Below are 57,671 nucleotides of genomic sequence, written 5' to 3'. Positions count from 1 at the left end.
AACGTCTCCGTGGCTGAACGGCTGATCCCGGCAGCCGATCTTTCTGAACAAATATCTACCGCCGGTAAAGAAGCCTCTGGCACGGGCAACATGAAGCTGGCGCTGAATGGTGCACTGACCATCGGCACACTGGACGGCGCAAACGTTGAGATTGCCGGGCAGGTGGGCAGCGAAAATATCTTTATTTTTGGTCATACCGTGGAGCAAGTCTGTGCGCTGAAAGCCGACGGCTATGCGCCGCTGGCGTGGCGCAAAAAGACAAGCAGCTGCATCAGGTGCTTCAGGCGCTGGAGGATGGCACATTCAGTGACGGCGACACCACCGCGTTCGACGCATTGCTGCACAGCCTTGGCCCCAAAGGGGTGATCCCTATCTGGTGCTGGCTGATTTCCGGCCCTATTTAGAGGCGCAAGCGCAGGCCGAAGCCCTGTGGAGCGATGAAGAAGCCTGGACACGCGCCGCGATCCTGAATACCGCACGTTGCGGCATGTTTAGTTCCGATCGCGCTATTCGCGACTATCAGCAACGTATCTGGCAGGCAGCGCGCTGAGGAACGCCATGAAACCTAAAAACCATCTGGATAACATTGCTGCCTCGGGTATCGCAGCCGATTATATTAATGCTCACGGCGAGCCGCAGGCTATTTCTCTTCTTACCCGTCAGCGTTTGCTGGCGGCCATGCGGCCATCGTCAGGGGTGGCGACGCCACTGCCACCGGTAGTGATTTTTCGTCACCGTCAGCCGCTGATTTTGACACCAAAGATCGCTGCACAGACGCGCTGGCAGCTGGTGAGCGAAGCGGGAAAAAACTGGACTGGTCAATGTTTAATGGATGAGTCGCTGCATTTGCCGCGCCTGCCGGAAGGGTATCATCAGCTCACTCTGCATCAGGGTGACCAGCAGTGGCATTGCCGCATTATTGTGGCACCGACGCGCTGCTACGAACCGCCTGCGCTGCTGGCCGGTAAATCGTTATGGGGCGCCTGCGTCCAGCTCTATACGCTGCGATCGACGCATAACTGGGGCATAGGTGACTTTGGCGATCTGCAACAGATGCTGCAGGAGATTGCACAGCGTGGCGGTGCTTTTATTGGTCTTAACCCGGTGCATGCGCTTTTCCCCGCTGACCCGGAAAGTGCCAGCCCGTACAGTCCCTCTTCGCGGCGCTGGCTCAACATTCTCTATATCAACGTGACGGCCGTAACAGATTTTCAGCAATCGGATGAGGCCCAGGCCTGGTGGCGATCACCCGCAACGCAGCAGGCACTGGAGGCAGCACGTGCCAGCGAGTGGGTCGATTATACCGCCGTTACCCGGCTGAAGCTGGAGGCACTGCGCCTGGCGTGGTCAGGGTTTAAGCTGCGTGCAGCGGAAGACGAAGAGGTGTGTGCCTTTACCGCGTTTATCGACGAAGGCGGCACAAGCCTGCTGCATCAGGCGTTATTTGATGCGCTACACGCCAGGCTGAGCGGCGACGATCCGCTGCTATGGGGATGGCCGACCTGGCCGGAAGCGTTGCAGCACCCTGACGCGCCAGCGGTGCGCGCTTTTCATCATCAGCACGAGGATGAGGTGCGCTTTTACCTCTGGCTTCAGTGGCTGGCTACAGAGCAGTTCGCGGCCTGCTGGCAGGTTTGCCAGCAGCAGGCAATGCCAATTGGACTCTATCGCGATCTGGCTGTCGGCGTGGCACAGGGGGGCGCAGAAACCTGGAGCGAACGCGATCTCTATTGCCTGCAGGCGAGCATTGGCGCACCGCCCGATATTCTTGGTCCGCTGGGCCAGAACTGGGGGCTGCCGCCGATGGATCCACACGTAATGCGTACGCAAGCTTACGATCCATGGATCGCACTGCTGCGTGCCAACATGCGTGACTGCGGCGCGCTGCGTATCGATCATGTGATGGCGCTGCTGCGCCTCTGGTGGATCCCGCGGGGTGAAAGCGCAGCCGAAGGCGCGTATGTCTCATATCCCATTGACGATCTGCTGGCGATCCTGGCGCTGGAAAGCCAGCGTCATCGCTGCATGGTAATTGGTGAAGATCTTGGCACTGTTCCCCTGAAATCGTCAGTAAACTGCATGATGGCGGGGTTTACTCGTATAAAGTGCTCTATTTTGAACAGTGCTCAGCGCAGCATTTTCGTCAGCCCGCAGACTGGCCGCGCCAGGCGATGGCGGTCGCCACCACGCACGATCTGCCGACATTACGCGGCTGGTGGCAAAGTGACGATCTTACGCTAGGCGAACAGCTGGGGCTTTATCCCGATAAATACGTTCTGGCCGGGCTGCATAAAGATCGACTGACCGCCAGACAGGCGCTGTTACAGAGCCTGCATCAGGCGGGCAGCCTGCCGAAACGTGCGGGAAGAGTGGCGCGCCGTAGCATGATGAATCCTGTCCTGAACCGCGGTCTGCAACGTTATCTGGCGGACAGCAACAGCGCCCTGCTCGGCTTGCAGCCTGAAGACTGGCTGGATATGGCTGCGCCGGTTAATGTGCCAGGCACCAGCGATCAATACCGCAACTGGCGGCGTAAATTAAGCGCCCCGCTGGAGAGCATCTTTAGCGATGCAGGCATCAACACCCTGCTACGCGATCTCAATCGTCGTCGTCGTCGCAAATAAACAAAACCTCACTGCTTGCGCAGTGAGGTTTATTGTGTGGCAAATAAAAGGGTGCGCCGCAGCGCACCAGGTGGGGCAACATCAGCACTGTCGGGGCCGTTTCACCCCTTGCCTTTTACACTGCTGATAAAAACCTGACGTGCCGAGGTTGATCCCAGACGTTCTGCTTCATCCAGCAGTTTCAGCGCCTTATCAATATTGCCACGCTCAACCGCCTGTTTAATGTTTTGATTAAAATAGCTTTCAGTATCGTTCAGCATCGGCTCGCGCTTCGCAGCGGGTGCGGCAGCCGGGGTGTAGCTTACCGGTGCAGAGGCAGCAGGCGTATTACCGATAGTTACCGGTCCTGGCCCTGATGAGCCGAACAGTGGCCCCACCAGAATCGATGAGCCAGAATTAGTTTTCACTTTCAGTTTTAATGTACCGTCGCTGACGTGGCGCGCCACCGGATCAGGAATATCAGGCACCGCATTGCCCGTGCCTTTTGCATAGGCTTTAGCCGGATCGAGCATGGTAGTGGTCTGGGTCAGATCCTGTTCCGTGGTAAACACCAGCAGATAGATCTTTTGCTGCCCGAGGGCAGGCGTAAGCTTGATCACGCCTTCCAGCCGATCGGCCGACATCACGCCCGGCTGCTGGTAGGTGAAGTAGCGGCTGGGAAACCAGGCGGCAGGCCGCATATTTTCATCCAGCACCAGGACATTCGGCGCAAATACCTGGTTGCGCTGCACTTCGCTGGTCAGCGTTAGTGTCAGCTCGCCGATATTGGCCGGCAGGCTATAGGCGGCAACCGGCCCGGCCAGTGTGTCAGCATTCAGGCGCTGGCCGTTGTTAGCGAGTGTAGTGATCTGCGTTTTCGACGGATCGACAGGCTGCCAGCTCAGCTGATGCAGACTGGCGGCAGACAGTGCTGGTGCTGCAGAGAGATCTTGCGGCACCAGGTTGATCTCAGCGCGTACTGGCAGGCTTTGGCCCGCCAGCAGTGCCGCACTCAGGCAGAGCGCAGCGAAGGTTTTGGTCATTTTCATTATGGTTACCTCAGAAGAGCTGTCAGGCAGCGACGTTAGCCAGGCAATAGCGCGTCGCTGCCGAAGTGACCTGTCAGGTGCGAAAAGCAACGACTTTCCGCCCCCTTCTTGCGTGAACGTTGTTTACCACCAGATTTCCATCTGAGCGCCGAATGTCCACTCATCGTTATCGCCACGGCTGTTGGTAAACAGGCCATTGCCGGTGCTGTCAGCGGAGGCAAAAGAGGTAAGATCGCCTGAGGCATCTTTGCTATAACCCCATTTTTCATCCCACTTGGCATAGGTCGCAAACACACGCAGTGCCGGACGTGACCAAATGCTGTCGCCTGCCTGCCACTGCTGGGCAAGGGTGATTTTGTACTGGCCGTTGCGTTCGTCAACCTGCTGCGACTTGACGTTGTCGTAGCCTACTTCCAGCAGGGTGCTCATGATCGGTGTCCATTTGTACATCGGGCGCACGCCTACGGTGTACCATTCTGTCCCGCGATTGTTATCAAGATCGATATTCTGATACATGGCGACATACATCAGATCCCAGCGTTCGGCCAGCGTGATCGCGCCGTGATCGAGGATGCGATACATATTGCCGTTGTTATTGATATTGGTGCCTTGCGGTACGCCTTTGCCCTGAGAGGTCAGCGCATCGGTTGCGTATTGCAGCACAAATTTGTTGTAGCCTTTCAGCATGCTCTGGGTATGTTCAGCGGTGAACATCCAGCCATCTTTAGAGGAGCCATCTTCAAGACGATAACCGTCGCGCGCGTTAGCACGGCCGTAGTCAACACCCAGTTCCAGCACGCCGTCCGGGTTGGTTTCCAGTCCGGCCAGACGGATGTCGAACACGTCATTGGCGGTGCTGGTGGCGTAGTCACGGATCTGATCGCTGGAGAAAGTATAAGATCCGCCCGCTTCAGAAGAGCGCGTGGCAGCGAACGACAGCTTACCGAAGCCGAGATCAACATCTTCCAGACCCGCACCAGGACCGGAAATATCCCAGTAGTAGAAGTCGATCATGTGAACGTCGTGACGTTGATAGAAGCGTTTACCGGCCCAGATGGTTGAACCCGGCAGTGCTTCGATCAGGTTTTTCCCTTTCACGTTGGCTTCACGAAAGGCGGGTGATGTCGCTTCCCAGTCATTTTGCTGAGAGACGGAATAGGCAACGTTAGTGTCGAAATAGAAGCTTTTATCGCCCTCTTTCCACACTTCCTGGCCCAGTTTAAGTTCGGCATAGGTTTCGCATTCGTTACCCAGACGGTATTTGCTTTGAGCACCGGTCGCCGTAAAACATTGTTGTTCACCGCCACTGCCGGTCCAGCCGATACCAGAACGGGCGTAGCCGGTAAAGTCGACCGCCATCGTCGGGGCTGAAAGCGTCCCCACCGCGACGGCAACAGCGATTGGAAGTTTGCGCAGAGTTAACATTTTCTATCTCCTGAAGTCATTGCTTTTTTTGTTTTGGCCGGGCTAAACACCGGGCTCCTGATGAAGCCTGCGACAGGCGCTCCCGTCCTCGCGGAACAGGTGACAACGCTCCGGCGGCAGGCCGATGCCCAATATGGCGCCCTCTTTTACCAGCACGACGTCCTCCTGGCGGTACACCAGGTTTTGACGAATGGCGGGAATCTCGATATGGATTTGCGTTTCGTGTCCCAGCTGTTCGACCACCTGCACTTCCCCTTCAAGGGTGACGTCAGCGATCTCGCTGGAAAGAAGATGCTCGGGACGGATGCCTAACGACATGTTGCTGCCGACCTGAACGCCCGCGCTGTCTACTGGCAGCCAGACAAGCTGCTGATTAGGCAGTCTGACCTGCACCTGATCGATAGCGGTAGCCGTGACTTTGACCGGCAAGAAATTCATTTTGGGTGAGCCGATAAAACCAGCAACGAAGCGGTTAGCGGGATAGTGGTAAAGTTCGAGTGGCTTACCGACCTGGGCCACGCGCCCGGCATCAAGCACCACGATCTTGTCTGCCAGCGTCATCGCTTCGATCTGATCGTGTGTGACGTAAATCATGGTGCGCTTCAGGCGCTTGTGCAGGCGTGAAATCTCAATGCGCATTTGCACGCGCAGCGCAGCATCAAGGTTGGAAAGCGGCTCATCCAGTAGAAAAACGCGCGGCTCTGCCACCAGCGTGCGGCCAATGGCCACGCGCTGGCGCTGTCCACCAGACAGTGCTTTGGGGCGACGATCAAGCAGATGTGCCAGTTGCAGCACCTCCGCGACCTGATTAACCCGCTGCTGAATTTCCGCTTTTTTAGCGCCGGCCAGCTTCAGGCCAAAAGACATGTTTTCCGCAACCGACAGATGGGGATAAAGCGCATAGGACTGGAACACCATGCCGATACCGCGCTCGGCAGGCGGCACCTCATTCATGCGCTGTTCGCCAATCAGCAGGTCTCCGCTGGTGATGGTTTCCAGGCCAGCAATCATGCGCAGCAGCGTCGATTTCCCACAGCCCGAAGGACCGACAAACACAACAAATTCGCCTTCGGGAATATCGAGATCGATATCCTTCGATACCACCGTGTCGCCCCAGGCTTTTGTGACATTGCGTAACGTGACGCTCGCCATGTTCCTTTTCCTCTTAGCTAACCTGTCCTTGCCTGCGCTGTGGCAGACAGACCCCGGCACTCACTATGGGCAAGGAGACCGCCTGTAACATCCTCCGCCAGCATGCAACACGATGGGGAGGAGGCGGGAGGAGGAGCCTGTGCATGTGGGATAGCTCTCGGGCGGCTGAATGTGATTTTTGTGATCGCCGATCCAGATCGGAAGTGAACTTTTTATGCGCCAGCCCACGATAACGGGCTGGTTTTGCCAGTGCGATCACAACTCATACGGCAAAGGCGTAGAGCGCAGGAGGATGAGAAGTCACAGCGGATTCGCACAATGTGGCGGACAGAGCACTCTCCGCTTCCGCGCGTTTCCGCTAAAAGGATGGATGTATGACGATGAAAACCGGCGCACGAATTCTGGCCCTTTCCGCCCTCACCGCCGTGCTGTTTTCGGCTTCTGCTGTAGCAAAGATTGAAGAAGGAAAGCTGGTCATCTGGATCAACGGCGATAAAGGCTATAACGGCCTCGCCGAGGTGGGTAAAAAGTTTGAACAGGATACCGGCATCAAGGTGACGGTGGAGCACCCCGATAAGATGGAAGAGAAATATCCGCAGGTTGCCGCCACGGGCGACGGCCCGGATATTATTTTCTGGGCGCACGATCGCTTCGGCGGTTATGCGCAGTCTGGTCTGCTGGCTGAAATCACGCCGGACAAGGCTTTCCAGGAGAAGATCTTTCCTTTCACCTGGGATGCAGTGCGCTACGAAGGCAAGCTGATTGGCTACCCCATCTCGGTTGAATCACTGGCGCTGATTTACAACAAAGCGTTGTTGCCTGCTCCGCCAAAAACCTGGGAAGAGATCCCAGGCATTGATAAACAGATGCGTGAAAAGGCAAGAGCGCCATCATGTTTAACCTGCAAGAGCCTTACTTTACCTGGCCATTGCTGGCGGCGGGTGGCGGCTATGCGTTCAAATATGCTGATGGACGCTATGACGTGAAAGACATCGGTGTCGATAACGCTGGTGCCAAAGCGGGAATGCAGTTCCTGGTCGATCAGGTAAAGGCGAAAACGCTGAATGCTGACACCGATTACTCTATCGCCGAAGCTGCGTTCAATAAGGGCGAAACCGCGATGACAATCAACGGTCCCTGGGCCTGGAGCAACATTGACAAAAGCGGTATTGATTACGGCGTTACGCTGCTGCCGTCACTGAACGGTAAGCCATCAAAAGCCTTCGTGGGGGTACTCAGCGCCGGTATTAATGCTGCCAGTCCAAATAAAGAGTTAGCAAAAGAGTTTCTTGAAAACTATCTGCTGACGGACAACGGCCTGGATGCAGTGAATAAAGACAAGCCGCTGGGTGCCGTTGCGCTGAAGTCATTCCAGCAGACGCTGGAAAAAGATGAACGCATCGCTGCCACCATGAACAACGCACGTAACGGCGACATCATGCCAAACATCCCTCAAATGGCTGCTTTCTGGTACGCCATGCGCACCGCCACGCTGAATGCGTTAGGTGGTCGCCAGAGCGTTGACGCGGCGCTGAAAGATGCCCAGGCGCGTCTGAATAAGTAATCCCCTTCCCCGGAGCCGGATCTGCCCGGCTCCGTGACTGTTAAGGAAAACCGAATCATGTCAGGAAAACCGAAAACGGGACGGCTTCATACGCTGCTGAAAGGCCTTCTCGTGGGGATCTGCTGTCTGCTGGTCGGCTATCTGCTGGTAATGATGTATGCACAGGGCGAGTATCTGTTTGCGATACTTGCCCTGATCCTCAGCACGTCAGGTATCTGGATTTATGCTAACCGCCGCGCCTATGCCTGGCGCTACGTTTATCCTGGTATTGCGGGTATGGCACTGTTTGTCCTGTTTCCTCTCGCCTGTACCGTCGCCATCGCTTTTACCAATTACAGCAGCACCAACCAGCTCACGTTTGAACGGGCACAGCAGGTGCTGTTGAGCCGTTATTATCAGTCAGGCGAGTCAGTTAGCTTTTCGCTGTTCCCGGCAGGTGATCGCTGGCAGTTAGTCTTAACGGAAGGCGACGAGACATTTGTTTCCCCCTTTTGCCTTTGGCGGAGAGCAGCAGCTCAAAATGGCCAGTGCACCGCCGCCTGCGGGTGAGCGTGCCACACTGCGCATTATTACCGGCAATCGCCAGGCGCTGGGCCAAATCAGTGCTGAATTGCCGGACGGCCGTCAACTGGTGATGAGCTCACTGCGTCAATTTTCAGGTACGCGCCCGCTTTACCTTCTCTCCAGCAATGGCGACCTGAAAAATCAGCAGAGCGGCACGGTTTATCGTCCGAACGGTGACAGCGGTTTTTATCAGGCGCTGAACGCTGACGGCAGCTGGAACAGCGAGAAGCTCAGTCCCGGTTATACCGTCAACAGCGGCTGGAAAAATTTCCTGCGCGTCTTTACCGATGAAGGCATTCAAAAACCGTTTTTGGCGATTTTCGCCTGGACACTGCTCTTTTCTCTGTTGACGGTACTGCTTACCGTCGCAGTGGGGATGGTGCTCGCCTGCCTGGTGCAATGGGAAGCGTTAAAAGGCAAAGCGATCTATCGTGTATTGCTGATTCTGCCTTATGCCGTTCCGGCATTTATTTCGATCCTGATCTTCAAGGGCCTGTTTAACCAGAGTTTTGGCGAGATCAACGTCATGTTGAATGCCCTGTTCGGCTTTAAGCCCGCCTGGTTTAGCGATCCGACACTGGCGCGCGCCATGCTGGTCATCATCAACACCTGGCTCGGCTATCCCTACATGATGATTCTGTGTATGGGGCTGTTAAAAGCGATCCCGGACGATCTCTACGAAGCTTCGGCAATGGACGGGGCCGGGCCGTTACAGAACTTCTTCCTTATAACGCTGCCGCTGCTGATCAAACCGCTTATGCCGCTGATGATCGCCAGTTTCGCCTTTAATTTTAACAACTTCGTGCTCATTCAGTTGCTGACGAACGGCGGCCCGGATCGCCTTGGCACCACCACACCGGCAGGCTATACCGATCTGCTGGTGAACTATACCTGGCGCATCGCTTTTGAAGGCGGTGGCGGGCAGGACTTTGGCCTGGCGGCAGCGATCGCTACCCTGATTTTCCTGCTGGTGGGTGCGCTGGCAGTCATCAATCTCAAAGCCACGCGCATGAAATTTTAAGGAGCTGTTATGGCTATGGTGCAACCCAAATCGCAACTGCTGCGTCTGCTGCTGACGCATCTGCTGCTGCTGGCATTTATCGCTGCCATTCTTTTTCCCCTGTTGATGGTGATAGCAATCTCACTGCGCGCAGGAAATTTTGCCACCGGCAGTTTGATCCCGGAACAAATCTCCTGGGAACACTGGCGGCTGGCGCTGGGCTTTAGCATAGAGCACGCCGATGGCAGCAAAACACCGCCGCCTTTCCCGGTGTTGCTCTGGCTGTGGAACTCGGTAAAAATTGCCGCTATCAGTGCCATTGGCATTGTGGCGCTTTCAACAACCTGCGCCTATGCTTTTGCGCGTATGCGTTTCGCCGGGCGCGCCAGCCTGTTGAAAGGCATGCTGATTTTCCAGATGTTCCCGGCGGTGCTTTCGCTGGTGGCGCTTTATGCGCTGTTTGATCGCCTGGGCCAGTATCTGCCTTTTATCGGCCTGAATACGCATGGCGGGGTTATTTTCGCCTACCTCGGCGGTATCGCACTGCATGTCTGGACCATCAAAGGCTACTTTGAAACCATTGATGGCTCGCTGGAAGAAGCAGCTTCACTGGATGGCGCAACGCCCTGGCAGGCCTTCCGTCTGGTATTATTGCCACTTTCCGTACCGATTCTGGCGGTAGTGTTTATTCTGGCATTTATCGCGGCGGTCACTGAAGTCCCGGTAGCTTCGCTTTTACTGCGTGACGTCAACAGTTACACCCTGGCGGTTGGTATGCAGCAATATTTAAATCCCCAAAACTATTTGTGGGGCGACTTTGCCGCGGCGGCGGTGCTCTCAGCTATTCCGATCACGCTGGTCTTCCTGCTGGCTCAACGCTGGCTGGTAAGCGGTCTTACCGCTGGCGGCGTGAAAGGGTAAACCTTCATCATTGTTATATTGCCTCTACTTCCTCATAGCTCTCTGTGTATGAGGTTTCGGCGGCCTGCGGGCCGCTACTTTTCTTATTTTCCCCGTTGCACCCTGCGCTAATCCCCGTGTTATCTTAGCTTTTTATGTAACAGCAATCGGACAGCGAACAATGACAAAACTGCGGGTAGGAATTGTGTTTGGTGGCAAGTCAGCTGAGCACGAAGTTTCTCTGCAATCGGCTAAAAATATTCTCGATGCGATTGATAAAACGCGGTTTGAAGTCGTGCTGTTAGGCATTGATAAACAAGGCCAATGGTACAGGAACGACGCATCCAGTTTTCTGCTGAATGCAGACAATCCGGCGCTTATTGCGCTTAACCGTGCAGCGGACAAGGTGGCGCTGATCCCCGGCCAGTCGCAAAAGCAGCTGATTATTAGTCATAACTCACACCCGCTTGCACAGGTTGACGTTATTTTTCCTATTGTTCACGGCACGTCAGGCGAAGATGGCTCTTTGCAGGGCCTGTTGCGCATGGCATCCCTGCCTTTTGTCGGATCTGATATCCTGGGATCGGCGGTGAGTATGGATAAAGATTTCACCAAACGGCTGTTGCGTGATGCTGGTTTGCAGGTTGCGCCCTGGCTGAGCGTGACGCAGGCGCAGCGCGAGCGGCTTGATGTCGATGCGATTATTGCCCGGTTTGGACTGCCGCTGTTTATCAAACCCGCTAATCAGGGCTCGTCTGTGGGCGTGAGTAAAGTCACCCGGATTGAGACGTTCAATACGGCACTGGATCACGCTTTTGAGTTTGATCGTAAAGTCATCATTGAGCGCGCCATTAACGGACGCGAAATTGAGTGTGCGGTTCTGGGAAATGATGAGCTGCAAGCCAGTCCCTGTGGCGAAGTGGTGGTCAACGATGCGTTTTATTCTTACGACACTAAATACATCAGTGCAAGCGGTGCAAGAACCGTGATTCCGGCGGCTATTCCAGACGCAATCAGTGAGGCTATTCGTGATGTTGCGTTAAAAGCGTATCGCACGCTTGAGTGCTGCGGCATGGCGCGCGTTGACGTCTTTCTAACGGAAGATAATCAAATTATTGTTAATGAAGTCAATACATTGCCTGGCTTCACCAATATCAGTATGTATCCCAAACTGTGGCAGGCAGCGGGTGTCAGTTACCAGGCATTAATCACACGATTGATTGAACTGGCGCTGGAGCGTCATCAACAGGCCAGCCAGTTAAAAAGCAGCGTGAGCTAAGTCAGGCTACGTCACTGGTGAATGCGCGTTGCGCATTCACCGGCGACGTTTGATTTCGGCCATTTCTTTTTGAAAGATAGAGGTTTTTATCCGCCGCTGAGATCAAGCGGTGGGCCACGCTATGCCAGTTGCGATCGTCCGTCGCGCTGCCAAGCGCCAGGCCAAGGCTGGCGGTCACTGTAAGCGTATTGCCCTGTAACCAGAATTTCTCTTTCGCAATGGCCTGGCGGAGTGTTTCAGCCATATCGAAAAGCTGCTGTGCGTTGTGATCAAACAGTATCACCACAAACTCTTCACCGCCGAAACGACAGATTAATCCCGTTTCGCCAACCACATCCTGTAAACGACGCGCCATTTCCTCCAGCACTCTGTCACCGGCATCGTGACCAAAATTATCGTTAATGGTTTTGAAGTAGTCGACATCAATCATAATGACGCCCATTTCACGGCGGGAAGTAAAATATTCCTCTTTCAGGCTTTCATACAGACCGGAGCGAGAGAGAAGCTGTGTCAGGAAGTCAAAATTGGCGCGAAGAGCTAACCGCTGGTTGAGCTGACGAATCGCGTCCATGCTCACGGCGACGATCAGTGGGCTGATAGCAATGGTCGCAACGCCTAATCGTGCGGAGGTCAGAGGGCTCAACGGCAAGAGATTGCCAGCGCCCTGCACGTTCATCACGCCATGTGACACCAAAATAATTTCGGTAATACCGGTAAGTAAAATGATCAGACTGGTTAAAGGAATTGGCAGCACCAGCGCGCACCAGATTAAGGCCGGTACCGGAAAGGTCAGGCTCCCTGCCCCACCCATCATTGCGCCGACAATCAGCGAAAGAATTACCGCGAATATCGGTGACAGCCTGCTGATATGCAGCAAATTGCGTAAAGGAGTGGATTGCCAGTCGCGGGTCAGCAAAAAAGGCAGCAGCATTGAGCCGGTAGAAAACTGCTCGCTTAACCAGTCCCCCCACGCGGTAAAGAGCTGTGCATCAAACGTCCCTTCCTGCGCCAGCGCGCCCCAGGTTGCGCACACGAATGCTGCCAGTAAACAGGCCGGATAGATGCGTAATGCATTGGTGATGCGTTCGCTGCCCGATACAGGCTGAAAATATTTAGCCAGCACGGAAACAGCCACCAGAATAAACAAAATATTGGCAATATTAAGCGTAAATGCAGGAAGCGCCCAGCCAGAGAACACCGTGTCGTTAAACACCATCGCGGCAAAACAGGCAGCGTAATAGCGGGTTCGATGTAAAAAAGGATTTCGTACCATCAATCCGGCAATCAGCGCATTCACCGGCCAAAACAGAGACAACTCCTCCGGGACGCGCAAATGACCACTGACAAAGCAAAACAGCAGAGTGATAACAAATAGCGAAAGGACATTCTTTTTACAATTGTGCTCTTCAAACAGCTTAACGCGCATATGCCTGGACCTTGTTACCCGAAACACCAGCGGTACACGCCAGCATAACCGATACATGGCGTCAGAATGATTAAACCCTGAACGCACCTGAAACAATCGACCGAAAAGAACAAAAAAATCATAAGCTTAATTTGCATTGGCGCAGCAAAACGCGCGTTTCGATACGCAATAAGCCAGACGGCGACAGAAAATGGCGCTAATTATGCCTTGCAAACAAAAAAATCGGACATCCGAGATATCCGATTTTTTCTTAAGTATTGTGCTAAACCGCTTAATTGAGCTGCTATTTCACTGCCACCGGCCACTGGCTCAGACGAATGCCACGTTTATTCGCATTTTCACCAAAATCTTTCAGCACGGCTTTGACATCGGGATCGATATATTCCGCATTATCGTTATCAACAATCACTACACTGTTTTCCGGGATCTCATCCAGCAACCCTTGCAGCTTCGGATTGTGCATAAAGGTCAGGTTTTGCTGGAAGCGTAAAACGTAATGATCGTCATAACGCGTCAGTTGCAGTGCATTACGGTGACTTTTGTAGATGCTGTAGAGAATTTGCGTGGCAATACCCATGCCAATGCCGACCAGCATGCCAAGCGTAATAATCCCAACGATGGTGGCAAGGAACGGCACATACTGTTGCGCGCCCAGGCGAAACTGTTCGATAAACAGTCGCGGTGTCGCCAGTTTATAGCCGGTATAGAGCAGCACCGCCGCCAGGCTCGCCAGTGGGATAGCATTGAGCAATGTGCTGAACCACACGCCACAAATCAGCAAAAGTACGCCGTGGATTAAAATTGACAGCTTCGTCTGCGCGCCAGCACTGACGTTCACTGAACTGCGCACAATGACGGCAGTGATGGGCATCGCGCCCAGAAATCCAGCGGTTAAATTACCGATCCCCTGGGCAAACATCTCTTTGTTCGGTGATGGCGCGGGATGCTGCGGCCGCAACTTTTTCAGCGCCTCCTGACTGAGCAGGGTTTCAAGACTGGCCACTAACGCCAGCGTCACAGCGACGATCCATACCTGTGGATCCTGCCACGCCAGCCAGTCTGGTGTTTCCAGTTGAGCAGCCAGCGCCGACAGGCTATCGAACGCGGGTAATGAAATGCGCGGCAGTTCGTTAGCCATTGACGGGAACAGACGACTTCCCAGAATCGTCGCCAGACAGCCAAACAGTACCGCAATTAACGGTCCTGGGATCCATGCCAGGGCTTTAACCCGTTTTATCACCGGTGTGGTCCACAGGCACAGAATCGCCAGCCCAGCCCCTGCAACAAGCATGGCTGAAAGCGAGAATGTCATCTCACCATTGACCACCGAAATCAGTTCCGCATCACTTGCCGCGCCCAGCGCCACCGGAATTTGCTGCATGATAAGCAAAAGGCCAATCGCCGCCAGCATGCCTTTAATTACGCTACCCGGCACCAGAGAGATAAAGCGTCCGGCGCGCAGCACGCCCAGCAGGCACTGCAACACGCCTGCAATAATCAGGGCGGTGAGAAAGGCAGAAAAGCTGCCAAGCGTGGCCATTGACGCTACCACGATGGTGACCAGACCTGCTGCCGGTCCGCTTACGGCAAAGCGCGACGGACTGAGTGACGTCACTATCAAGCCCCCGATGACGCCCGTTAGCAGACCCGCAAAGGGCGGCAATCCACTGGCCTGAGCAATACCCAGACAGAGCGGCAACGCGACCAGAAAAACCACCAGACCAGCGGGAATATCCCGCTTCAGGGTATCGAGATTCATGGTAAAGGCTCCTCTGCAGATTGCTGGATTAACTCTTTAAGGTGACCCGATTGCAGGTCGTAGACACAGCCGAACACATCCAGTTCCTGACCTGATTGCCAGGCTTGCCGCACCGGTTCTGATGCGACCAGGCGCGAAAACTGCGCAATAACATTCGCCTCAACCAGGCGATTGAGCTTGCCGGTTTCATCTTCCGTTGAAGCATGAAATTCCGCTAAACCCTGTTGTAATGCGTGACGTAATGCAGCAATACGTCTTGCCAGTGCTGAATCCTCATCTGCCAGCGGACTTTCCGGTAGATTTAACGCCGCCTGAACGCCACCACAGCCATAGTGTCCGCTTAACACAATGCGATTTACGCCGAGATAAAAAATGGCGTACTGCAAGACGCTGAGCAGATTGTCATCATCTTCCACCACCATATTGGCAATGTTGCGATGCACAAACAGCTCACCAGGATGCGAACCCGTCAGGACTTCAGCCGGAACGCGGCTGTCTGAACAACCAATCCACAACGAATGCGGTTTTTGTTGATGCAAATATTTTTCGAAATAGTCCGGATTACGCTGGCGGCGCTGTAATGCCCAACTGCGATTTTTCGCTAATAAGGGTTTAAGTGTCGTCACAATCATCTTCTCTCTACGACCGGGAAATTCGCTTCCAGGCAAACATTCAGGAAAGGGCGCATTTAATTAATGGCAAGCTGGCAGCGAAACAGGAACTCCATCACAGAAAAAGGTTATAGACGCTAATCATTACGAATGCACACCAAATATTTCCAGCCCTAAACAAGCCCGTTGTAACGTAAAATTTAATTAAATAAACGTCAGCTCAATGTAAATCTAAATAGTTTAAAGCGAGGCCACAAGCGAGAAAGGATTTTGATAAAAAACATAAATTACATACAGTTAATAATTGGAAATAATTCATGCTCCCTTTTCTGCCTGACAGAAAAATACACGCATAATAATAATGGTTTTACTTAAGGTTGTTTTAAGCGAACCTTATACCCAGGAAAAATCTTAATTATAAAATTTAAGATTAGCGTAATTAACTGGCTAATATGATTACACCTGGTTTTATATGCTGCGCTCAGGGCAGAACAGGAGTGAGAGATAATAATTTTAATTTGCAGGAAAATAATCTCACAGGAAAGTAAATCAGTACCAGCCCGAAAAATAGCCTGAAAGCAGCACGTTGTTTTGCCTGACGAATTATTTACCGTTCTTGTTTCATGCTGTTATTTAACTTTCGAAAGCAGTAAGAGCCATAACCTGAAAAGCTTTTAAAACGGTGTGGTTAACGTAAGCTGTGGGCAGATAAACGCATGCTGTTATGAGAGGAGACGCTTATGGCGCTAAATTCACGCTCATCGTTACTCGATTCGCTGGGTTGGGTTGATTATGCATTCCAGCCAGCGGGCGCGGCCCCGCCCGCCGATGCGGCGTATGGCCACCAGCGTCACAGCGCCAGCGTGGTAATGGATAGCGAAAATGTGCCGCCAAAAAGCTGTGAATCTGACGGCATAATCGGAACAGGCGATCGTGCGGTCGCCGTGTATACCGCAGACTGTTTACCGGTATTAATTGCCGACGATAAGCAAAAACATGTTGCTGCCGTACACGCTGGGCTGAAAGGAACCTTACGCGGTGTGCTATATCGCGCGGTTGAAAAATTGTGTGAGCGTGGCGCAACGCCTGACAGCCTGTTCCTGGCGATCGGCCCCGCGATTGCTCCCTGCTGTTACGAATTAGGCCAAAACATGCTGTCAGAGATAGCACAAACCGCTGGCGTACCGCAGCCGGTGCGCTGGCATCAGCAGCAGCCTCACAATCCGCAGGCAGTACGTGCGCAGGCACAAGCACAGCAACAGGGTATCTGGTTTGATCTGCCCGGGCTGGCAAAACAGATGTTAATGGCGTCCGGTATTCCAGCCGCGCACATCGACCATATCCAGGTTTGTACTTATTGCATGGCAGAAGCGGGATCGAGTTATCGCTATAACAGCCATTTTAGCAGCGGCTATCAGTCGCGCTATTCGTGGATCCGGCGGCGTTCATCAGGCTAGCGGTAAAGCGGTGGGTGAACGTGCATCAGCACTTTTGCTCACAATGTTGATATCTCTCACACCCTGACGCGCTGCCCCTTCTTTTTAACCCAGAAGCCGATACAGTTAACTCATCCGACCACTTCGCTGAGAGTGATGACTGTGCGTAATGCTAATTATCCGGCGTTATTCGCGCCGCTGGACCTGGGTTTTACCCAACTTAAAAACCGATTTTTAATGGGCTCTATGCATACTGGCCTGGAAGAGCACCGTGAAGGCGCCAGTCGGCTGGCCGCGTTTTATGCCGAGCGTGCACGTGCAGGCGTGGCGCTGATCGTCACCGGGGGCGTCTCCCCCAATGCGCAAGGCGTTGGCATGGCACACGGCGCGATGCTGACAGAGGCAAGGCAGTGCGACTGGCATCGTCAGATTACCGACGCTGTGCATCTACACGGCGGGAAGATTGCCTTACAGATCTTACATACCGGGCGCTACAGCTATCAGAAAGATTTGGTTGCCCCCTCAGCCCTGCAGGCACCGATAAACCGTTATACCCCCAAAGCAATGAGCGATGAAGAGATCGAGCAAACCATTGCAGACTTTGCCCGTTGTGCGCGACTGGCCCAGCAGGCAGGCTACGACGGCGTGGAGATTATGGGATCAGAAGGCTATCTGATTAATCAGTTTTTGGTGAAGCAGACTAACCAGCGCGACGATCGCTGGGGCGGCGATTTTTCACAGCGCATGCAGTTTGCCCTGGCGATCACCCGTGCAGTACGCGAGGCAACCGGCGAAAAATTCATCATTATTTTTCGCCTGTCGATGCTCGATTTAATCCATGAAGGCAGTACGCTGGAAGAAACGCTGTTGCTGGCGCGTGAACTTGAGCAGTGCGGCGTCACGCTGTTTAACACCGGCATCGGCTGGCATGAGGCACGTATTCCCACCATTGCCACCTGCGTGCCGCGTGCTGCTTTTGCCTGGGTAACGAAGCGTTTACGGGCAGCGGTTGCGGTGCCCGTCATCGCCACTAACCGCATCAATCACCCCGATGTCGCGGAACAGCTCTTACAGGATGGCTATGCCGATATGGTTTCAATGGCGCGTCCTTTTCTCGCTGACGCCGCGTTCGTGCGTAAAGCTGAGCGCGGTGAGGCGGAAGCGATTAATACCTGCATCGCCTGTAATCAGGCCTGCCTGGATCAGATTTTTGTCGGTAACGTGACCTCCTGTCTGGTGAATCCACGCGCCTGCCACGAAACGTTAATGCCGGTGATCGCCAGCGATACACCAAAGCATCTGGCGGTGGTGGGTGCAGGCCCGGCGGGCATGGCGTTTGCTTTACAGGCTGCGCAGCGCGGTCATCAGGTAACGCTTTATGAGGCTGACGCTGAAATTGGCGGCCAGTTTACTCTTGCCCGTCAGATTCCCGGCAAAGCGGAATTCAGTGAAACCCTGCGCTATTTTCGCCATCAGCTTCACGCAGCGGGTGTGACAATCAAAACGGGCTGTCGGGTAGATGCGGCCCAGTTAGAGGAGGCTGACGAAGTGGTTCTGGCGACGGGAATTCGGCCGCGTACGCCTGCCATTCCCGGCATCACTCATCCAAAAGTGCTTAGCTATCTCGACGTGCTGCGTGATAAAAAGCCGGTTGGCGCAAGGGTGGCGATTATTGGCGCAGGCGGCATCGGCTTCGATACCGCAGAATATTTGTCACACCCGCCAGAACAGGCCCGGCTGGCAGCGTTTTACAGTGAATGGGGCATCGATCACAGCCTGACGCAGCGCGGTGACTTAATGCGCCCGCAGCCTTCTCCCGCCTTACGGCAAATTTGGCTGCTACAGCGCAGAGCAGGTAAGCCCGGCGCGATGCTGGCAAAAACCACCGGCTGGATCCATCGTGCCAGCCTACAGTCACGCGGCGTGCAGAGTTGGGGCGGCGTTGAATATCTGTTGATTGATGATGAAGGGCTACATCTGCGACGCGAAGGTAAAATGATGGTGCTGCCCGTTGATAACGTGATTATCTGCGCGGGACAGGAGCCGCAGCGCGAACTTGAGGTCGCGCTGCGTGAAGCAGGAAAAGTGGTCAGGCTGATTGGCGGCGCTGACGTGGCGCTGGAGCTGGATGCGCGTCGCGCCATCGCGCAGGCGACACAGCTAGCATTAACGATTTAACGCATTTTTACCGCACGCAAAATCACGAACTTCTGGTTCGATGCGATCAGCGTGCAGTTGCCAAACAGCTTTTTCAGTTTGTGATGATAATCGAGGTGGCGATTGCCCACGATGCGCAATTCGCCGCCATACTGCAGACAACGTTTTGCATCACGAAACATCTGCCACGCCAGATGATCGGTCACGGCGTGCTGCTGATGAAAGGGCGGATTACACAATACCGCATGCAGGCGATCGGAAGGATAACCGCTCAATACGTTATTCACGCGAAACTGACAACGTGCCACATCATCCGGGCGATTGGTTTCCACATTCAGACGACTCGACTCAACCGCCATGTAGGACTCATCCAGAAAGTGTACCTCTGCCAGCGGATTACGCTCCAGCGCCATTAAACCAATCACACCGTTGCCGCAGCCCAGATCGACAATTTCACCGTCGATATTTTCCGGTAAATGCTGAATAAACAGGCGCGCACCAATATCCAGCGAGGCGCGGGAAAAAACGTTCGCGTGGTTATGAATCTGGTAAGGCGTACCGTCCAGCGGCCAGACGGTGGTTGATGACTGTTCGCGCAGCGCGGGCTGCGTGAAATGGCTGTAAATCAGACGCGCTTTTTTCCACGCCAGCGAGGTTTTTGTCTCGCCAATAATTTGCTCAAACAGTTGCAGCGTCGAGTTGTGGATCTCTTTAGCGCGGGCTGCCGCTAAAATCACCGTCTCTGGCGTAATCACCTGACGCAACGCTCGCAGCTGCTGTTCCAGCAGCGCCAGCGTTTTTGGCACTTTGAGTAATACTGCCGCCGGTGCCGCAGGCAGAGGGGCAAGGCTGTCGATAAAATGGACATCGCTGTCATCCAGCGCGTTAAGACGCAGGTTTTGACGTGTCGCCTGCTGGCTTAACCAGGAATCACTGATGTGCCAGACCGGACGGGGATTCAGCGCACAGGTCAAGGCACCAAAGCTGTCGTTGAACACCAGTACTGGCCCATCAGGCAGCACCTGCTGCAACAGGTATTCATCTGCCGCATCCCAGGCTTGTAATGGACTTTCGTCACGCATCTGCGGGAAACGATGCAGGATCAGTGTGCGATCGTTCAGTTCAAGTTGGCTCATGAATTCTCCGGCATGGTACACTTTGGTCGATTTTCGCCCTAAAAAGGGGGCGCAGTATACTGTCTTTCACCCGGAATCCCTAATGTCCTCACTTATCTATCTTCAGGGTTATCCTGAGCACCTTCTCAGCCAGGTTCAGACGTTGATTGAACATCAGCGTTTGGGGGCATTTTTACAGAAGCGTTATCCAGGATCGCACGACATCATTAGCGATAAAGCGTTGTATGACTACACGCAAGCGTTAAAAAACCGCTATATGCGCAATGCGCCGCCCATCAGTAAAGTGATTTGGGATAATAAGATCAAGGTAATGAAGCACGCGCTGGGTTTACATAGCGCCGTCTCACGTGGCAGGGGGAAACCTGAAAGCCAAAGCTGAAATTCGTATTTCGACCTTTTTCCGTGTCGCCCCGGAACCTTTTTTACGAATGATTGTGGTTCACGAACTGGCGCATCTTAAAGAGAAAAATCACGACAAAGCCTTTTATCAGCTGTGCTGCCATATGGAGCCGGATTACCATCAGCTTGAGTTTGATGCGCGACTGTGGATGACCGAGCAAGCGATGCATGGAAATGCCGCCTGAATACTGTCCTGCAGGCTATTTTATTTGCCCTTTTGAACCTGGGCAATGCTCACTCTCCTCACGTACTTCGTGTACGATCCGGGTGTTGCGCGCTGTTCAGGTTCAAAATGCCTGCAAAAATGACGCCTGACTGAGCTGACTTTTAGAGAAATTCCTGCGCTTTCTGAATCAAACTGGTTTTAGTCAAGGCGCCGAGAAAGTGGCGCTCCTGGGGGTTATTCAATACTGGTAAGCGTTCCAGCGTGACCATGGCGAAAGCTTCCCACCCTTCATGCATGCTTTGATACTGATAAACGCAGGGGAAATTACTGTCCATTACTTGCTGCACCGGTGAATGCAGCGTAATTTCCTGTGACAACACTTTGCGTGATATCTCATGAATTGATACCACACCCAGAAACGCACCTTCATCATTAATGACATAGACATAACGTTCACGCTTCAGCGAACTCACCGCCAGTGCCTGACCCACCGACTCGTGCGGCCGGAGTGCCGCGCCTGGAATAATCAGCTCCGCAACCCGCATATTATCGAAGTCATATTTAGCTTCTGAGCGGTTGAAGTGATAACTGACCACCGGATAAGTGCTGGCAGATTGCAGTCGATACACCACCATTGATGCCAGCACCGCTGCGATCATCAGCGGAAACAGCAAGCTGCTGTTCAGCGTCATTTCCAGCACCATCAGGATGGCCATCAGCGGTGCCTGGCTAACGGCCGCTAATACGGCCGCCATGCCAATCGCAGCATAGAGCAAGGTATTGCCGAGCGGCAGATGCAGCGCCGCGCCGCACAGCGCCAGTGTCACGCCTAACAGCGCGCCAATCAGCAATGACGGCGTAAATAAACCGCCCACCGCATTCGATCCTACCGATAAACTGGTCGCCAGCGTCTTTAACACCAGCAGCAGCAGTAAGCCTGGCAGCAAATAATGGCCCGCCATGACTTTTACAATCACTTCGTAGCCATTACCTAAAATATCGGTGGAGATGAGTGCCAGTAACCCTACCGCAAAGCCACCTGCTCCCAGCCGGAGCGGCAGCGAGCGCACCCGACCAAACAGGGTTTTGCTGCGGGCAATCAGTTTAATCAGCAACCAGCCCGCCAGCCCGGCGCATAAGCCAATTATCACAGTCATCAGCAGGCTGCTGACATCCATGTGAAAGTTAACGTCAGCCAGCGGATAGAGTGCGCTGCGAAAACCCAACGACCACATCGTCATCACGGCTACAGCGGAAGAGACAATCAGTGGGATTAGTCGCTGTAACGCTGAAATACCAAACGCTATCTCCGCCACGAAAATAGCCGACGCCAGCGGGGCGTGATAAACCGAAGACAGCCCCGCCGCTGCTGCCATCGCTACCACGTCGCTGTTTTTTAAATTGAGGGATGGGGGCAGCCACTTCCCTGTCAGGCTGCCGCACAGCGCAGAAAGCTGCACCATCGGCCCCTCTTTACCGATCGATGCGCCGCTGCCAATACTGGCAACTGACGATAAGGCACGAAAAAGAGAGGTTTTGGTGGGAACGGCATCGAGTCGCGCATTGATCACTTCCAGGTAATCGGTCTTTACCGTTTGTTGCTGTTCGATAGTTACCGCATAACGCAAAAAATAGCCCGCCAGCACTCCTCCCGCCCCCACCAGCAGCGGCCAGAGTAGCCACGGCCAGACGTGCATCGCCTCGGTGATCTCATTGCTGCTACCAAACAGCAAATGGTTAATCAGCTCAATCACGCCGCGAAACGCCAGCGTGACCAGCGATGCGACAAAGCCAACCGGAATGGCAATGAACAGCGTGGTCCAGTTTAGTGCGTGTTTACTTCCTTTCACCTGCGCTCCTTCTCTGCCAAAAACCGTTGCGCCAGCATAATATTGGAATGCAGATCGCAGGATCAAATTTGCATCTGCCCCCTGCGTTGCGTGTGTCGCCGGGCATGTTACTCTGCCGCTTTACACGTGCAGGAGAGTTGTCGTGATTCGTTTTGCTATTGTCGGAACTAACTGGATTACGCGCCAGTTTATAGATGCTGCGCATGAAGCCGGTATGAAACTCGGTGCTGTCTATTCGCGAAGCCAGCAGCAGGCCGATGCATTTATTGCGGATTATCCCTGCAAGCAGACGTTTACCTCGCTTGAGGCCTTAGCCGCCAGCCCCGAGATTGACGCAGTCTATTTAGCCAGTCCGAACGCATTGCATTGTGAACAGGCGTTGCTGTTCCTGTCACACGGCAAACATGTGATATGTGAAAAACCGCTGGCCTCTAATCTTCATGAGGTTGAGGCGATGATCGCCTGCGCACGTCAGCATCAGGTTGTCCTGTTTGAAGCCTTTAAAACCGCCAGCTTACCCAATTTCCTGCAACTGCAACAGGCGCTGCCGCAACTGGGTAAACTGCGGAAGGCACTGTTTAACTATTGTCAGTATTCATCACGTTATCCACGTTATCTCAATGGTGAAAACCCCAATACCTTTGATCCACGCTGGTCGAACGGCTCTGTTATGGATATCGGTTATTACTGTTTAGCGAGTGCCGTAACGCTCTGGGGTGAGCCGGAAAAGGTGCAGGCCGAAGCGACACTGCTGGAAAGCGGCGTCGATGCCCATGGCGTGGTGGTACTGGATTACGGCGAATTCGATGTAACAATTTTGCACTCAAAAGTCAGCGACTCAACCCTCCCCAGCGAAATACAGGGTGAAGCGGGCGCACTGGTTATCCATAAAATTTCTGAGTGTCAGCAACTCAGTTTTATCCCGCGCGGCAGCGATAAGCAGGATTTGAGCCAACCCCAGCACATCAATACCATGCTGTATGAAGCTGAAACTTTTATACGTCTGGTTGAGCAGCGCCAGGTTGATCATCCCGCACTGGAGGTATCACGCATTACCGCCGCGCTGTTAACAGAAATTCGCCGCCAAACCGGCGTTATTTTTCCAGCCGATCACGCTGATGTGTAAATATTTCTAAATATGACTGACAATGATTGCTTCGTAAGGGATTAATCCGTAATTTACGCTTCTGCAAAGGGGAGTAACTTAAAAGCTGATTGATCGTCATTACGTTGCGCAAGCATCCGGTCATCAGGCAACCCGGAATCTGATTCTGCGTTGTAAGTGAGACCTTGCCGGAAGGCGAGGTTTGCTTGCAGCAAAAAAGCGGCTGACGTCTTCTGACTTCAGCCTTTTTATTTTTTGGACAGGATACGATTATGCAAACTGTGGGAACGCCATTGCTTTGGGGCAGTTTTGCGGTAGTAGTACTTATCATGCTGGCGATTGATCTCTTTTTACAGGGACGTCGCGGCGCGCAAACCATGTCATTTAAACAAGCTGCCGTCTGGTCGCTCATCTGGGTTTCCGTCTCACTGCTCTTCAGCGCCGCTTTTTGGTGGTATCTCGAAGGCAGCGCCGGACGTGAAATCGCCACCGCACAAACCCTCGCTTTCCTGACTGGCTATGTACTTGAAAAAGCACTGGCGGTGGATAACGTTTTCGTCTGGCTGATGCTGTTCAGCTACTTCTCCATCCCGGCTGCTTTGCAACGCCGCGTACTGATTTATGGCGTGCTGGGTGCCATCGTTCTGCGTACCATTATGATTTTTGCCGGTAGCTGGCTGGTTACCCAGTTCAGCTGGATCCTTTACATCTTTGGCGCCTTCCTGCTGTTTACTGGTTTGAAAATGGCTTTCGCGAAAGAAGACGAAGAAGGTGCTGTAGGTGAAAAACCCGTGGTGCGTTGGCTGCGAGGCCATTTACGCATGACGGACTCCCTGGAAGGGGAAAAGTTTTTTATCCGCAAAAATGGCGTGCTGTTTGCGACACCGCTGCTGCTGGTATTGATCATGGTTGAGCTGAGCGACGTTATTTTTGCAGTCGACAGTATTCCCGCTATCTTCGCGGTGACCACAGATCCGTTTATCGTACTGACCTCAAACCTGTTCGCGATTCTCGGCTTACGTGCCATGTATTTCCTGCTAGCAAACGTGGCGGAACGTTTCGCAATGCTGAAATATGGCCTGGCGATTGTGCTGGTGTTCATCGGTATTAAGATGCTGATCGTCGATTTTTACCATATTCCGGTCGGGATCTCGTTAAGCGTGGTGGGCAGCATTCTGGGCATAACCCTGCTGATCAATGCCTGGGTTAACCACAGAAACGACCAGAAGAAGATCACACCATAATTCTCTACAGGGGCAGCTTCTGCCCCTGTTTTATTTTGCACCTGCGGTTTCAGACATTTCTAACCTCTGTCACACTTCCACAATCCAGCATAATAAAAATTCGACCTTGCCCACGTTGGCAGAATTATCTCTTTTCTCGCTCAATCTTTTCCTTATACTCCGCCAGGCAAACCGTTTCAGACGTGAAGTACTTTTACGACTGAAGCTACATCTCGCTAAAATACAGAAAACACTATGCCGAAAACTCTCTCCGCACGACTGGGCTCGCTGTTCGCAGGAAGCCTGGTGAAACAAATCATGATCGGGCTTGTCGCCGGTGTTGCGCTGGCCTGGCTATCACGCGATGCGGCATTAGCCGTTGGTCTGCTGGGCGATCTGTTCGTCAACGCTCTGAAAGCTGTCGCGCCTGTACTGGTGCTGGTTCTGGTGATCTCTTCGATCGCTAACCATCAGCAAGGCCAGAAAAGCAATATTAAACCGATCGTGATGCTTTATCTGCTCAGCACCTTTTTTGCAGCGGTTGTCGCGGTGATTTTCAGTCACCTGATACCGCAAACGCTGACGCTGGCGGTGGGCACTACTGAAATTACGCCGCCTTCGGGCATCACTGAAGTGCTGCGTGGCTTGCTGATGAGCATGGTGGCTAACCCGATTACCGCGCTGATGAATGCGAACTACATTGGCATTCTGGTGTGGGCGATTGGTCTCGGTCTGGCGTTTCGTCGCAGCCAGCCCAGCACCCGCGCGTTTCTGACAGATGCGTCGAATGCCGCAACCTGGCTGGTACGCTGCGTGATTCGCTGCGCCCCCGTAGGGATTTTTGGTTTAGTTGCCTCGATTCTGGCCTCAACCGGTTTTGGTGCGCTGTGGCAATATGCCCACCTGTTGACGCTGCTGATTGGCTGCATGCTGTTGATGGCGCTGGTTGTGAATCCGCTGCTGGTCTACAGCAAAATTCGTCGTAACCCTTATCCGCTGGTGTTTACCTGCCTGCGCGAAAGTGGCGTGACGGCGTTTTTTACCCGCAGCTCTGCCGCTAACATTCCGGTCAACATGGCTATCGCGAAACGACTGAATCTGGATGAAGATACCTATTCCGTCTCGATTCCGCTGGGTGCGACCATTAGCATGGCGGGCGCAGCAATTACCATCACGGTGTTAACGCTGGCGGCGGTGCATACGCTTGGCATCAGTGTTGATGTGCCCACCGCAATCCTGCTGAGCCTGGTTGCCGCTTTGTGTGCTTGTGGTGCATCAGGTGTTGCAGGCGGCTCTCTGTTGCTGATCCCGGTGGCGTGTAATATGTTCGGCATTCCAAATGATGTCGCGATGCAGGTGGTGGCCGTCGGCTTTATCATTGGCGTGTTGCAGGATTCAGCCGAAACGGCCCTGAACTCATCAACCGATATTCTGTTTACGGCAGCCGTTTGCCAGGCTGAAGCGGAACGCGTACCGAGCCGTGTATAAACAGCCGTCCCGTTATGGCGGCCCTTATTTAAGGGCCGCCATTTTTATGATTACAGCGTGACGCCACTTTTAAAGATGGCCAGTTCGCGGAAATCATTCTTTTCGTTCTTCGTCGCCTGACCATTCGCAATCGCCACAATGGTATCGACGAAATCCGCCAGCATCTCATCCATGCTCATGCCGTGAATCAACCGACCCGCGTCAAAATCGATCCAGTGTGGTTTCTTTTCTGCCAGCGGCGTATTGGTTGCCAGTTTTACCGTGGGCACAAACCCACCATAAGGCGTGCCGCGTCCGGTACTGAACAGCACCATATGGCAGCCTGCGCCAGCTAAGGCGCTGGTTGCAACAGCATCATTGCCCGGCGCACTCAGTAAATTCAGGCCCGGTGTTTTCAGCCGCTCGCCATACTTCAGTACGTCAACCACCTGGCTTTGCCCCGCTTTTTGCGTACAGCCCAGCGATTTCTCTTCCAGCGTAGTAATGCCGCCCGCTTTATTACCTGGCGACGGGTTCTCATAAATTGGCTGCTGATGATCGATAAAGTACTGTTTGAAATCGTTGATCATCGCCACGGTTTTATCAAAGGTGGCTTCGTCGCGACAGCGGCTCATCAGGATGCGTTCGGCACCAAACATCTCCGGCACTTCAGTTAATACGGTGGTGCCGCCGTTGGCAATCATCTGATCGGAAAAGCGTCCCAGCAGCGGATTCGCGGTAATGCCTGAAAAACCGTCTGAACCGCCACATTCCAGACCAAACTTCAGTTCACTTAGTTTGCCTGGCACACGTTGATCATGGCGCATTTTTTCATACAGCGCATGCAGACGTTCAACACCCGCCTCCACTTCATCATCATGCTGCTGACACACCATAAATTCCACGCGGTCGCTTTCGAATGCGCCAAGCGTTTCACGGAAGGCATCTACCTGATTATTTTCACATCCCAGGCCAATCACCAGTACCGCGCCCGCATTCGGATGGCGCACCATATTTTGCAGCATAGTACGGGTATTATCGTGATCCTGGCCCAACTGGGAGCAGCCAAAAGTATGACTAAACAGGAACGCGCCATCGATATCAGTGGCCTCCTGTGTCTCTTTCAAAAAGCGTTGCAGGATCTGACGCGCAATACCGTTCACGCAGCCCACGGTCGGTAAAATCCACAACTCATTGCGAATGCCGACCTCGCCGTTTGCCCGGCGATAAATCTGCACCTCGCGATCGCCCGGCTGAGGCGGCACGTCGACAAACGCTGGCTGGTAATCATATTCATCCAAATCGCTGAGATTGGTGCGTGAGTTGGTGGAATGGATGACCTCGCCTTCGGCAACCGGCTGCGTTGCATGACCAATCGGTAAGCCATATTTAATGACCAGTTCCCCCTGCGCCAGAGGCTGCAGCGCAAACTTATGGCCGCGCCCAACTGCCTGTTGCAGCCTAACTGTCGCTGCTGGCAACGCAACGGTGGCTCCGGCGTCTAAGTCACGCAACGCCACAGCTACGTTGTCGCGGGAATGTATTTTAATCGCGTCTTGCATAGCGTTATCTCAGTTGACTCAGCGCCTCACGCATTCCGTGGGCGATGATGTTTTGCAGGTGTTGGCTAACCGCTGCGACCAGTCCCGGTTGCAGGGTTAAATCTTCTCCCCAGTGGTGCGCATCGCTTAATACGCTGTGCACCAGTTGCTCTGGGGAAATCTGATCGTCCTGTAGTGCTTTCCAGCCTTCGGCATAACGCTGCAACCACTGCGCGTCGTCCTGTAACGGCCAGCTTTTGCCTTCTGACTCACCGCGATAAAAAGCGATCAGTGCCGCAAACGCAAACGTCAGGTGCGGCGGCCACTGACCTGTTTTCTGATGCGATGTCAGCAGGGGCGTTAATAACCGAGTACGGAATTTTGTCATGCCATTTAGCGCAATCGACAACAAGGCGTGACGAATAAATGGATTGCGGAAACGGCGCTGTACCGCGTCGGCAAAGGCATGCAGTTCATCAGCGGGTAAATCCAGCGTTGGGATCACCTCTTCCCGCAGCAGTTTATCTACGAAGTGGGAAATGGCCGAATCGTCCATCGCCTCACCCACGCTTTCCAGTCCGGCAAGAAACGCCACCGGCACCATGGCAGTGTGCGCACCGTTAAGGATCGCTACTTTCTGCGCTTTATAGGGCGCAATGTCTTCCACCATGCGGACCTGTGGAGCCAGCGCATTAAGTTTGAGCTCATCAGCCAGCATTGCCGGGCCCTGAATCACAAACTGGTAATAGACTTCTCCCGCCACCAGATAGCGATCCTGATAGCCCAGCTCTGTTTCAATCTGGGCGCTATCTTGCGGGAAGCCCGTAACAATGCGATCCACCAGCGTGTTATAAAAGGCACAGTGCTCGTTGATCCACGTTTTGAATGTCGCAGGCAGTTGCCAGTGATCAGCGTAGCGCAGCACTGTCTCACGCAGCGTGTCGCCGTTATGATCGATGAGTTCGCACGGCACAATCAGCCAGCCTTTATCACCCGCGCCGTTAAAGTGAGTAAAGCGCGCCCACAGCAGTTGGGTCAGTTTGCCTGGAAAGCTGGAGGCGGGTTGATCGGTTAACGCATCCGTCCCGACAAAGGCGATGCCCGCTTCGGTGGTATTGGAAAAAACAAAGCGTAACTGCGGATTTTCAGCCAGCGCCAGATAATCATCAAACTGCTTATAAGGATGGATTTCACGATTCAGACTGCGGATCAGCCGCGTTTCACTGACCCGCTCACCCTGCTCGTTAAGGCCACGAATCAGAGTGGTATACAGACCCTGTTGCTGGTTCAGGCTGTCGCTGACTTCACGGTTGCGCGGCCTTACCACCACGATACCGGCATCAATGCCGTGATGTTCATTGAGCCAGTCTATTTGCCAGTCAATAAACGCCCGTAAAAAGTTACCTTCGCCGAACTGAATAACACGTTCGTTATAGAAACTGCCGGGAAAGTCGTGACGATTTAGCCGCTGCATAATCAGGCCCCCAGCTCAATGCCGAAGTAATCCCGGGCATTGTTGAAGCAGATGTTTTGCACCATCTGACCCAGCAGTGCTTCATCGGCAGGCGCTTCACCCTGTTCAACCCAGCGCCCCATCATCTGACACAGCAGACGGCGGAAATATTCATGACGGGTGTATGAGAGGAAGCTGCGGCTGTCAGTCAGCATGCCAACAAAACGGCTCAGCAAACCAATCTGCGCCAGTTGCGTCATCTGACGCTGCATACCATCAAGCTGATCGTTGAACCACCAGGCTGAACCAAACTGCATTTTTCCCGCTTCGCCTTCGCCCTGGAAATTGCCCGCCATGGTCGCCAGCACTTCGTTATCGCGGGGATTGAGGCAGTAAAGAATGGTTTTAGGCAGTGCGTTATGCAGGTTTTGTGCGCCCAGCAAACGTGCCAGCGGTTCTGCTACCGGCTGATCGTTGATGGAGTCGAAGCCGACATCCGGCCCCAGCAGTTCATACTGGCGTCGATTGGTATTACGCAGCGCACCAATGTGATATTGCTGCACCCAGCCGCGCCGGGCATATTCGCTACCTAACCACACCAGCACCGCTGTTTTAAACTGGGCGGCTTCCTGTGGATTGGGCGTCTTGCCGCTCATGCGGCGCGTCAGAATGGCATCAAGCGTTGTCTCATCCGCTTCGGCATAACAGACAACATCCAGCGCGTGATCGGAGACTTTACAGCCGTGGGCAGCAAAATAATCCAGCCGTTTAGTCAGGGCGCGTAGCAGATCGTCGAAGCGTTGCACGCTAACGTCAGCAATGCGTTCCAGCTTCTGGATCCACGGCACGAATGTCTCAGCATCAATGTTAAAGGCTTTATCCGGACGCCAGCTTGGCAACACTTTTACCTGGAAACTGGCGTCATCGGCCAGCGCACGATGATGGGTTAAATCGTCGAGGGATCGTCAGTGGTGCCGACCATTTTCACATTCATCTGCTGCATGATGCCGCGCGCGGTAAAATCATCCTGCGCCAGCAGTTCGTTACAGCGATGCCAGATGCTGTCAGCCGTTTTTTCACTGAGCAGCGTACCGGTAATACCAAATGGACGACGCAGTTCGAGATGGGTCCAGTGATAAAGTGGGTTGCCAATGGTATGCGGCACGGTACGCGCCCAGGCATCAAACTTTTCGCGGTCGCTGGCATCGCCGGTACAAAATGCTTCCGGCACACCATTCGCACGCATCGCACGCCATTTGTAGTGATCGCCCTTCAGCCAGATGTCATAGAGGTTGGCGAAGCGATAATTTTCAGCGATCTGCTGCGGCGGCAGATGACAGTGGTAATCAAAAATCGGCTGATCTTTTGCGTAATCATGATAAAGACGACGAGCAAACTCGGTATCCAGCAAAAAATCCTCAGTCATAAAACGCGACATGCTTACATCCTCGTGGGCTGAACCAATGGCATAAAGTTATCATACCAATTTTGGCGAATTGCAGATTTGTTTGCGATCTCGCTCACATAAACAGCAGCAAATCCCTACGCTTATTGCTCGCTTTACCGCTTGCAGCGCGCTAAATCCCTGTAGTTACGGCTGTTCAAACTATCCCACAAGGCAGAAAAGGTTTTTGTGATGGCTCTCAACTTTTAAAGTTGTATAACAAGTTAGGCTCTCGTCCCATCGTGCGTTTTTGTCTGACGTACATCAAGGCAAGGTAAACAGAGGCCGCTCTTCAGGGCCTGCGGGCGTGAGCAGAGCCGTATCACGAGTTGTCCCGCTCCAGATAACAACAGCGGCAAGACCGCATACAGAACTGGAAGAGGTAGAGAATGCGTAAGATCAAAGGGTTACGCTGGTACATGATCGGGCTGGTGACACTCGGTACGGTACTGGGCTATCTGACACGAAATACGATCGCGGTGGCCGCACCTACACTGCAAACTGAGTTACACATCACCACGCAGCAATACTCCTACATTGTGGCAGCTTATTCAGCCTGCTATACCCTGATGCAGCCGGTCGCAGGTTACGTGCTGGATCTGCTGGGTACGAAAGTGGGCTATGCTGTGTTTGCCGTCCTGTGGGCAATTTTTTGTGCCGCTACAGCAATGGCGGGCAGTTGGGGCGGCTTTGCCCTGGCACGTGGCGCAGTTGGCGCAGCCGAAGCAGCGATGATCCCAGCGGGCCTGAAAGCCAGTAGCGAATGGTTCCCGGCAAAAGAACGTTCGGTCGCAGTGGGCTATTTCAACGTCGGGTCGTCAATTGGTGCCATGCTGGCCCCGCCGCTGGTGGTATGGGCGATCGTGGCGCATAGCTGGCAGATGGCTTTTATCATTACCGGTGTGCTCAGCATGATTTGGGCGCTGTGCTGGCTGGTGTTTTATAAACACCCTAAACAGCAAACTAAGCTGAGTGACGAAGAGCGCCATTACATTATTTCAGGCCAGGAAGCACAGCATCAAACCGGCAATAACCGTAAAATGTCGGCCATGCAGATCGTGCGTAATCGCCAGTTCTGGGGAATTGCGCTACCGCGCTTTCTGGCTGAACCGGCCTGGGGCACGTTCAATGCCTGGATCCCCCTGTTTATGTTTAAAGTTTACGGCTTCAACCTGAAAGAGATTGCGCTGTTTGCCTGGATGCCCATGCTGTTTGCCGACTTTGGCTGTATTTTAGGGGGCACCTGCCGCCGCTGTTCCAACGCTGGTTTGGCGTTAACTTAATCGTTTCGCGTAAGCTGGTGGTTACCCTGGGCGCCGTGTTGATGATTGGTCCCGGCACCATTGGTCTGTTTACCAGCCCTTATATCGCTATCGCCCTGCTTTGCGTCGGTGGCTTCGCACACCAGGCGCTCTCCGGCGCGTTGATTACGCTATCATCTGACGTTTTTGGCCGTAATGAAGTCGCGACGGCGAATGGCCTGACCGGAATGGCCGCCTGGACCGCCAGCACCCTGTTCGCGCTGGTTGTTGGTGCGCTGGCCGACACGCTGGGCTTCAGTCCGCTGTTCGCCGCGCTGGCCGTGTTTGACTTGCTGGGTGCCATCGTGATCTGGACCGTACTGAAAAACAAACCTGTCTCAGAACTGGAGCAGGAAGTTCACGCTCCTGAAGCTGCCGCGGTTCGCAGCTAATCAGTTGGGCTGGCATGCGCCAGCCCATTTTCACCCTTCTCACAAAGTGGTATAACAACTTATCTTTTGTCACTCTGGACTGCGCCATGGATACCACTGAATCCCGTCGACTTTATCAACAGCTGGCTAGTGAGCTAAAACGCCGTATTGAAGCCGGGATCTATTCTATTGGCGATAAGCTGCCTGCCGAGCGTTTAATCGCAGAAGAGAAAGGTGTCAGCCGCACCGTAGTACGAGAAGCGATCATCATGCTTGAGGTCGAAGGCTTTGTTGAGGTGCGTAAAGGATCAGGTATTCATGTTATTGCCAGCCAGCAACAAAATCGTGTTGTAACGTCGAGCCAGCTGGAATTCGCCACGTTCGGCCCGTTTGAACTGTTGCAGGCACGCCAGTTGATTGAAAGTAATGTCGCGGAATTTGCGGCCACGCAGGTGACGCGTCAGGACATTATCGACTTAATGGCGATTCAGGAAAAAGCGCGTCAGGAAGACCATTTCCGTGACTCCGAATGGGATATGCAGTTTCACGTCCGTATTGCGCAATCCACGCAAAACAGCGCGCTCGCTGCCATTGTAGAAAAAATGTGGCTGCATCGTTTGCATAATCCTTACTGGATAAAACTGCACGAACATATCGACCAGCGCAGCATTCTCAGCTGGTGTGATGATCACGATCACATCCTGAAAGCACTTATGCGCAAAGATCCTGCCGCCAGTAAGCTGGCAATGTGGCAACATCTGGAAAATACTAAGCAGATGTTATTTAACGCGACCGCCGATGATTTTGAATTTAATGTGGATCGTTACATGTTTGGTGAGAATCCGGTCATCCTGCCTGATGGTTCCAAAATCCCACGTTGATTCTGCTGAAAAACCGCTCAAATCGGTCAGTAAATCTGCAATAGTGTCAGGTCATGTAAAACTCCTTTTTACATGCCGTATCAAAAGGTAAAACTCCAGCTTGCTGGCAGTTTATCCTGTCTCAGTCGGGTAATTTTTGTTACAGTTATCGCCCTTTTCTTACCCTTTGCGACAGGGCTTTATAAAGTCGCTGATTTAACAATCAATTTCGGAAGGACCCGAAAAATTCTGCTCAGGCTGCGCTCCTAAAAATGATAACCAAACACCGGTCTGCGCTTAAGTCCTTCGGGGCATGTTTAACAATGATGTTCGGGAATGATTGATGGATATTTTGCAAGCGTTGCTGCATGCCTTGTGGCAACAGGACTATGAAACCCTTTCCGATCCAACCCTGGTCTGGGCGATTTACGGCGTGTTATTCATGATTTTATTTCTGGAAAACGGCTTACTGCCTGCCGCTTTCCTGCCGGGTGACAGCCTGCTGATTTTAGTTGGCGTGCTGATTGCCAAAGGAACCATGAGTTTCCCTCTGACTATTTTAGTTTTAACCACAGGCGCCAGCCTAGGGTGCTGGGTGAGTTATATCCAGGGGACGATGGCTCGGCAACACGCCAACGGTACAAAAATGGCTGTCTCACCTTCCAGCCCAGTATCATCAACGTGCTTACAGCCTGTTCCATCGACATGGCTTATCAGCACTGCTTATTGGCCGGTTTATTGCCTTTGTTCGTACCTTGCTACCCACCATTGCTGGCCTGTCTGGCCTGAGCAATACGCGCTTTCAGTTTTTTAACTGGGTAAGCGCCTTTTTGTGGGTGCTTATTCTCACGGTGATGGGCTTTGCATTGGGCAAGACGCCGATCTTTCGTCGTTATGAAGACGAATTGATGTTCTTTCTGATGATGTTGCCACTGGCCTTGCTGGTTATCGGACTGGTGGGTTCATTAGTCGTATTGTGGCGGAAACGTCAGGCCGGTCAAAACGGGAAAATCGACTAATGAAATGGCTACAGGCTATTCCCAAACGCTGGTTACCCTGGTTGATTGGTGGCGCTTTTGCCCTGCTCGCCCTGACGCTGACCCCCACACTGATGCGCCATGACACGGTGGTACAAATTCGCGTTTCACATGCTGGCGCGCCTATGCCCGATGGTTTTTACCTTTACCAGCAACTGACGGCACAGGGCATTCGTATCAAGAGTATTACGCCTTCCGGAGATGCGCTGGTGATCCATTTTGAAAGCGAAGAACAAAGCCTGGCGGCGCAGAAGGTGTTACGCCGCCTGCTGCCACAAGGTTTTATCGTCGCTCAGTACGACCAGGCAGAGCGCCAGTCACTGGCGTAGCCCCTCTCTCTTTCTTCTCTTGCAACAATCCAGGCGGCTGTTTTTATGACAGCCGCCTGGACTTACCTGTATCTCCCGGTGTTCTTTGAACTTTTTCCAGCGGGTGTCTATGCTTATCCGATGGCGCATGTAAAGACGGACCAGGAACACGCCTCGCACGGTTCGTCGCAATGGAAGGTGATTAGCCTGATGAAAGGTACTTTACCGCTGGCACTGGCACTCTTCTCTTTTTCAGGCTCGCTGTTAGCGGCTGAGTCACTTTGTCAGCAAAAAGAGCAGGATATCCGGCATGAAATCGATATGGCGCAGAAGAACAACAACCCGCGCCGTGTTAATGGCCTTGAGCGTGCATTAACCGAAGTTCGCGCCAGCTGCACCGATAAAAAGCTTGAAGCTGCACACCTGGAAAGAATCAATACGCAGAAACAGAAAGTTGCCGAGCGCGAAGATGAACTGAAGCAAGAGCGTCAGGACGGTAACGACAAGGAAAAGATTGCTAAACGTGAACAAAAACTGGAAGAAGCACGCCAGGAACTGAAAAAGTTACAGGCGGAGCCTTATTAATCGTATTCAATCTACTGATGTCAAAGGAGTACTTCATGTCTAAAGATACATCATCCGATCATTTGCGTGCTGAGCTGAAAAATTTGGCTGACACCCTGGAAGAGGTGTTAAGCAGCAGCAGTGAACGCTCCAAAAGCGAGCTGGATAAGTTGCGTAGCAAAGCACGCGCAGCACTGGACAGTTCACGCGAGCGTTTAGGTGACTCAGGTGAGCGCCTGGCAGCAACGACCCGTGAAGCGGCGCAGAAAGCGGAAGGCTATGTGCGCGAAAATCCCTGGCATGGTGTTGGTATCGGTGCAGCCATTGGCGTCGCGCTGGGTATCCTCATTTCGCGACGTTAATTATGGCTGAATCACAGCAGAACCACGGCCCGGGCAAAGGGGTCATCAATATCGGTCAGCGCATCATCACGACGCTGGTCGGCATGGTTGAAACGCGCGTGCGTCTGGCAGTGGCTGAACTGGAAGAAGAGAAAGCCAACCTTATTCAGTTATTGATTATGGTTGGTCTGACAATGTTGTTTACCGCTTTCGGTTTAATGAGCCTGATGGTACTGATTATCTGGGCAGTTGATGCGCAGTATCGTCTGATGGCTATCGGTATCACTACCGCAGTGCTGTTTTTGTTAGCACTGATATTTGGCCTCTGGACCTTACGCAAAACACGCCAGTCAACGCTACTGCGTCATACACGTAAAGAGCTGGAGACAGACCGCTCGATACTGGAGGATCAGCATCGATGAGCCGACGTCTGCGGGAAGAACACATCCATGAATTGCTCAATCAGGTTCAGCAACAGCGCCTGGATCTCAGCGCGGCGCGACGCGACTGGCTTTACGGTACGGCGCAGTATGATCGTGGCTGGCTGACTTTTCTCAGCATGCGTCGTTATCTGGCTATTGGCACCAGCGCATTAGCTATCTGGTCCGTACGAAGTCCGAATAAAATAATGCGCTGGGCGAAACGGGGTTTCGGCCTGTGGAGTACCTGGCGCATGTTTAAAGCTGCACTTCCTCCGCGTTAACCTCTCTTAAAGCCAGCTTTTACCGGCTGGCTTATTTCTGTCAGTTTTACTGAAAAACTTCGACAGTTTATCTCGCTTACAACCTTTCCGCAGCGCGACTATTATCTCCAGCTATCAGCCCAATGAATTGCGAGTCTGCTTTCTGCGGGAATAATCAATGCAGGTGTTAAAGCCCTGCCTTATTTATACGTTGGAGTAGATGATGAAAAAATTCGAAGATACCGGTCTGTTGCTGGCTCGCATTCTGATGCCCATCCTGTTTATTACGGCTGGCTGGGGAAAAATCACCGGCTACGCCGGGACACAACAGTATATGGAAGCGATGGGTGTGCCTGGCTTTATGCTGCCACTGGTTATTCTGCTTGAGTTCGGTGGCGGTCTGGCCATTCTGTTTGGTTTCCTGACGCGCTTTACCGCACTGTTCACTGCCGCTTTCACCATACTGACAGCGTTCCTGTTCCACAGTAACTTTGCCGAAGGCGTTAACCAGTTAATGTTTATGAAAAACCTGTCGATTGCTGGTGGCTTCGTGGTGTTGGGTCTGGTGGGTCCGGGTGCCTACAGTATTGATCGTTTGATCAGCAAAAAACCGCAGGCTGCGTTAGTGCGCTAAGCGCACAAAAGACGAAATGCCACATATACTTATTCTCTGAATTTAGATGAATACAACAGGGCGGAGATTGTTCTTCGCCCTGTCTGCATTGGGGGCAATATGGGTCAATTAATTGAAGGTGTCTGGCATGATACCTGGTACGACACCAAATCAACCGGTGGACGATTTAAACGATCAGAATCGGTATGGCGCAACTGGGTAACAGCCGATGGCAGCGCCGGTCCCAGCGGCAAAGCTGGATTTACCGCTGAGCGCGATCGTTACCATTTATACGTTTCTCTTGCCTGTCCCTGGGCGCACCGCACACTGTTAATGCGTAAGCTGAAAGGGCTGGATAGCATGATTGATGTATCGGTGGTTCACCCGCTGATGCTGGAAAATGGCTGGACTTTTGATGACAGTTTCCCGGATGCCACGGGCGACAAGTTGTATCAGAATGAATTTCTTTATCAGCTTTATTTGCATGCCGATCCCCATTACAGCGGTCGCGTCACCGTTCCGGTGCTGTGGGACAAGCAGCAAAACACCATCGTCAGCAATGAATCTGCTGATATCATTCGCATGTTTAATAGTGCATTTGATGCCGTTGGTGCGCGTGCTGGTGATTATTATCCCCCTGCGCTGCGTGAAAAAATCGATGAACTGAATGGCTGGATCTATGACACGGTGAATAACGGTGTCTATAAAGCAGGATTTTCTACCTCGCAACAAGCCTACGATGAAGCCGTTACTGCGCTGTTTCATTCACTGTCGCGCCTGGAACAGATACTGGGCCAGCATCGCTATTTAACGGGCGATCAGCTTACTGAAGCGGATCTGCGCTTATGGACCACACTGGTGCGTTTCGATCCGGTTTATGTCACGCATTTTAAGTGTGATCGCCACCGTATTAGTGATTTTCTCAACCTGAATGGCTTTTTGCGCGATATTTATCAAATGTCGGGTATCGCAGAAACGGTTAATCTGCCGCATATTCGCCATCACTATTATTGCAGCCATAAAACGATCAATCCGAACGGTGTGATTTCTGTCGGCCCGGCATTCGACTGGGATGAACCACACGGTCGTGGCTAAACAGTGGGAGCGATTCATCCTGCTCTGTTTCACAAAAGCAAAACCCCGCCGCAGCGGGGTTTTTGAGTAAGAGTCGAAGCTGACCGTTAAGCCGCATTCTTTATAAAGAGCGTCCTGGACAGTCATTCATCCTGCTCCGTTCCACAAAAGCAAAACCCCGCCGCAGCGGGGTTTTTGAGTAAGAGTCGAAGCTGACCGTTAAGCCGGGTTCTGTCTTGGACAGTCATTCATCTAGGCCAGCAATCGCTCACTGGCTCAAGCAGCCTACCCGGGTTCAGTACGGGCCGTACCTTATGAACCCCTATTTGGCCTTGCTCCGGGTGGAGTTTACCGTGCCACGAACTGTTACCAGCCGCGCGGTGCGCTCTTACCGCACCCTTTCACCCTTACCTGATCCCATTTCTGGGCCATCGGCGGTTTGCTCTCTGTTGCACTGGTCGTAGGCTTGCGCCTCCCAGGCGTTACCTGGCACCCTGCCCTATGGAGCCCGGACTTTCCTCCCCTCTGCCTGTCTCCCCACAAGTGGGGACGACGACAAAGCGGCGACTGTCTGGTCAGCTTCGGCGCGGGATCATAGGGCATTCGCCTGCATTTGTCACGCCCCTTGCTGATCAAGTGCGAAGCGATATAGCGCATTTTTTTCACGCCATGGATTTCAGCCGTTAACGCTGCCGCTTTTTTTAACGGTAACTCTTTTTGTAACAGCGCCAGAGTGCGCAGCGCATCGGCAGGTAAAGCTTCTTCATCCGCTTTATGCCCTTCAACAATGAGCACCATTTCGCCTTTACGGCGATTTTCATCCTCTTTTACCCACGCCAGCAATTCACCTACCGGTGCACCGTGGAGCGATTCCCGGTCTTGGTCAGTTCACGCGCCAACACGACGTAGCGATCGGCGCCTAATTCATTCACCATGTCTTGCAGACTATCCAACAGACGATGCGTGGATTCATAGAAAATAAGTGTGCGTGGCTCCTGAACCAGGGCGCGTAAGGCATCGCAGCGCCCTTTGGTTTTCGCTGGCAGAAACCCTTCGTAACAGAAACGATCGGACGGTAACCCCGCTGCGCTTAATGCTGTAATCGCTGCGCAAGCACCCGGTAAAGGGACGATGCGGATGCCCGCTTCACGACAGCGGCGCACCAGATGATAGCCGGGATCGTTGATTAATGGCGTACCGGCATCAGAGACCAATGCTATGCTTTGTCCTTCCTGCAGCTTCGTGAGCAGCAGTTCGGCTTTCTGCTGTTCATTGTGGTCGTGAAGTGCGAAGAGCCGCGCATTGATGGCGAAATGTTGTAGCAACAGTCCGGTATGACGTGTATCTTCCGCAGCGACCAGATCGACGCTCGAAAGCACCGTTAGCGCCCGCTGGGTGATATCACCCAAATTACCAATCGGGGTTGGAACGATGTAGAGCGTGCTGGCAGAAATCTCTGCCCGATCGAGTTGTTTCATTGTTTCATCCGAATTGCCGATTTAATATTGAGCATCTTGAAAAAAACATCACTGGATACAGTATGCTTCCTTCAAAAGTCGTTCGTCATAAAGCAGGACGCTTTGTGCCTGTTCTTCTTGCTGGGCTGATTTTAGCCGCATGTAGCGGTCAAGGGCCGCAAACCTCAACCGTCAATATTCAGGGTCCCGCTACGGGTGGTTCTGCTTACTATCTGCAACAAGTGCAGCAAAGCAGCGATGATAGCAAGACCGACTGGCAATTACTTGCAATCCGCGCCTTGTTGAAGGAAGGAAAGTATCCGCAAGCCAATCAACAGTTGAATCAGTTGCCGAGCCAGCTTTCCGATATTCAGCAACAAGAGCTGCTGTTGTTAAAGGCACAGTATCAAATCGCGCAGCAGAATGTGAACGACGCGCTGCAGTTGCTCGGCCAGGTGAAAACCGGTGAACTGTCGAAAGATGAGCTGGCTCGCTATTACGGCTTACAGATTGCCGCCGCACAAGGACGTCCCTCTTTATCTCTGCTGCGCAGTTATATCGCCCAGGAGCCGCTGCTGTCAGGTGCCGATCACCAAAACAATATTGATGCGACCTGGCAAACGCTGACGCAAATGCCTCCGCAGGAGATCAATAGTCTGGTGATCAACGCAGATGAAAATGTTTTGCAGGGCTGGCTTGATCTGTTAGCGGTCTGGCGTGCAAATGCGCAAGACGCCGAGATGTTAAAAGCGGGCATTAAAGACTGGCAAACACGCTATCCGCAAAACCCGGGTGCCAAAAATCTGCCCACGCAGCTGAGCCAGGTACAGAATTTTACCAAGGCGTCGACCAGTACCATTGCGCTGTTACTGCCACTGAACGGCCAGGCCCAGGTTTTTGCCAGTGCCATTGAAAAAGGCTTCAACGATGCAAAAAACGGCATCCTGACTGCGGCACCGCAGGCAGCACCAGCACAGCCCGCGCCAGCCGAGGCGAATGCAACCGCACAGCAACCCGCCGATCCCAATGCGGTGGTAAGCCCGGCTGCGGCTGATGCTGCGCCATCACAGCCGCCGCAGACGGCAGAAGTCCCCCCCTCCGAGCCAGTCAGTGCACCGGCCAGCAATGCACAGATAAAAGTTTACGATACCAGCAGTCAACCGATTCAACAGGTGATGCAACAGGCGCAACAGGACGGTGCTACCCTGGTCGTGGGGCCGCTGCTGAAGAATAACGTTGAAGCGGTCGCTAATAGCCAAACTACACTGAATGTCCTGGCGCTTAACGAACCGGAAAAAATCCAGAGTCATCCGAATATTTGTTATTTTGCGCTTTCTCCTGAAGACGAAGCGCGTGATGCCGCTCACCATATTTGGGAGCAAGGCAAGCGTCAGCCATTGCTGCTGGCCCCACGAAACAGCTTTGGCGATCGGGTAACCAATGCCTTTGCGCAAGAGTGGCAATCACTGGGCGGTAGCCTGGTGATGCAACAACGTTTTGGTTCAGTATCAGAACTGAAACAGGGCATCAACAGCGGCTCAGGCATCGCACTGAGCGGTACACCGGTTAATGCAACGCCTGCCGAGCCACAGGCAATTGCTATTGCCGGATTAACCATTCCTGCACCGCAGCAGCAAAGCGCGCCAGAGGCAGCAAGCACCAGCAGCGGCAATGTTGATTCGGTCTATATCGTCTCGACGCAGGATGAAATGCAACTCATCAAGCCGATGATTGCGATGCGTACCGGCAGCCGCAGTAATGTGTCGCTGTATGCCAGCTCACGCAGTTTCCAGGCTGGAGCGGGTCCCGATTTTCGTCTGGAGATGGAAGGTTTGCAGTTCAGTGATATCCCACTGCTCTCCGGCACGAACCCAGGGCTGATGCAGCAGGCCGCGAGATCGTTTAACAATGATTATTCGCTGGTTCGCCTGTATGCCATGGGCATCGATGCCTGGACACTGGCAAATCATTTTAACCAGATGCGTCAGGTGCCAGGTTTTACGCTGGACGGTAATACCGGCAAGCTCAGCGCCAACACGGATTGTGTGATCAACAGGAAGTTGACATGGAACCAGTATCGTCAGGGCGAAATCAGGGCGGTCAACTAAACCGCCGCCAGATTGGCGCCGGGCAGGAACAGCGCGCCCGCCATTATCTTGAGCGGGCCGGGCTGAAATGGGTCGCCAGTAATGTCCACAGTCGCGGTGGCGAACTGGACCTGATAATGCAGGACAAAAACTGCTGGGTATTTGTTGAGGTACGCTATCGACGTGATACACGGTTCGGTGGCGCACTCGCCAGCGTTACCCGTCAGAAACAACATAAGCTGCTGCGTGCGGCAGCGTTTTGGCTGGCGCAACGTGGCGGCAGTTTTGAAACAGTGAATTGCCGTTTCGACATCATTGCCATTACCGGCACGGCGCTCGAATGGTTGCCTAATGCCTTTAATGCAGACCTTTAGAACCAGGTGGTCGTGTGCAGGACAGAATTAAAGCGTGTTTTACTGAAAGTATTCAGACTCAGATCGCGGCAGCCGAAGCGTTGCCTGATGCGATTTCCCGTGCGGCAATGACGCTGGTGCAGTCATTGCTAAACGGTAACAAAATCCTCAGTTGTGGGAACGGTGCAGCAGCAGCCAATGCTCAGCATTTCACGTCCAGTATGATTAACCGTTTCGAAACCGAGCGTCCAAGCCTGCCCGCACTCGCCTTGAGTGCGGACAATGTCATGATGACGGCAATCGGTAATGATCGCCTGCATGACGAAGTCTATGCCAAACAGGTACGTGCATTAGGCCAGGCGGGCGATGTGCTGTTAGCCATTTCGACTCGTGGCAATACGCGAGATATCGTTAAAGCCGTCGAAGCTGCCGTGACGCGCGATATGACTATCGTTGCGCTTACCGGTTATGATGGCGGTGAACTGGCCGGATTGCTGGGACCGCATGATGTGGAAATCCGCATTCCTTCGCACCGAAGCGCACGTATTCACGAGATGCATATGTTGACGCTCAACTGTTTGTGCGACCTTATCGATAACACTTTGTTTCCGCACCAGGAATAGCTGAAGGAGCAATAATGAAAGCATTGAACGCTGTAGCCATTCTCTTAACCGCCATGATGTTGCAGGGCTGTGTTGCTGTCGTCGCGGGTAGCGCCGCCGTCGCCACAAAAACGGCCACGGATCCGCGCACAGTCGGCACTCAGGTTGACGACGGTACACTGGAATTACGCGTCAGCAATGCCCTGGCCAAAGATCAGCAGTTAAAAACGGATGCACGTATTGTTGCTACCGCTTATCAGGGAAAAGTTTTACTGACAGGCCAGGCGCCGTCCCAGGAAATGGCTAACCGCGCCAAACAGATCACTATGGGCGTAGATGGCGCAACGGAAGTCTACAACGAGATCCGTATCGGACAGAAAGTCACGCTTGGCACATCTTCGTCAGATACCCGGATCACTACAAAAATTCGCTCGCAGCTATTAGGTAGCGATCAGGTGAAATCTTCAAACGTCAAAGTCACCACCGAAAATGGCGAAGTCTTCTTGTTAGGATTGGTTACGCCGCAGGAAGCACAGGCGGCGGCAGATGTTGCCAGTCGTGTTAGCGGCGTGAAGCACGTCACCACTGCGTTTACCATTTTGAAATAAGTGAGTGATGCTGTTTTAAGGGCGGCCTGGCCGCCCTTTTTATATCGGAATATCAATAACCAGTGCTCGCGTCGGCGTTTTCGCTTGCAGCCGAACCAGCTGCTCTTCCTGCAAAAAGCCCCGTCACCACAGCCCAGCTTCTCCTGCTGATCCTGACCCGAAGACGCTTCCAGCGACCCATGAATAGATTGCAGATAGGCGCGCGGGCCGTGCAGTGGTAACTGATGCTGCTCTCCTGGCGCAAGCTCCACCTGATGGATCCACACCTGCTGACGCAGTTGCAGGCTGCCTTCAGTGCCATCTGGCGACGCCAGTAGCTGTGAAGTCTGGCCGTCAGGCAGGGTAATCTTTGCATACGCGGATTTTCACGCTCCGGGCACGCCGCCAGCCAGAGCTGCATGCGCGTTAAGGGACGCTCTTTGCTCGGATTGATTTCGCTGTAGCTGACCCCTTGCTGAGTGGAAAGCAACAACGCTTCGCCCTCATGCACAATAACGTGATTGCCTTCGCTGTCGCGGTATTCCGCTTCACCTTGCAGCACGATATTTAATACATCTACCTGGGGGTAGGTACGGGGCTGAAACGATGCGCCCGGTGCCAGTACTTCCTGGTTTAATACACGCAACGAGGCATAACCCATTAATTTGGGATCGAAATAGTGGCCAAAAGAAAAACTGTAGCGCGCCTGCAACCAGCCAAAATCGGCCTGACCACAAGCGGACGCACTGCGTGTCGTTATCATTATTTACCTCCAGCTTCCTGCGGCGAAGGGCTGCCGCAGACGTTATACACTTATGGTAAAAGGCTGGACGGCGGATTGTTAGCCAGTTAATCTGCCAGGCATATTCAAATTTACTGACAGAGAAACGGGATGGCTAAAGAGCGCGCGTTAACCCTTGAAGCTTTACGTGTAATGGACGCAATCGATCGTCGCGGAAGCTTTGCCGCCGCGGCAGATGAGCTGGGACGCGTCCCGTCAGCACTCAGTTACACCATGCAAAAGCTGGAAGAAGAGCTGGATGTTGTGCTGTTTGACCGCTCTGGCCATCGCACCAAATTTACCAATGTCGGTCGCATGTTACTGGAGCGCGGGCGGGTCTTGTTAGAAGCTGCCGACAAGCTCACCACGGATGCCGAAGCGTTAGCCCGGGGCTGGGAAACCCATCTCACTATCGTGACCGAAGCGTTGGTGCCTACTGACGCGCTGTTTCCGCTGGTTACACGGCTGGCCGATAAAGCCAACACCCAGATTTCGCTGATGACTGAAGTGCTGGCGGGTGCCTGGGAACGTCTGGAGCAAGGGCGTGCCGATATTGTCATTGCGCCGGATATGCATTTTCGCGCCTCAACTGAAATCAATACCCGCAAGCTTTACACCACGATGAGTGTCTATGTTGCCAGCGCCGACCATCCCATTCACAACGAACCTGAACCACAGTCGGAAGTGACTCGCGTTAAATATCGCGGCATTGCGGTCGCGGATACCGCGCGTGAACGGCCGGTTTTAACCGTGCAACTGCTGGATAAGCAGCAGCGTCTGACGGTGAGCAGCATGGATGACAAGCGCCGTGCGCTGCTGGCCGGTTTGGGAATAGGAACCATGCCCTATTCATTGGTAGAACAGGATATTGCAGAGGGTCGCCTGCGCGTGGTGAGTCCTGAATATACCCGCGAGATCGATATTATTATGGCCTGGCGTCGCGACAGCATGGGCGAAGCAAAAGCGTGGTGCCTGCGCGAAATTCCCCGTTTGCTGGCGAAAAAAGGGCTGATTGCCAGCTCCGTCTGAGTGATATGAATGGCGTGCGTGCTGGCCCCTCCTGACCTTTCCCCATCAAACGGGGAAAGGAACGGCCCGGTAGAATATTTTCGCCGCTATGCTCTGACGCAGGAAAACGGCGTGCTGTAAAGCCGATCTACAACCGGCTTAAACAATCCATTGCCACGCTTTTGAAACTGGCGAAATCGCGGCTGTCGCGCAACCTTGTCATGGCCCGCTCGCGCATGAACGTCACGAACAAATCATAAATAGCCATGGCTTCTTCATATTCGCTTTTGCTGATCGCCAGCAAAAAAATGACACAGGCCGTTTCATCACCCCAGCTGATTCCTTGCGGAGCCAGTACGGTATAGACCACTGTTTTTTTCGCCAGCAATCCAAGCGAGTGCGGCAAGGCGATCCCCTCGCCTAACAGGGTACTGACAATCGCTTCGCGTTCCTCTACTGACGGATAAAACTCGCCGTCGACAAATCCCTCATCCTGTAGCTGCCCGCATACCTGTCTGAAGAGTTCCGACTGTGTCATCGGGCGATCCACAATTAAAAAATGCTGCTCATCAAAAAATTTCTCCAACATATAAGGGCGCGTGCGATCGACCAGCACCAGCTTACCGATCTGCTCCAGCTGAAAGCCGGTTGGAAACGGCGACATCACAACCACCGGCTTGGTTTTTTCACTGAGACGTGTGGTTGAAATAACAAAGTCTTCATCAATACGATTCAGCGCCTCATATTCGCGTTGTGATAAGCGTTCCGTTACCTGCAACTGGGGATACCTGCGCATCAGCATCGCTTCAATCATGCGCAAGGTAGAGTTACCGCTGTCACACACCAGCAGAACCCGCGGATGGCGTTGATAACCCACATCGTAATGGCGCTCCAGCCCCACCCCGATATGCAGCACCAAAAAGCCAATTTCATTCTCACTGATAACGTAGGGCGTATATTTTCCCCAACTGCTCACCGCTGCCAGCGTGACATCGTAGGCCATTGGATAGTGCTGTTTGATATTGCTTAACAGCGGATTAGGAATATGAATCTGATAGCGTACCCGCGTAATCATGGTTTTGATATGGGTGAGCAGATCGGCCCGCAATTGCTGATCGTTTTGCAGATTAAAGTTGTAGTGGCTGTTGATATAGCTCAACAGATAATCCACCAGCGCATCGGCATCATCCGCGTTGATGGCGCTGGGTGCAATTTCCTGAATTCGCCGTGCGGCGATATTAACCCGCAGCCAGTTCTCTTCCGCTGGCGATATCGGTTTGCTGACCAGCGATCGCATCAGGTTAATCAGATCCTGTGTGGCTTCACGCACTTCATCACCGACATCCTCTGCACCGGCATCGGTCAGCGGATAGCCTTCACTGATGCGACGTACTGCCACAGCACAATAGAGGCGCAAATAGCGTTCACCCTCGTCGCTGAGACGGATATTGTGACGGGCAAAACCCTGTTGCAGCATGGGCTGCAATCTCTCCAGGATGCCGCTGTTTAGCGCCTCGATAGTCACCAGTGGGCTGTCGGGCTGTTCCTGGTCGATTTGCCATAGCAGATCGGTTAAACAGGTACGAATTGCCACTTCGCTGCCAAACAGTTTCATGCCGTAATGCGGCTTACTCTCAATTGTGAGATGGTAACGCCCCAACCATTCGCGCACTTCAGCCATGTCATTCTGTAACGTTGCGCGGCTAACGAACCACTCTTCAGCCAAATCTTCCAGCTTGAGCGAATAGGCGGCAGTAAGAAAACGCGTTAACAGATAGCGAATACGATCCGGTGACGTGCGTGGCACCCGCAGCGGTGATGGCGTTTGTTGCTGCAAGTGGTGAAAGCGTTGCGCGTCCCGGATTTTGAGCTGATAACCCGCACCGCGGCTTAAGATAAATTGCGCCCCATGCTGCTCCAGCAGCGCATTGAGCGCGGTAATGTCAGTGCGCACAGTACGGGTTGATACAGCAAAACGCCGCGCCAGCTCATCCTGCGGCAGCGTTTCGTTTTGCAATGCGTCAAACAGTTGCGCAAGGCGTTGATTGGGAAATCTCACGATAGTTTACCTGTTGCAGCCGTTGGAAAAAGCCTTCCAGAACCTTAGCCTACGAGGATGTTCACTGAACGTTTATGTTGGTTTATCCCTGCGCCGATGCCTGTGCGCAGGGAGTCAGGTTCAGCCGTCAGGCTAACAGTTTTTTGCAGATCGCCAGAAGCTGGCGCACATCTTCAACCCGCGTCTCGCCGCTGGCTTTATCTATGACTGAACTGTAGATATGAGGGATCACTTTACTGACGCCCGCCTCCAGCGCGATCCGCACGATCCCGGCAACGTTATCCAGATCGATGCCGCCAGTGGGCTCCAGCCAGAAATCGTGCTTTGCGCACGCGTCAGCCACTGCACGATATTCATTTACCGTCTGTAGTCCACCTATTGGGAAATATTTTACTGAGCTGCCGCCCATATCTTTCAACATGGCGATCGCGGTTTCGATCGGCACAATGGCGTCGCTGCTTTGAGAACTGAGAGGGCCGGTTGAAATTTTCACTTTACCTGGCGTACCGGTGGGGGAAATCAAACCATTGACCACGGTGTGTGATTGCCCCAACAGCGCACGGCTGGTGGCGACCCCCGTAAATACCTGATTAACGTGCTGCGGTTGCAGAATGGCAGAGATCTCGCTCACCATTTTTGACTGACCGGGATCGCCAGCACCCAACCCCACAGAAAGCGCATTATCAATCAGCGCCGCATACTCACGCATATCCGCGATCGCCGCCTCATTGCTGGCATAGTTTTTCGACAGTACGCCAACCAACACATGACCTTCCGCCGCCTGCCAGACAGCACGCGCATTTTCTTTAGAGCCTGCCAACACATTGAGGCACAAACGATCCTGATAAAAATTCGGGGTCAGCGTCATGCGTTTTTCGCTCCGTTTAATAGTGACTGAATTGCGGTAAAAATAGTGTGAAGCTGGTCGGCGCTCACGCTGCGCACATCCGCTTCGATAATGCCTTCATTGGCTTTATAGCCACGGAAATAGATCGCAATGGTGCCCTTTTTTAACGCCTGCACTAAATCACCGGTGCGCTGATTAACGATTAATTCATCAAAATGGATTTCGGTTCGGGCAATATCACGCCCGGCGGCATCCCATACAACCCGTGCGGTTACGCCATTCAGCGTGTTGAGGTTTTCAATAAAAGGCATCATTTTTTCGACCATCTGCGCGCCGCTGGTTTTTTCCAGCGTCAGATAATTTTCAATCGCCTGCGTCAGGCCAAGAATGCTCTCTTTGCCCACTTTCATGGCGCGCCCGATACCGTTGCTCTGACGCTTCACCCATTCCACATATTGATGCTTACCGACCACCAGGCCGCTGGTAGGCCCTTCAATCGCTTTAGCACCGCTGTAAATCACCAGGTCCGCGCCGTACCGGTAATAGCACTGCAAATCTTCTTCGGCGGCGGCATCAACAATTAAAGGTACGCCATGCTTGCGCGCTACAATGGCAGCCTGTTCTACGCTCAGATGGCTTTTTTGTACGCAGTGATGCGATTTTACATAGAGTATCGCTGCCGTTTGCGGTGTGATTGCCGCGGCTAATTGCTCTGCTGAGCACTCATTGCTGTAGCCCGCTTCGATCAGGTTGCCACCACCAAGCGTCACCATGCTGCCAACCGGCGCGCCAAAATTGACGTTGTGGCCTTTTGGCACCACGATGTCATGCGGCACGCTGAGCGGCGCAGCATGGAGATTATCCAGCAGCCAGTCGTTGTCTTTAACAATCACTGCCGCCACGCACTGGGCAATGCCCGCCGATGCGCAAGAAACCACAACGGCATTTTCAACCTGCAGCAGACCGGCTATATAAGCGCCGGTTTTATTTACCAAATCTTTCATTTCGAAGTAGTGATTTAAACCATATTTCACCGTATCGACGACGTCAGCCGACGGTGTCGATACGCCGAGAATGGTCATGCGTCCAGACGCGTTAATCACCTGTTTCAGGCCATATTTTTCATAAATCGAAGACATTGGCTTTCCCTTCTTCAGTCACAATCCACTGCCCGGCAACCACAGCAGCCAGTGGAATCAGATGTTTTTCGCCTTCAACCCGTTCGCCTTCAGCATCAACGAACGGACGAGCTTCCTCTTTGACGGTAAAAATGGTCAGGTCGGCGTCATAACCCACTTCAAGCCGGCCTTTTTGCGACAGGCGCAAACCGTCTGCCGCTTTGCGAGTCACGCAATCAATAACTTGCGGCAGCGTCATGCCAACGCTGAAAAATTTCGACATGACATGTGCCAGGTTATGTACCGGGCCGTTGAGTCGGTTGCGGCAGTAGATATCGGAGCTGATGCTGTCGGGCAAAATGCCCTGAGCGATGGCGACGCGTGCTACCTCAAAGCTGAAGCTGGCGCTGCCGTGGCCCACATCCAGCCGCACGCCGCGTGCGATGGCACTTTTTACTGCCGCTTTAAGTTCACCCTGCGGCGTTAAAATGCGGTTCGGTTTGCCGTTATAGCAATGAGTGATGATGTCGCCAGAGGTGAGCAGATCGGCGATTTCGTCCAGATTAGGCGGGTTGTTCCCGATGTGTACCATCAGCGGTAGATTGCCTGTGGCTTTCTGTATCGCTTTGGCCTTAATCAGCGGCTGAATACCGTTTTCGCCCACTACGCTGCTGCTCATCCGCGCTTTCAGGCCCACAATAAAATCGGGCAAGCGCGCGACGGCTTGCTCAACCGCTGTACCATCAATCTGCGCCATGTCTGCCAGCTCATTTTGCGTAACGATGCCGGTACGGGCGATATTGATTAGGGCATAAACCTGGGTTTGTGCTGCGCGCGTCAGTTGATAGAAATCATCAATGTGCTGCGCGCCAGTGCTGCCAGCATCGATAACCGTGGTGACACCGTGGCTTACCCCAATCGCATCGGCTTCATCATGATAAATCGGGGATTTTGGATAACAGTGGACGTGGGAATCGATCCAGCCCGCACTGAGATAATAACGGCCAGCTAAATCGCGTTCGCTTTTCGCTTCGCCCTGCACATCGCCAATGGCGGCAATTTTGCCATCCACTATGGCGATGTCGGCGATTTGCTCATCGCTTAACCGTGCATGTCGAATAATGATGTCAAACATGGTAACTCCTTGCAGGCAACCCGCTGACGAGCCGCCTGAAGCATCAAATCGCAACCGGAAAAATAGCCCCTAAAATCATTGCGCCAAGAATTGCGCCACCGGTAATCGGCTTATTCCAGAGATAGAACAGCAGCGCACCGAGCAGCGAGCCCAGCCCAATAGGGATAGAGGCTGCCATAGCGGACAGAATGATCAGTGGGCCAAGGAAGCGGCCTGACGCGTTACCTGCGCCCATCATCACGTCAGCCCCGTAGGTAGAGTCACTCTGATTAATAGTGAATTTACGTGCCAGAATAATCACGTAGCCAATCGCCACGCCAATCACCAGGCCGGTAACCAGCGAGGCGGCAAAGTTCGCAACCGGAAACACAATGCCTGCGCTCAGCAGCAATGCGGGTACGCCAAGGCCAACACCGGTCTGAATCGCACCGCCAATATCCAGGATGCCCACCAGCGAGCCTTCAATGATGCGCGCAAACAAAAAGCTGGCACCAAAGGCCGCGACCGCACCATAAACACCGGTTTCCATGCCCGAACGTAGCATTGACACGAATGCCACTTCGTTGAATGCGCCGATGCCATACAGGTAGTACATGTGCGTACCGGCGAACACGCCCGATGAAAGCAAGCCGACAAAAATCGGGAAAGACCAGTCAGCGTACCAAAAGCCTTTATTTTCGTTCATGGCGATGGCCTCTTATTTGCCACTCAGGGAGTTGTGGATCATGTCAAGCCAGCCCGGAATGCCCAGCTGGAAGGACTGCAACAGCTTCATGTCGAAGCCGCGGAAGAAGCCGCTGAGTACAAACAGCAGAACGATGGCAAACATCATCACTCTGGTCACTTTGTTCCAGCCAGACTCCTCAACGCCTTTACCGATCAAAATGCCCAGCACTAATCCCGGTACGGCATTCCCCATGATCAGCTGCGCTAAGCCGCCAAAGATGGTGGCCCAAAAACCTGATTTCTTGCCTGCATCGATCGCCGCTAACCAGAAAATCACTGGCATCACGGTGTTGACCAGCAGATTGGCAGCCGGCACCAGCACTTTTACGGCGGTAACCTGCAATGCCGCAGGAACGGCTGAAGCGGTTGAGTTAAGAAAAGCCACGACGATCATACCGATGATGCCGCAGGCGATAGCCATCTTTTGGGATCGTGCAGCGTTTCCGCTACGTTGCGATTTTTTATCATCAACGCCGCCGCCCCCAGTTGGGAATGATGCGATGATCAACATCTTGTGTGAAAGCCCCCGCCGCAACGGATGAAGCCCAGGCGTTAAAGAAAAAACCGAGACCAAAGGAGAAATGGGAAGCAGGATCGCCCTCGCACGCGTTCAGTTCGCCAAGCGTACGAAATGCCCCCATGCCCTGTGTTGTGGGAGCGTGAAACATGCGTGCCGCGCCTGCGCCAACGCCCACACCGACTAGTCCACCAATGATCAACGACTTAAACAAAATGATTAAAAACATATTTTTTTACCTTTGTTGTCGTTATTTACCCAGGCACGTTGAGTAACAGCGCGGCGGCAAAGATGTGCATCCCGAAAACGGTTTAGATAAAACGCGCAGACGGAGAGGCGTCGCCAGTGCAACTGCAACGCAAAGCGTGACGGGTAAACTCAGGGAGCCGCCGTAAACGCAACCTGTTCGGTATCGATTACGGTGACGCTGACGGTGATCTCCAGCTCAACGCTGTAGCTCCGCCATTGGCGCGCCAAAAAGAAGAATAAAAATTTCTCGCTTTTGACGCTCTCCTGCGCGCGCAGCACCCGGACATCTTCGGGTTCAATGCGCAACAGAATCTTTTGCGTCGTGCGCAGAACCTGGTTCTGCACGCGACTCAGCGCATCTGCGAACGCTTTTGCTTTGGTGTCGCCTTTGCCCTGTACCGTCACCTGAGTAACGTAGTGTTCTTTCATGGTTAGCTGCCGTATTTCTTGTTCCAGGCCTGCACTAAACGCTCGCCCAGCTCTTCTTTATCCATAAAGCCAAAACCGAGTACGGTGGCACCTTCATTAATAGCGGTCACCCCTTCATCAATCGAACGCATACCGTGTTTGGCTTTGTAGCCATATTTGTTCTGTGCCGTGATCGCACCAGCGCCGCCACTGCCGCAGAAAGAAATACCGAAGTCAGCATTTTCGCTCTTCATTACGTCACCAAGTTTCATGTCCGCTGCCACACCCGGCACAACCACGGCACGGCCACCCGCTTTCTCAATACCCGCCGCGACTTTTTGCCCTTTACCTAAACGATCGCCAATCACTACAGTTACCATGTCATTCTCCTGTTATGTCTTTGGTTTTTATGTGTTTAATGTTCATGATTGCTTCACCTTCGCCGGCAAAGTCAGTTTGACGTCGGCCAGCGCAGAAACCAGAGCGTACTGAAATACGTCAGGATTTCGGGCACTGCCCGGTGGCATACCGGCGAGTAAGCCAGGTGTTAATTCGCTCTGGCCACTTCGATATGTACTGAAAGCAGCCACGCTTCTTCGCGTGGCAAATTGCCAAACAGATCCACGATCTGCCGGGCCAACTGCATCGTTTCTGGCGAGATATCCTCAAAGAGATCGGCTTCGACTTCCGGTAGCGGTTCACCACTCAGTGAACGCGACGCCATGGCGCAAACGTGTGAGGCCAGCATTTGCTGCTGAACCGCATTAGGGTAAATGCCGTGCCGGGCGTAAATCGCCGCAATCTGCTGCATTATCCTTTCAGCTAACTGCTGTACTTTTTCCGGTGACGTCGCTTGTACCGGAACGCCGTTATTGCTCACCTTATTACTCCTGTTGGAACATCGCGTTGAAAACAAAGTACGCGGAGAGTACCAGGCTTTGGAGACGCATCTTTTCCGGATGGAAGTGGAAATCGAGGTGAGCACTGTGCGCCAGATCGCAGGATGCATGCTTAGTGAGATCGCCATCGCGTTATGCGTGGAACGGAGATGAAATTAAAAAATCATGCATGAATCATGCAAACGAATCGCAGATGCAGGCGCGTGGCAGGTAAAGAAATAAGTAAAAGTTATGACAAAAAAAAAGCAGCCTGCTGGCTGCTTTCCGAAAACGGTGATTCTACTGACCTGCGATTTTCATCTCTGGTAACAAAACCGAACCGCACTGAATATTACTGCGGGTTTCAATGTCGTCACCGATAGTGACCATGTTGCGCCACATATCCCTGAGATTACCGGCAATGGTGATTTCGCTTACCGGATACTGGATCTCGCCGTTTTCAACCCAGAAGCCCGCCGCGCCGCGAGAATAATCACCGGTGATGGCGCTTACGCCCTGGCCCATTAGCTCGGTCACCACTAAACCGGTGCCCATTTGCTTCAGTAAATCGTTGAAGCTGTGTCCTTGTCCGGCAATACGCCAGTTGTGAATGCCGCCCGCATGACCGGTGCTGGTCAGGCCAAGTTTACGCGCCGAGTAGCTGGTCATCAGCCAGGTTTGCAGCACACCCTCTTTAATGATGTCGCGTGCCTGGGTGCGCACGCCTTCGCTGTCAAACGGCGTAGAGGCCAGCCCTTTTAACAGATGCGGCTGCTCCTGAATAGTGAGCCATTCAGGCAAAATTTGCTGCCCCATTGCATCAAGCAAAAAGGTCGATTTGCGATAGACACTGCTGCCGCTGATTGCCCCAACCAGATGGCCAAACAAGCCGGTAGCCACTTCTGGCGCAAAAATTACCGGCGCTTTCATGGTCGACAGTTTACGCGGAGCCAGCCGCGATAATGTGCGACGCGCACACTCTGCGCCCACCCATTCCGGACTTTTCAGATCTTCAATCGCACGGCCGATGGTGTAAGCGTAATCACGCTCCATGTTGCCATCCTGCTCGGCAATCACGCAGCCTGAAAGCGAATGACGGCTTGAACAGTAGCTTTGTAACATGCCATGGCTGTTACCAAATACTTTAATGCCGACATGGCTGTTAAAGCTGCCGCCTTCGGTATTGGTGATACGTTTATCCGCCTGGAGTGCTGCCAGCTCAGCCTGCGCCGCCAGTTCAATCGCCCGATCGGCGTCAATTTCCCACGGATGGTAAAGATCAAGATCGGGTGCGTCATAAGCCAGCAGATCGGCATCTGCCGGGCCGGCAAACGGATCGGGGAGGTGTAACGTGCAATGTCAATCGCCGCCTGCACGGTACGCCTGATAGCATCCGGGCTGAGATCAGTAGACGAGGCGCTGCCTTTACGATTTTGATGATAAACGGTGATGCCAAGCGCGCCGTCGCTATTAAACTCGACGTTTTCCACTTCGCCATAGCGCGTGCTGACACCGATGCCGGTCGTTTTGGTTACCGCCACCTCTGCGCTGTCAGTGCTTGCTTTTGCCAGTTCGAGTGCTTGCGCAATCGCCTGTTCCAACACCTTTCGCTGTTCTGCAACTTGAGTAGATACGTTCATCGACCTGCCGTCTAATCTTATGTATGAATATTTTGAGTCTATCAGAGTCAGAGAACAATTTCGCAGTCACCCGATAAACTGGTAGGATTAGCCTCTTTTTTTGGAGCCCAGACATGACCAAACAGCCCGATGAGTGGCTCGACGATGTGCCAGATAATCACGAAGAAGAAGATGAAGAGATTATTTGGGTCAGTAAGAGCGAAATTAAACGCGATGCTGAAGAGCTAAAACGCCTGGGTGCCGAACTGGTCGATCTGGGTAAAAACGCCCTGGATAAGATCCCGCTGGATGAACGCTTGCGCACCGAGATTGAACTGGCGCAGCGTATCAAAAAAGAGGGACGTCGCCGTCAGTTGCAGTTGATTGGTAAAATCATGCGCAGCATGGATGTCGAACCGATCCGTCAGGCACTGGATAAGCTAAAGAATCGTCACAACCAGCAGGTTGCCCTGTTCCATAAGCTTGAGTCGCTGCGCGATCGCTTGATTGAGCAAGGCGATGATGCGATGGCAGAAGTGATTGCGCTTTATCCGCAGGCCGATCGCCAGCAGTTGCGTAGCATGATCCGTAATGCGCAAAAAGAGAAAGCGGGCAACAAGCCGCCGAAGTCTGCTCGTCTGATTTTCCAGTATTTGCGTGAGCTGGCTGAGGGGTAATTCCTCAGCGGCCTGATCCAACCCTCTCCGCCAGGGAGAGGGGGATTAGGGCTGTGTATTAACGCTCTAAACGATCCAACAGCTTTTGATGTATCCCGCCAAAACCGCCGTTACTCATCACCAAAACAGAATCGCCCGGCTGAGCCGCTTTCGCCACCATTTCAACCAGCGTATCGATATCCGCAGTACAATGGGCAGGCTGCATACAAGCCTCTGCAACGTCAGACACCTGCCAGGGAATATGATGAGGCTGGAACAGGAAAACTTCGTCCGCACGCACCAGTGAAGGGGCTAATTCGTTCTTATTGACGCCCATTTTCATCGTATTAGAGCGCGGTTCCAGCACCGCAAGAATGCGTGCCGTGCCGCCCACTTTGCTGCGTAGTGCCGCGAGCGTGGCTGAAATTGCCGTCGGGTGATGAGCGAAATCGTCATACACTTTGATGCCCTTTACGTCACCGCGCAGTTCGAGGCGACGACGCGCATTGAGGAAGCTGTTTAGCGCCAGCCCCGCATCTTCCGGCTTCACGCCAACATGTCGCGCGGCAGCCACTGCCATCAGACCGTTATGCATGTTGTGCTCGCCCACCAGCGCCCAGTTCACCTCGCCCACTTTGGCGCCGTCGAGCCAGATTTCCCATTGTGAAGCATCGGGCTTCAGCTTCTTCGCTTTCCAGCGGCCATGTTCACCCACGCTTTCCTGCTCGCTCCAGCAGCCCATCGCCATTACCTGCTTGAGGTTATGATCGTGTTCCGGCAGCAGGATCTTGCCCTGGCCTGGCACGATGCGCACCAAATGATGGAACTGTTTCTGGATCGCCCGCAGATCGTCAAAGATGTCAGCATGATCAAACTCAAGATTATTGAGGATCAGGGTGCGGGGGCAGTAATGTACAAACTTGGAACGCTTGTCAAAAAACGCACAGTCATATTCATCTGCTTCGATCACGAAGAATGGACTTTTTCCTAATTTTGCTGACACATCAAAATTACCCGGCACGCCACCAATAATAAAGCCAGGTTCAAGGCCACAGGCCTCTAAAATCCACGCGGCCATACCGGCTGTGGTGGTTTTTCCATGCGTTCCGGCCACGGCGACAACCCAACGATCGCGCAGTACGAAATCGTGCAGCCATTGTGGGCCAGAGAAATAAGGAATATTGCGTTCCAGTACCGCTTCCACACAAGGATTTCCGCGCGTCATGGCATTGCCAATGATCACCATGTCCGGCGCGGGATCAAGCTGGCTGGCATCATAACCTTCAGTTAATTCAATACCTTGCTGTTCCAGAAGCGTACTCATTGGTGGATAAACATTGGCATCCGAGCCGGTCACCTGATGTCCAAGCGAACGGGCCAGCATCGCCAGGCCGCCCATGAAAGTGCCACAAATCCCAAGGATGTGAATGCGCATAACGAGATCCATTACTCAAAAGTTCGGCGCACAGTGTAACGCCGCTCGCAGACGGAAGAAACGGATTAGGACTATGGTTTTTAAAGTTCAATCGGCTAAACTGCGTACGCATACGTTGGCGGTTTGTTACGCATGCTGCCACTCCATCGAAGATTCAGGGAATGTGTTATGAAAACGTTAGGCGAATTCATCGTCGAGAAGCAACACGACTTTCCGCATGCTACCGGCGAATTGACCGCGCTGATTTCAGCTATCAAGCTCGGGGCCAAAATTATCCATCGCGACATTAACAAAGCCGGTCTGGTGGATATTCTGGGTGCCAGTGGTGTAGAAAATGTTCAGGGTGAACAGCAGATGAAACTGGATCTGTTCGCCAATGAAAAACTGAAAGCAGCATTGAAAGCACGTGGCATCGTTGCCGGTATCGCGTCTGAAGAAGAAGATGAGTTTGTTATCTTCGAAGGCGAAGAAAATGGCAAATATGTCGTATTAATGGACCCGCTGGACGGTTCATCCAATATCGATGTGAACGTTTCCGTCGGCACCATCTTTTCAATTTATCGCCGCGTCAGTGAACCCGGCACACCGGTCGTTGAAGCGGACTTTATGCAGCCCGGTAACAAGCAGGTTGCTGCTGGCTACGTCGTTTACGGCTCTTCAACCATGATGGTGTATACCACCGGTTGTGGCGTACATGCGTTTACTTACGATCCGTCGCTGGGCGTGTTCTGCCTGAGCCATGAACGTATGACCTTCCCGGAAAAGGGCTACACCTATTCCATCAACGAAGGTAACTACATCCGCTTCCCACAGGGCGTAAAAAAATATCTGAAATTCTGTCAGGAAGAAGATGAGTCAACCAGGCGTCCTTATACTTCACGCTACATTGGTTCGCTGGTAGCTGATTTTCACCGTAACTTGCTGAAAGGCGGTATTTACCTTTATCCAAGCACGGCCAGCCATCCGCAAGGCAAACTGCGTTTGCTTTACGAGTGCAACCCGATGGCCTTCCTTGCTGAACAGGCGGGCGGAAAAGCCAGCGATGGCCAGACACGTATTCTGGACATTCCACCCGTTACCCTGCACCAGCGTTGCCCGTTCTACTGTGGTAACGACGCAATGGTTGACGATGTCGAGCGTTTCCTGCGCGAATTTCCTGAGTGCCGCCAGGGCTAAATGAGAAAGGGCGCGATGATCGCGCCCTTTTTTATGTCAGGCTTCACTCAAGCGGAATTGCGCCATGGTTGCCTGTAACTGTTCTGATTGCGATTCCAGCGACTGCGTGGCCG

Annotated in this window: 42 protein-coding genes, 1 other RNA gene and 12 pseudogenes (2 of these 55 only partly in view); 29 read left to right on the top strand and 26 right to left on the bottom strand. The window is 53.1% G+C overall.

Annotated elements, in window-relative coordinates:
• Positions 1–550, top strand: a pseudogene (gene malP / locus O3W44_RS15160) (maltodextrin phosphorylase) (it extends 1,844 nt beyond the left edge of the window).
• Between the two features lie 8 nt (positions 551–558).
• Positions 559–2,624, top strand: a pseudogene (gene malQ / locus O3W44_RS15155) (4-alpha-glucanotransferase).
• Between the two features lie 101 nt (positions 2,625–2,725).
• Here the strand turns inward: malQ and malM are convergent.
• The 3 genes from malM to malK all read right to left on the bottom strand — a co-directional run bounded on the left by malM (position 2,726) and on the right by malK (position 6,229).
• Positions 2,726–3,652: a maltose operon protein MalM gene (gene malM, locus O3W44_RS15145; RefSeq protein ID WP_269293706.1), complete on the bottom strand. Its 927-nt coding sequence runs from the start codon at positions 3,650–3,652 to the stop codon at positions 2,726–2,728.
• A gap of 123 nt (positions 3,653–3,775) precedes the next feature.
• Positions 3,776–5,077 carry a maltoporin gene (locus tag O3W44_RS15140; protein ID WP_269293705.1) on the bottom strand — a complete coding sequence of 434 codons (1,302 nt, stop codon included), beginning with the start codon at positions 5,075–5,077 and terminating at the stop codon, positions 3,776–3,778.
• Between the two features lie 42 nt (positions 5,078–5,119).
• Positions 5,120–6,229, bottom strand: a complete 1,110-nt coding sequence (gene malK / locus O3W44_RS15135; RefSeq protein ID WP_269293704.1) for a maltose/maltodextrin ABC transporter ATP-binding protein MalK — start codon at positions 6,227–6,229, stop codon at positions 5,120–5,122.
• A 374-nt stretch (positions 6,230–6,603) separates the two neighbouring features.
• On the opposite strand from malK, the pseudogene malE reads away from it, so the two are divergent.
• The 4 genes and pseudogenes from malE (at position 6,604) to ddlA (ending at position 11,536) form a co-directional block, all read left to right on the top strand.
• Positions 6,604–7,793, top strand: a pseudogene (gene malE / locus O3W44_RS15130) (maltose/maltodextrin ABC transporter substrate-binding protein MalE).
• Positions 7,794–7,850: 57 nt separating this feature from the next.
• A pseudogene (gene malF / locus O3W44_RS15125) lies at positions 7,851–9,378 on the top strand (maltose ABC transporter permease MalF).
• 9 nt (positions 9,379–9,387) lie between these two features.
• Positions 9,388–10,278, top strand: a complete 891-nt coding sequence (gene malG / locus O3W44_RS15120) for a maltose ABC transporter permease MalG (protein WP_269293703.1) — start codon at positions 9,388–9,390, stop codon at positions 10,276–10,278.
• 160 nt (positions 10,279–10,438) lie between these two features.
• Entirely contained in the window at positions 10,439–11,536 is a 1,098-nt protein-coding gene (gene ddlA, locus O3W44_RS15115; protein WP_269293702.1) for a D-alanine--D-alanine ligase, read from the top strand.
• 1 nt (position 11,537) lies between these two features.
• Here ddlA and O3W44_RS15110 read toward each other — a convergent pair whose 3' ends face one another.
• From O3W44_RS15110 to O3W44_RS15100, 3 genes are all read right to left on the bottom strand, one after another.
• Positions 11,538–12,962, bottom strand: a complete 1,425-nt coding sequence (locus tag O3W44_RS15110) for a GGDEF domain-containing protein (protein WP_269293701.1) — start codon at positions 12,960–12,962, stop codon at positions 11,538–11,540.
• A gap of 283 nt (positions 12,963–13,245) precedes the next feature.
• Positions 13,246–14,721, bottom strand: a complete 1,476-nt coding sequence (locus O3W44_RS15105) for a SulP family inorganic anion transporter (RefSeq protein WP_269293700.1) — start codon at positions 14,719–14,721, stop codon at positions 13,246–13,248.
• Positions 14,718–15,353, bottom strand: coding sequence for a carbonic anhydrase (locus O3W44_RS15100; protein ID WP_269293699.1), 636 nt, complete (start codon positions 15,351–15,353; stop codon positions 14,718–14,720). Before O3W44_RS15100 ends, O3W44_RS15105 begins: the two co-directional genes overlap by 4 nt.
• A gap of 719 nt (positions 15,354–16,072) precedes the next feature.
• Between O3W44_RS15100 and O3W44_RS15095 the strand changes: the two genes are divergently transcribed.
• Together O3W44_RS15095 and O3W44_RS15090 are read left to right on the top strand one after the other, a co-directional pair.
• Complete coding sequence (locus O3W44_RS15095) at positions 16,073–16,789, top strand: polyphenol oxidase family protein (RefSeq protein ID WP_269293698.1); 717 nt, start codon at positions 16,073–16,075, stop codon at positions 16,787–16,789.
• 135 nt (positions 16,790–16,924) lie between these two features.
• A complete protein-coding gene (locus O3W44_RS15090; protein WP_269293697.1) occupies positions 16,925–18,946 on the top strand; it encodes an NADPH-dependent 2,4-dienoyl-CoA reductase in 2,022 nt (673 codons plus the stop codon).
• On the opposite strand, the gene rlmG is transcribed toward O3W44_RS15090, so the two are convergent.
• Positions 18,943–20,061: a 23S rRNA (guanine(1835)-N(2))-methyltransferase RlmG gene (gene rlmG, locus O3W44_RS15085; protein WP_269293696.1), complete on the bottom strand. Its 1,119-nt coding sequence runs from the start codon at positions 20,059–20,061 to the stop codon at positions 18,943–18,945. The genes O3W44_RS15090 and rlmG overlap by 4 nt on opposite strands.
• Before the next feature lie 82 nt (positions 20,062–20,143).
• On the opposite strand from rlmG, the pseudogene O3W44_RS15080 reads away from it, so the two are divergent.
• A pseudogene (locus O3W44_RS15080) lies at positions 20,144–20,645 on the top strand (M48 metallopeptidase family protein).
• Positions 20,646–20,787: 142 nt separating this feature from the next.
• Here the strand turns inward: O3W44_RS15080 and O3W44_RS15075 are convergent.
• A complete protein-coding gene (locus O3W44_RS15075) occupies positions 20,788–22,476 on the bottom strand; it encodes a chloride channel protein (protein ID WP_269293695.1) in 1,689 nt (562 codons plus the stop codon).
• Positions 22,477–22,618: 142 nt separating this feature from the next.
• On the opposite strand from O3W44_RS15075, the gene O3W44_RS15070 reads away from it, so the two are divergent.
• From O3W44_RS15070 to sstT, 3 genes are all read left to right on the top strand, one after another.
• Complete coding sequence (locus O3W44_RS15070) at positions 22,619–23,602, top strand: Gfo/Idh/MocA family protein (protein WP_269293694.1); 984 nt, start codon at positions 22,619–22,621, stop codon at positions 23,600–23,602.
• Between the two features lie 251 nt (positions 23,603–23,853).
• Positions 23,854–24,825: a TerC family protein gene (locus O3W44_RS15065; protein WP_269293693.1), complete on the top strand. Its 972-nt coding sequence runs from the start codon at positions 23,854–23,856 to the stop codon at positions 24,823–24,825.
• Between the two features lie 234 nt (positions 24,826–25,059).
• A complete protein-coding gene (gene sstT / locus O3W44_RS15060; RefSeq protein ID WP_269293692.1) occupies positions 25,060–26,292 on the top strand; it encodes a serine/threonine transporter SstT in 1,233 nt (410 codons plus the stop codon).
• A gap of 50 nt (positions 26,293–26,342) precedes the next feature.
• On the opposite strand, the gene O3W44_RS15055 is transcribed toward sstT, so the two are convergent.
• The 3 genes and pseudogenes from O3W44_RS15055 to uxaC form a co-directional block, all read right to left on the bottom strand.
• Complete coding sequence (locus O3W44_RS15055; protein ID WP_269293691.1) at positions 26,343–27,833, bottom strand: UxaA family hydrolase; 1,491 nt, start codon at positions 27,831–27,833, stop codon at positions 26,343–26,345.
• Between the two features lie 4 nt (positions 27,834–27,837).
• Positions 27,838–29,286, bottom strand: a complete 1,449-nt coding sequence (locus O3W44_RS15050; protein WP_269293690.1) for a tagaturonate reductase — start codon at positions 29,284–29,286, stop codon at positions 27,838–27,840.
• A gap of 2 nt (positions 29,287–29,288) precedes the next feature.
• Positions 29,289–30,703: pseudogene (uxaC, locus tag O3W44_RS15045) on the bottom strand (glucuronate isomerase).
• 395 nt (positions 30,704–31,098) lie between these two features.
• Between uxaC and O3W44_RS15040 the strand changes: the two are divergent.
• From O3W44_RS15040 to O3W44_RS14995, 10 genes and pseudogenes are all read left to right on the top strand, one after another.
• A pseudogene (locus O3W44_RS15040) lies at positions 31,099–32,402 on the top strand (MFS transporter).
• Positions 32,403–32,488: 86 nt separating this feature from the next.
• Entirely contained in the window at positions 32,489–33,262 is a 774-nt protein-coding gene (gene exuR, locus O3W44_RS15035; RefSeq protein ID WP_269293689.1) for a transcriptional regulator ExuR, read from the top strand.
• A 322-nt stretch (positions 33,263–33,584) separates the two neighbouring features.
• Positions 33,585–34,260, top strand: a pseudogene (locus tag O3W44_RS15030) (DedA family protein).
• Complete coding sequence (gene mzrA / locus O3W44_RS15025) at positions 34,260–34,607, top strand: EnvZ/OmpR regulon moderator MzrA (protein WP_269293688.1); 348 nt, start codon at positions 34,260–34,262, stop codon at positions 34,605–34,607. The pseudogene O3W44_RS15030 and the gene mzrA overlap by 1 nt, the downstream one beginning before the upstream one ends.
• Positions 34,608–34,796: 189 nt before the next feature.
• Positions 34,797–35,171 carry a DUF1090 domain-containing protein gene (locus O3W44_RS15020; protein WP_269294450.1) on the top strand — a complete coding sequence of 125 codons (375 nt, stop codon included), beginning with the start codon at positions 34,797–34,799 and terminating at the stop codon, positions 35,169–35,171.
• A 35-nt stretch (positions 35,172–35,206) separates the two neighbouring features.
• Entirely contained in the window at positions 35,207–35,512 is a 306-nt protein-coding gene (locus O3W44_RS15015; protein ID WP_269293687.1) for a DUF883 family protein, read from the top strand.
• Between the two features lie 2 nt (positions 35,513–35,514).
• Positions 35,515–35,913 (top strand): phage holin family protein, encoded by a 399-nt coding sequence (locus tag O3W44_RS15010; protein WP_269293686.1) that lies wholly within the window; start codon positions 35,515–35,517, stop codon positions 35,911–35,913.
• On the top strand, positions 35,910–36,194 hold the full coding sequence (locus O3W44_RS15005) for a YqjK-like family protein (protein WP_269293685.1): 285 nt from the start codon (positions 35,910–35,912) through the stop codon (positions 36,192–36,194). Before O3W44_RS15010 ends, O3W44_RS15005 begins: the two co-directional genes overlap by 4 nt.
• Positions 36,195–36,396: 202 nt before the next feature.
• Positions 36,397–36,807, top strand: a complete 411-nt coding sequence (locus O3W44_RS15000) for a DoxX family protein (RefSeq protein WP_269294449.1) — start codon at positions 36,397–36,399, stop codon at positions 36,805–36,807.
• A gap of 99 nt (positions 36,808–36,906) precedes the next feature.
• The gene (locus O3W44_RS14995; RefSeq protein WP_269293684.1) at positions 36,907–37,881 is read left to right on the top strand and encodes a glutathione S-transferase family protein; all 975 of its coding nucleotides are present in this window, start codon (positions 36,907–36,909) and stop codon (positions 37,879–37,881) included.
• A 183-nt stretch (positions 37,882–38,064) separates the two neighbouring features.
• Here the strand turns inward: O3W44_RS14995 and rnpB are convergent.
• An RNA gene (gene rnpB, locus O3W44_RS14990) (RNase P RNA component class A) lies at positions 38,065–38,443 on the bottom strand.
• Between the two features lie 33 nt (positions 38,444–38,476).
• A pseudogene (gene rsmI, locus O3W44_RS14985) lies at positions 38,477–39,338 on the bottom strand (16S rRNA (cytidine(1402)-2'-O)-methyltransferase).
• Positions 39,339–39,400: 62 nt separating this feature from the next.
• On the opposite strand from rsmI, the gene O3W44_RS14980 reads away from it, so the two are divergent.
• From O3W44_RS14980 to dolP, 4 genes are read left to right on the top strand one after another with little or no spacing between them, the layout of a single operon-like run.
• Complete coding sequence (locus tag O3W44_RS14980; protein WP_269293683.1) at positions 39,401–41,425, top strand: penicillin-binding protein activator; 2,025 nt, start codon at positions 39,401–39,403, stop codon at positions 41,423–41,425.
• The gene (locus O3W44_RS14975; RefSeq protein ID WP_269293682.1) at positions 41,383–41,778 is read left to right on the top strand and encodes a YraN family protein; all 396 of its coding nucleotides are present in this window, start codon (positions 41,383–41,385) and stop codon (positions 41,776–41,778) included. Before O3W44_RS14980 ends, O3W44_RS14975 begins: the two co-directional genes overlap by 43 nt.
• Positions 41,779–41,792: 14 nt before the next feature.
• Positions 41,793–42,380: a DnaA initiator-associating protein DiaA gene (gene diaA, locus O3W44_RS14970; protein WP_269293681.1), complete on the top strand. Its 588-nt coding sequence runs from the start codon at positions 41,793–41,795 to the stop codon at positions 42,378–42,380.
• Positions 42,381–42,394: 14 nt separating this feature from the next.
• The gene (gene dolP / locus O3W44_RS14965) at positions 42,395–42,967 is read left to right on the top strand and encodes a division/outer membrane stress-associated lipid-binding lipoprotein (RefSeq protein ID WP_269293679.1); all 573 of its coding nucleotides are present in this window, start codon (positions 42,395–42,397) and stop codon (positions 42,965–42,967) included.
• Positions 42,968–43,006: 39 nt separating this feature from the next.
• Here the strand turns inward: dolP and O3W44_RS14960 are convergent.
• Positions 43,007–43,709 (bottom strand): annotated as a pseudogene (locus tag O3W44_RS14960) (pirin family protein).
• A 129-nt stretch (positions 43,710–43,838) separates the two neighbouring features.
• On the opposite strand from O3W44_RS14960, the gene O3W44_RS14955 reads away from it, so the two are divergent.
• Positions 43,839–44,756 (top strand): LysR family transcriptional regulator, encoded by a 918-nt coding sequence (locus tag O3W44_RS14955; RefSeq protein ID WP_269293678.1) that lies wholly within the window; start codon positions 43,839–43,841, stop codon positions 44,754–44,756.
• 127 nt (positions 44,757–44,883) lie between these two features.
• On the opposite strand, the gene O3W44_RS14950 is transcribed toward O3W44_RS14955, so the two are convergent.
• The 10 genes and pseudogenes from O3W44_RS14950 to pmbA all read right to left on the bottom strand — a co-directional run bounded on the left by O3W44_RS14950 (position 44,884) and on the right by pmbA (position 54,312).
• A complete protein-coding gene (locus O3W44_RS14950; RefSeq protein ID WP_269293677.1) occupies positions 44,884–46,794 on the bottom strand; it encodes a BglG family transcription antiterminator in 1,911 nt (636 codons plus the stop codon).
• A 127-nt stretch (positions 46,795–46,921) separates the two neighbouring features.
• Positions 46,922–47,662 (bottom strand): 2-dehydro-3-deoxy-phosphogluconate aldolase, encoded by a 741-nt coding sequence (dagF, locus tag O3W44_RS14945; RefSeq protein ID WP_269293676.1) that lies wholly within the window; start codon positions 47,660–47,662, stop codon positions 46,922–46,924.
• Complete coding sequence (locus tag O3W44_RS14940) at positions 47,659–48,780, bottom strand: DgaE family pyridoxal phosphate-dependent ammonia lyase (protein ID WP_269293675.1); 1,122 nt, start codon at positions 48,778–48,780, stop codon at positions 47,659–47,661. Before O3W44_RS14940 ends, dagF begins: the two co-directional genes overlap by 4 nt.
• On the bottom strand, positions 48,764–49,894 hold the full coding sequence (locus O3W44_RS14935) for an amidohydrolase/deacetylase family metallohydrolase (protein WP_269293674.1): 1,131 nt from the start codon (positions 49,892–49,894) through the stop codon (positions 48,764–48,766). The genes O3W44_RS14940 and O3W44_RS14935 overlap by 17 nt, the downstream gene beginning before the upstream one ends.
• Before the next feature lie 43 nt (positions 49,895–49,937).
• Positions 49,938–50,579 (bottom strand): DUF4310 family protein, encoded by a 642-nt coding sequence (locus tag O3W44_RS14930; protein WP_269293673.1) that lies wholly within the window; start codon positions 50,577–50,579, stop codon positions 49,938–49,940.
• A 12-nt stretch (positions 50,580–50,591) separates the two neighbouring features.
• Positions 50,592–51,366: pseudogene (locus O3W44_RS14925) on the bottom strand (DUF4311 domain-containing protein).
• Positions 51,367–51,515: 149 nt separating this feature from the next.
• Positions 51,516–51,815: a DUF4312 family protein gene (locus O3W44_RS14920; RefSeq protein ID WP_269293672.1), complete on the bottom strand. Its 300-nt coding sequence runs from the start codon at positions 51,813–51,815 to the stop codon at positions 51,516–51,518.
• A gap of 2 nt (positions 51,816–51,817) precedes the next feature.
• Entirely contained in the window at positions 51,818–52,174 is a 357-nt protein-coding gene (locus tag O3W44_RS14915; RefSeq protein ID WP_269293671.1) for an SFCGS family glycine-rich protein, read from the bottom strand.
• A 167-nt stretch (positions 52,175–52,341) separates the two neighbouring features.
• Positions 52,342–52,674, bottom strand: coding sequence for a glycine dehydrogenase (locus O3W44_RS14910; RefSeq protein ID WP_269293670.1), 333 nt, complete (start codon positions 52,672–52,674; stop codon positions 52,342–52,344).
• A gap of 298 nt (positions 52,675–52,972) precedes the next feature.
• A pseudogene (pmbA, locus tag O3W44_RS14905) lies at positions 52,973–54,312 on the bottom strand (metalloprotease PmbA).
• 113 nt (positions 54,313–54,425) lie between these two features.
• Between pmbA and yjgA the strand changes: the two are divergent.
• A complete protein-coding gene (gene yjgA / locus O3W44_RS14900; RefSeq protein WP_269293669.1) occupies positions 54,426–54,968 on the top strand; it encodes a ribosome biogenesis factor YjgA in 543 nt (180 codons plus the stop codon).
• A 58-nt stretch (positions 54,969–55,026) separates the two neighbouring features.
• On the opposite strand, the gene mpl is transcribed toward yjgA, so the two are convergent.
• Positions 55,027–56,382, bottom strand: a complete 1,356-nt coding sequence (gene mpl / locus O3W44_RS14895; protein ID WP_269293668.1) for a UDP-N-acetylmuramate:L-alanyl-gamma-D-glutamyl-meso-diaminopimelate ligase — start codon at positions 56,380–56,382, stop codon at positions 55,027–55,029.
• Positions 56,383–56,550: 168 nt separating this feature from the next.
• On the opposite strand from mpl, the gene fbp reads away from it, so the two are divergent.
• On the top strand, positions 56,551–57,558 hold the full coding sequence (gene fbp / locus O3W44_RS14890) for a class 1 fructose-bisphosphatase (protein WP_269293667.1): 1,008 nt from the start codon (positions 56,551–56,553) through the stop codon (positions 57,556–57,558).
• Between the two features lie 36 nt (positions 57,559–57,594).
• Here fbp and O3W44_RS14885 read toward each other — a convergent pair whose 3' ends face one another.
• Positions 57,595–57,671 carry the 3' end of a methyl-accepting chemotaxis protein gene (locus tag O3W44_RS14885; RefSeq protein ID WP_269293666.1) on the bottom strand. 1,483 nt of this gene lie beyond the right edge of the window, so 77 of the gene's 1,560 nt are visible here — the last part of the coding sequence; its start codon lies beyond the right edge, outside the window; its stop codon occupies positions 57,595–57,597.

Origin of the sequence: Pantoea sp. LMR881, assembly GCF_027157825.1 — a bacterium.
In the GTDB taxonomy this organism is placed as follows: domain Bacteria; phylum Pseudomonadota; class Gammaproteobacteria; order Enterobacterales; family Enterobacteriaceae; genus Pantoea; species Pantoea haifensis.
This window is presented reverse-complemented; position numbering and strand designations above follow the sequence as displayed.

Bases quoted from the DNA above. Each gene is read 5' to 3' on its own strand.
- malM (WP_269293706.1), bottom strand. From the start codon at position 3,652: ATGAAAATGACCAAAACCTTCGCTGCGCTCTGCCTGAGTGCGGCACTG.
- O3W44_RS15140 (WP_269293705.1), bottom strand. From the start codon at position 5,077: ATGTTAACTCTGCGCAAACTTCCAATCGCTGTTGCCGTCGCGGTGGGG.
- malK (WP_269293704.1), bottom strand. From the start codon at position 6,229: ATGGCGAGCGTCACGTTACGCAATGTCACAAAAGCCTGGGGCGACACG.
- malG (WP_269293703.1), top strand. From the start codon at position 9,388: ATGGCTATGGTGCAACCCAAATCGCAACTGCTGCGTCTGCTGCTGACG.
- ddlA (WP_269293702.1), top strand. From the start codon at position 10,439: ATGACAAAACTGCGGGTAGGAATTGTGTTTGGTGGCAAGTCAGCTGAG.
- O3W44_RS15110 (WP_269293701.1), bottom strand. From the start codon at position 12,962: ATGCGCGTTAAGCTGTTTGAAGAGCACAATTGTAAAAAGAATGTCCTT.
- O3W44_RS15105 (WP_269293700.1), bottom strand. From the start codon at position 14,721: ATGAATCTCGATACCCTGAAGCGGGATATTCCCGCTGGTCTGGTGGTT.
- O3W44_RS15100 (WP_269293699.1), bottom strand. From the start codon at position 15,353: ATGATTGTGACGACACTTAAACCCTTATTAGCGAAAAATCGCAGTTGG.
- O3W44_RS15095 (WP_269293698.1), top strand. From the start codon at position 16,073: ATGGCGCTAAATTCACGCTCATCGTTACTCGATTCGCTGGGTTGGGTT.
- O3W44_RS15090 (WP_269293697.1), top strand. From the start codon at position 16,925: ATGACTGTGCGTAATGCTAATTATCCGGCGTTATTCGCGCCGCTGGAC.
- rlmG (WP_269293696.1), bottom strand. From the start codon at position 20,061: ATGAGCCAACTTGAACTGAACGATCGCACACTGATCCTGCATCGTTTC.
- O3W44_RS15065 (WP_269293693.1), top strand. From the start codon at position 23,854: ATGCAAACTGTGGGAACGCCATTGCTTTGGGGCAGTTTTGCGGTAGTA.
- sstT (WP_269293692.1), top strand. From the start codon at position 25,060: ATGCCGAAAACTCTCTCCGCACGACTGGGCTCGCTGTTCGCAGGAAGC.
- O3W44_RS15055 (WP_269293691.1), bottom strand. From the start codon at position 27,833: ATGCAAGACGCGATTAAAATACATTCCCGCGACAACGTAGCTGTGGCG.
- O3W44_RS15050 (WP_269293690.1), bottom strand. From the start codon at position 29,286: ATGCAGCGGCTAAATCGTCACGACTTTCCCGGCAGTTTCTATAACGAA.
- exuR (WP_269293689.1), top strand. From the start codon at position 32,489: ATGGATACCACTGAATCCCGTCGACTTTATCAACAGCTGGCTAGTGAG.
- mzrA (WP_269293688.1), top strand. From the start codon at position 34,260: ATGAAATGGCTACAGGCTATTCCCAAACGCTGGTTACCCTGGTTGATT.
- O3W44_RS15020 (WP_269294450.1), top strand. From the start codon at position 34,797: ATGAAAGGTACTTTACCGCTGGCACTGGCACTCTTCTCTTTTTCAGGC.
- O3W44_RS15015 (WP_269293687.1), top strand. From the start codon at position 35,207: ATGTCTAAAGATACATCATCCGATCATTTGCGTGCTGAGCTGAAAAAT.
- O3W44_RS15010 (WP_269293686.1), top strand. From the start codon at position 35,515: ATGGCTGAATCACAGCAGAACCACGGCCCGGGCAAAGGGGTCATCAAT.
- O3W44_RS15005 (WP_269293685.1), top strand. From the start codon at position 35,910: ATGAGCCGACGTCTGCGGGAAGAACACATCCATGAATTGCTCAATCAG.
- O3W44_RS15000 (WP_269294449.1), top strand. From the start codon at position 36,397: ATGAAAAAATTCGAAGATACCGGTCTGTTGCTGGCTCGCATTCTGATG.
- O3W44_RS14995 (WP_269293684.1), top strand. From the start codon at position 36,907: ATGGGTCAATTAATTGAAGGTGTCTGGCATGATACCTGGTACGACACC.
- O3W44_RS14980 (WP_269293683.1), top strand. From the start codon at position 39,401: ATGCTTCCTTCAAAAGTCGTTCGTCATAAAGCAGGACGCTTTGTGCCT.
- O3W44_RS14975 (WP_269293682.1), top strand. From the start codon at position 41,383: ATGGAACCAGTATCGTCAGGGCGAAATCAGGGCGGTCAACTAAACCGC.
- dolP (WP_269293679.1), top strand. From the start codon at position 42,395: ATGAAAGCATTGAACGCTGTAGCCATTCTCTTAACCGCCATGATGTTG.
- O3W44_RS14955 (WP_269293678.1), top strand. From the start codon at position 43,839: ATGGCTAAAGAGCGCGCGTTAACCCTTGAAGCTTTACGTGTAATGGAC.
- dagF (WP_269293676.1), bottom strand. From the start codon at position 47,662: ATGACGCTGACCCCGAATTTTTATCAGGATCGTTTGTGCCTCAATGTG.
- O3W44_RS14940 (WP_269293675.1), bottom strand. From the start codon at position 48,780: ATGTCTTCGATTTATGAAAAATATGGCCTGAAACAGGTGATTAACGCG.
- O3W44_RS14935 (WP_269293674.1), bottom strand. From the start codon at position 49,894: ATGTTTGACATCATTATTCGACATGCACGGTTAAGCGATGAGCAAATC.
- O3W44_RS14930 (WP_269293673.1), bottom strand. From the start codon at position 50,579: ATGAACGAAAATAAAGGCTTTTGGTACGCTGACTGGTCTTTCCCGATT.
- O3W44_RS14920 (WP_269293672.1), bottom strand. From the start codon at position 51,815: ATGAAAGAACACTACGTTACTCAGGTGACGGTACAGGGCAAAGGCGAC.
- O3W44_RS14915 (WP_269293671.1), bottom strand. From the start codon at position 52,174: ATGGTAACTGTAGTGATTGGCGATCGTTTAGGTAAAGGGCAAAAAGTC.
- yjgA (WP_269293669.1), top strand. From the start codon at position 54,426: ATGACCAAACAGCCCGATGAGTGGCTCGACGATGTGCCAGATAATCAC.
- mpl (WP_269293668.1), bottom strand. From the start codon at position 56,382: ATGCGCATTCACATCCTTGGGATTTGTGGCACTTTCATGGGCGGCCTG.
- fbp (WP_269293667.1), top strand. From the start codon at position 56,551: ATGAAAACGTTAGGCGAATTCATCGTCGAGAAGCAACACGACTTTCCG.